Annotated in this window: 36 protein-coding genes; 24 read left to right on the top strand and 12 right to left on the bottom strand. The window is 60.9% G+C overall.

Annotation, left to right across the window (positions count from 1 at the left end; all coding sequences use genetic code 11):
- The 14 genes from VJ651_RS15570 to VJ651_RS15505 form a co-directional block, all read left to right on the top strand.
- The coding region (locus VJ651_RS15570; RefSeq protein WP_324108329.1) for an ABC transporter substrate binding protein at positions 1-417 on the top strand (417 nt) is incomplete at its 5' end.
- A 111-nt stretch (positions 418-528) separates the two neighbouring features.
- Positions 529-4,995, top strand: a complete 4,467-nt coding sequence (locus VJ651_RS15565) for an EAL domain-containing protein (protein WP_324108328.1) — start codon at positions 529-531, stop codon at positions 4,993-4,995.
- 495 nt (positions 4,996-5,490) lie between these two features.
- Positions 5,491-6,813 (top strand): extracellular solute-binding protein, encoded by a 1,323-nt coding sequence (locus VJ651_RS15560; protein WP_324108327.1) that lies wholly within the window; start codon positions 5,491-5,493, stop codon positions 6,811-6,813.
- Positions 6,814-6,940: 127 nt separating this feature from the next.
- Entirely contained in the window at positions 6,941-7,858 is a 918-nt protein-coding gene (locus tag VJ651_RS15555) for a sugar ABC transporter permease (RefSeq protein WP_324108326.1), read from the top strand.
- A gap of 2 nt (positions 7,859-7,860) precedes the next feature.
- Positions 7,861-8,769 carry a carbohydrate ABC transporter permease gene (locus VJ651_RS15550; RefSeq protein WP_324108325.1) on the top strand — a complete coding sequence of 303 codons (909 nt, stop codon included), beginning with the start codon at positions 7,861-7,863 and terminating at the stop codon, positions 8,767-8,769.
- Between the two features lie 12 nt (positions 8,770-8,781).
- Positions 8,782-9,879, top strand: coding sequence for an ABC transporter ATP-binding protein (locus VJ651_RS15545; RefSeq protein WP_324108324.1), 1,098 nt, complete (start codon positions 8,782-8,784; stop codon positions 9,877-9,879).
- Positions 9,880-9,888: 9 nt separating this feature from the next.
- Positions 9,889-10,761 carry a xanthine dehydrogenase family protein subunit M gene (locus tag VJ651_RS15540; protein ID WP_324108323.1) on the top strand — a complete coding sequence of 291 codons (873 nt, stop codon included), beginning with the start codon at positions 9,889-9,891 and terminating at the stop codon, positions 10,759-10,761.
- A complete protein-coding gene (locus VJ651_RS15535) occupies positions 10,761-11,255 on the top strand; it encodes a (2Fe-2S)-binding protein (RefSeq protein WP_324108330.1) in 495 nt (164 codons plus the stop codon). Before VJ651_RS15540 ends, VJ651_RS15535 begins: the two co-directional genes overlap by 1 nt.
- Positions 11,242-13,593, top strand: a complete 2,352-nt coding sequence (locus tag VJ651_RS15530) for a xanthine dehydrogenase family protein molybdopterin-binding subunit (protein WP_324108322.1) — start codon at positions 11,242-11,244, stop codon at positions 13,591-13,593. The genes VJ651_RS15535 and VJ651_RS15530 overlap by 14 nt, the downstream gene beginning before the upstream one ends.
- Positions 13,594-13,607: 14 nt before the next feature.
- On the top strand, positions 13,608-14,486 hold the full coding sequence (locus VJ651_RS15525) for an NAD(P)-dependent oxidoreductase (protein WP_324108321.1): 879 nt from the start codon (positions 13,608-13,610) through the stop codon (positions 14,484-14,486).
- A 2-nt stretch (positions 14,487-14,488) separates the two neighbouring features.
- Positions 14,489-15,136, top strand: a complete 648-nt coding sequence (locus VJ651_RS15520) for a carbon monoxide dehydrogenase subunit G (RefSeq protein ID WP_324108320.1) — start codon at positions 14,489-14,491, stop codon at positions 15,134-15,136.
- 100 nt (positions 15,137-15,236) lie between these two features.
- Positions 15,237-16,238, top strand: a complete 1,002-nt coding sequence (locus tag VJ651_RS15515) for a porin (protein ID WP_136413393.1) — start codon at positions 15,237-15,239, stop codon at positions 16,236-16,238.
- A 78-nt stretch (positions 16,239-16,316) separates the two neighbouring features.
- Positions 16,317-17,510: a M20 aminoacylase family protein gene (locus VJ651_RS15510; protein ID WP_324108319.1), complete on the top strand. Its 1,194-nt coding sequence runs from the start codon at positions 16,317-16,319 to the stop codon at positions 17,508-17,510.
- Between the two features lie 15 nt (positions 17,511-17,525).
- Positions 17,526-18,545 (top strand): XdhC family protein, encoded by a 1,020-nt coding sequence (locus VJ651_RS15505; RefSeq protein WP_324108318.1) that lies wholly within the window; start codon positions 17,526-17,528, stop codon positions 18,543-18,545.
- Between the two features lie 66 nt (positions 18,546-18,611).
- Here VJ651_RS15505 and VJ651_RS15500 read toward each other — a convergent pair whose 3' ends face one another.
- Positions 18,612-19,976, bottom strand: a complete 1,365-nt coding sequence (locus VJ651_RS15500) for an L-serine ammonia-lyase (protein WP_324108317.1) — start codon at positions 19,974-19,976, stop codon at positions 18,612-18,614.
- A 4-nt stretch (positions 19,977-19,980) separates the two neighbouring features.
- Positions 19,981-20,292, bottom strand: a complete 312-nt coding sequence (locus VJ651_RS15495; protein WP_324108316.1) for an NIPSNAP family protein — start codon at positions 20,290-20,292, stop codon at positions 19,981-19,983.
- A 137-nt stretch (positions 20,293-20,429) separates the two neighbouring features.
- Here VJ651_RS15495 and VJ651_RS15490 point away from each other — a divergent pair, with 137 nt between their 5' ends.
- Positions 20,430-21,116: a TetR/AcrR family transcriptional regulator gene (locus VJ651_RS15490; protein WP_324108315.1), complete on the top strand. Its 687-nt coding sequence runs from the start codon at positions 20,430-20,432 to the stop codon at positions 21,114-21,116.
- 233 nt (positions 21,117-21,349) lie between these two features.
- Here VJ651_RS15490 and VJ651_RS15485 read toward each other — a convergent pair whose 3' ends face one another.
- Positions 21,350-22,483, bottom strand: a complete 1,134-nt coding sequence (locus tag VJ651_RS15485) for an ABC transporter substrate-binding protein (RefSeq protein WP_324108314.1) — start codon at positions 22,481-22,483, stop codon at positions 21,350-21,352.
- A gap of 224 nt (positions 22,484-22,707) precedes the next feature.
- Between VJ651_RS15485 and VJ651_RS15480 the strand changes: the two genes are divergently transcribed.
- A complete protein-coding gene (locus tag VJ651_RS15480; RefSeq protein WP_324108313.1) occupies positions 22,708-23,400 on the top strand; it encodes a GNAT family N-acetyltransferase in 693 nt (230 codons plus the stop codon).
- Positions 23,401-23,533: 133 nt separating this feature from the next.
- On the opposite strand, the gene VJ651_RS15475 is transcribed toward VJ651_RS15480, so the two are convergent.
- Entirely contained in the window at positions 23,534-24,025 is a 492-nt protein-coding gene (locus VJ651_RS15475; RefSeq protein WP_324108312.1) for an Lrp/AsnC family transcriptional regulator, read from the bottom strand.
- A 138-nt stretch (positions 24,026-24,163) separates the two neighbouring features.
- On the opposite strand from VJ651_RS15475, the gene hppD reads away from it, so the two are divergent.
- Both hppD and phhA read left to right on the top strand, forming a co-directional pair.
- On the top strand, positions 24,164-25,288 hold the full coding sequence (gene hppD, locus VJ651_RS15470) for a 4-hydroxyphenylpyruvate dioxygenase (RefSeq protein WP_324108311.1): 1,125 nt from the start codon (positions 24,164-24,166) through the stop codon (positions 25,286-25,288).
- Positions 25,289-25,298: 10 nt separating this feature from the next.
- Positions 25,299-26,180 carry a phenylalanine 4-monooxygenase gene (gene phhA / locus VJ651_RS15465; RefSeq protein WP_324108310.1) on the top strand — a complete coding sequence of 294 codons (882 nt, stop codon included), beginning with the start codon at positions 25,299-25,301 and terminating at the stop codon, positions 26,178-26,180.
- Between the two features lie 12 nt (positions 26,181-26,192).
- Here phhA and VJ651_RS15460 read toward each other — a convergent pair whose 3' ends face one another.
- Positions 26,193-26,486 carry an EF-hand domain-containing protein gene (locus VJ651_RS15460; RefSeq protein ID WP_324108309.1) on the bottom strand — a complete coding sequence of 98 codons (294 nt, stop codon included), beginning with the start codon at positions 26,484-26,486 and terminating at the stop codon, positions 26,193-26,195.
- 233 nt (positions 26,487-26,719) lie between these two features.
- Here VJ651_RS15460 and VJ651_RS15455 point away from each other — a divergent pair, with 233 nt between their 5' ends.
- Together VJ651_RS15455 and VJ651_RS15450 are read left to right on the top strand one after the other, a co-directional pair.
- Complete coding sequence (locus VJ651_RS15455; RefSeq protein ID WP_324108308.1) at positions 26,720-30,334, top strand: indolepyruvate ferredoxin oxidoreductase family protein; 3,615 nt, start codon at positions 26,720-26,722, stop codon at positions 30,332-30,334.
- A gap of 76 nt (positions 30,335-30,410) precedes the next feature.
- Positions 30,411-30,956: a nucleotidyltransferase family protein gene (locus tag VJ651_RS15450; RefSeq protein WP_324108307.1), complete on the top strand. Its 546-nt coding sequence runs from the start codon at positions 30,411-30,413 to the stop codon at positions 30,954-30,956.
- A 63-nt stretch (positions 30,957-31,019) separates the two neighbouring features.
- On the opposite strand, the gene VJ651_RS15445 is transcribed toward VJ651_RS15450, so the two are convergent.
- Positions 31,020-31,355: a hypothetical protein gene (locus VJ651_RS15445; protein WP_324108306.1), complete on the bottom strand. Its 336-nt coding sequence runs from the start codon at positions 31,353-31,355 to the stop codon at positions 31,020-31,022.
- A 48-nt stretch (positions 31,356-31,403) separates the two neighbouring features.
- Here VJ651_RS15445 and VJ651_RS15440 point away from each other — a divergent pair, with 48 nt between their 5' ends.
- Both VJ651_RS15440 and VJ651_RS15435 read left to right on the top strand, forming a co-directional pair.
- Complete coding sequence (locus tag VJ651_RS15440) at positions 31,404-31,667, top strand: hypothetical protein (protein ID WP_324108305.1); 264 nt, start codon at positions 31,404-31,406, stop codon at positions 31,665-31,667.
- 66 nt (positions 31,668-31,733) lie between these two features.
- On the top strand, positions 31,734-32,603 hold the full coding sequence (locus VJ651_RS15435) for a DUF72 domain-containing protein (RefSeq protein ID WP_324108304.1): 870 nt from the start codon (positions 31,734-31,736) through the stop codon (positions 32,601-32,603).
- Here the strand turns inward: VJ651_RS15435 and VJ651_RS15430 are convergent.
- The 6 genes from VJ651_RS15430 to VJ651_RS15405 form a co-directional block, all read right to left on the bottom strand.
- Positions 32,520-33,953 carry a bifunctional serine/threonine-protein kinase/universal stress protein gene (locus tag VJ651_RS15430; RefSeq protein WP_324108303.1) on the bottom strand — a complete coding sequence of 478 codons (1,434 nt, stop codon included), beginning with the start codon at positions 33,951-33,953 and terminating at the stop codon, positions 32,520-32,522. The genes VJ651_RS15435 and VJ651_RS15430 overlap by 84 nt on opposite strands.
- 2 nt (positions 33,954-33,955) lie before the next feature.
- Positions 33,956-34,699 carry a metallophosphoesterase family protein gene (locus tag VJ651_RS15425; protein WP_324108302.1) on the bottom strand — a complete coding sequence of 248 codons (744 nt, stop codon included), beginning with the start codon at positions 34,697-34,699 and terminating at the stop codon, positions 33,956-33,958.
- 86 nt (positions 34,700-34,785) lie between these two features.
- Positions 34,786-35,232, bottom strand: coding sequence for a cyclic nucleotide-binding domain-containing protein (locus VJ651_RS15420; RefSeq protein ID WP_324108301.1), 447 nt, complete (start codon positions 35,230-35,232; stop codon positions 34,786-34,788).
- A gap of 8 nt (positions 35,233-35,240) precedes the next feature.
- Positions 35,241-35,942: a 7-cyano-7-deazaguanine synthase QueC gene (gene queC / locus VJ651_RS15415; protein WP_324108300.1), complete on the bottom strand. Its 702-nt coding sequence runs from the start codon at positions 35,940-35,942 to the stop codon at positions 35,241-35,243.
- Between the two features lie 88 nt (positions 35,943-36,030).
- On the bottom strand, positions 36,031-36,783 hold the full coding sequence (locus VJ651_RS15410) for a DUF3108 domain-containing protein (RefSeq protein ID WP_324108299.1): 753 nt from the start codon (positions 36,781-36,783) through the stop codon (positions 36,031-36,033).
- Positions 36,784-36,807: 24 nt separating this feature from the next.
- Entirely contained in the window at positions 36,808-37,923 is a 1,116-nt protein-coding gene (locus tag VJ651_RS15405) for a DUF3108 domain-containing protein (protein ID WP_324108298.1), read from the bottom strand.
- Positions 37,924-38,129: 206 nt separating this feature from the next.
- Between VJ651_RS15405 and VJ651_RS15400 the strand changes: the two genes are divergently transcribed.
- On the top strand, positions 38,130-38,804 hold the full coding sequence (locus VJ651_RS15400; protein ID WP_324108297.1) for a PhaM family polyhydroxyalkanoate granule multifunctional regulatory protein: 675 nt from the start codon (positions 38,130-38,132) through the stop codon (positions 38,802-38,804).
- A 454-nt stretch (positions 38,805-39,258) separates the two neighbouring features.
- The gene (locus VJ651_RS15395; RefSeq protein ID WP_324108296.1) at positions 39,259-42,267 is read left to right on the top strand and encodes a molybdopterin-dependent oxidoreductase; all 3,009 of its coding nucleotides are present in this window, start codon (positions 39,259-39,261) and stop codon (positions 42,265-42,267) included.
- Positions 42,268-42,434 lie beyond the last annotated feature (167 nt).

Below are 42,434 nucleotides of genomic sequence, written 5' to 3'. Positions count from 1 at the left end.
GCACACGAGGCGCGCGATCTTGCCAGTGCGGCGCGTCTGTATGAATCCGCCTTCGCTTACAGCGAAGCGCGGCGCGATGCCATCTGGTTGCCGCAGGACGCGACCACGGTCGATGAAACCATCATCCTGCCGCTCGTCCTGAAGGAATCCTGGAACCGCAACGTGCCGGTGTTTTCCAGCAGCTTCCTGCATGTGAAAAAAGGCGCGTTGTTCGCGCTCTATCCCAACAATCTGGAACTCGGCCGCACATTGGCCAGTTCCGCGCTTGCCGCCATGGCGGGCGATTCACGTCGCCGCGGCGTACAGCCCTTGCGCGAGGTGCAGACCGCGGTGAATCTGCGCACCGCCAGCCATATCGGCTTGAGCATCGGTTATCAAGAACAACGCAATTTCGATTTCATTTTCCCGGAGCCTTGATGTATAGACTCGCACAAGACTGGAACACCTGCTTTCTGGCCGATGGCTTGATGGTCCGTTCAACATGGCGACGCGCCCGCGCACGCCTTGGCCTGCAGTGAGTGTCGCCCTATGTTCCGCGACTCACTGAGCCGTACCGGCTTCCGAAGCCAGCTGACCATCACGGTCACCGCCGCCATTCTCGGACTGGCCTTGTTTTCTTCATTGATGAACTCCTGGGAGGCAGGGCGCCGGATGGAAGGCTACCTGGTCGAGCAGGGGCAGCGCATCGCCGAGAACCTGGCGCGACAGAGCATTCTTGCGCTGCTTTACCGCTCGCCCGAGAACGTGCGTGAAGGTGTCGCCACGACGCTTGCATTTCCCGATGTGCTGCAGGTGGAAATTACCGATGCGGCGCACAAGGTGCTGTTGTCGCAGGCGAAGGCCGGTGTCGACCTGCCGCCGCAAAGCCGCATTACCGGCCAGCCGGTTTCGCGCGCAACGCTGGAACAGCAAACCGACAACGAATGGTATTTCAGCGCACCCGTGTATGGTGGGCAGGCAGACCCGTCGCCGTTCGAGATGCAGGAGCGACAGCCGCAATTGCTCGGCTATGTCCATGTGACGATCGGCAAGGGAACACTGAACAAGCTGATCGCGTCACTGTTGATCGGCAATCTGGCCGTCACGCTGTCGTTCGCGGCGGTTCTGCTGGGGATCATGCGGCTGCTTGCGCGTCGCATGCTGCAACCGTTGCAGGCTTTGTCCAAGCTGATGGGGCGCGCCGAAGCGGGCGAGTCCGGCATGCGTGCCGTACCGAACGGACCGCGCGACATTGTGGAAATGGCGCATGCGTTCAACAAGATGATGGGCGTGCTGGAAGAGCGCGAAGCCGAGTTGAAGCAATCACGCGACGAGGCATTGCATACCGCCTTGATGAAGACGCAATTCGCGGCGACGGTCAGTCATGAAGTGCGCACGCCGCTCAATGGCGTGGTCGGCATGCTCGACGTGCTCAAGGAAATGCAGCTCACCAAGCGCCAGCAGGAATGCGTCGATGTGGCGTGGAATTCATCGCGCGCACTGATCGAGCTGATCAACGACATTCTCGATTTCTCCAAGATGGAGGCCGGCAAGCTGGAGCTGGACGAGATCGACTTCGATCTGCGCAAACTGGTGGAAGAAGTGATCGAGCTGCTCGCCAAGCAGGCGCAGCAAAAGGGACTGGAGATCGGCTACCTGATGGCGCCCGGCGTACCGGAGCGGGTGCGGGGAGATTCGTTGCGTCTGCGCCAGGTGCTGCTGAACCTGATCGGCAATGCGGTCAAATTCACCGAGCACGGCGAGGTCGGGGTGCGGATTTCCTGGGTCGAGGAGAACGACTTCGGGCTGCGTTTCGATGTGGTCGATACCGGCATCGGCATGAACGAGGACGCCGTCAAGCATATCTTTGACTCGTTCGCGCAGGCGGACCGTTCGACCACGCGCAAATACGGCGGCACCGGGCTTGGCCTGGCGATCTGCAAGCAGCTCGTTGCACTGATGAAGGGCGAGCTCGGCGTGAGCAGCCAAAAGGGCAGGGGCAGCACCTTCTGGTTCACCGCGAGCTGCAGGCAAAGCGATACGCAAGCGCTGTCGGCCGACGATCGCACATTGTTCGGCAAGCGCGTGCTGGCCGTCGACGAAAGTGAAATCGTGCGGGCGTTCATCGAGCAGACGCTGGCCTCCGCGGGCATGCGTTGCCATGTCGTGACCAACGGCGCCGAGGCGCTGGCCGAGCTGGTGCGAGGCGAACATGCCCGTGCCCCCTATGACCTCCTGATCATGGACGTGGACGCGATCGACGAGCGCGGCAGCGATCTGGTGCGCCGAATTCGTGTCGAAGTCCAGATGACAGTTCCGCGCATGCTGGTGCTGGATCGCTATACGTCGCCGATGGGTAGCAGTTCGCTGGGGGCCGACATGTATCTCGGCAAGCCCTTGCGCCGCGATCGCCTGATGGAGGCGGTGCGCCGCTTGCTCCCGGGCGAACAGGCGATCGGCGTGTCGCTGTTTCCGCCCTCGCAGCCGCCCGCAAGGCATCGCGTCGCCAAGGAGTTCCGGGTACTTGTCGCCGAGGACAATCGCACCAATCAGATGGTCGCTGCCGGCATGCTGACGATGAACGGCTGCGAGTGCGAGTTCGCCTCCAATGGACGCGAGGCAGTCGAGGCGGCGCGCCGAGGCCGCTTCGACCTGATCCTGATGGACTGCAGCATGCCGGAGATGGACGGCTACGAGGCGACGGCGCATATCCGCAATTTCGAGGAACCGCTCGGAAGGCGCACGCCCATTGTGGCGATGACCGCCAATACGCAGCAGGGCGATGCGGAAAAATGCCTTGCCGCCGGCATGGATGACTATCTGGCGAAACCGATCACCCTGGTCGAACTGCGCTTCAAGCTGGAACGCTGGCTGTCGCGGCACGAGCATGGCGGACGATCGGAGCTGCCGGAAGTCAGCGTCAACGATCTCGATAGCAATCCGATTGACCAGCTCGTGTTCGACAAGTTGCGCGAAATACTCGGACCGGCACTTCGGCAAACGATCACGCCCTTCCTGGAAGATACGCCCGACTACCTGACGCAACTGGAGCAGGCAGTACAGGAAGGTAATGCGGATGCAGCGCGCGCCATGGCTCACTCGGTCAAGGGCAGCAGCGGCAACCTGGGCGCGATCGTGCTGGCGCAACTGGCGAAGGAAGCGGAGGACCTGGCCATCGAACATCGGGTGGCCGATATTCGTCCGCTGCTGCCCCGCCTGCGGCAGGCGTTCGACGCCGTGGCGACGGTGCTTGGCACGGAAGCCTATGTCGAGGACCGCTTGGGCCTCCGCCGGGGCGAGGATGTGGCGCAGGTGCTGATCGTCGACGACGATCGCAGCACGCGCAGCTCCTTGCGTCACACCCTGCAACGCGATGGCTTCCAGGTCGAAGAGGCCGCCGACGGCGCGCAGGCCTTGCTGATGCTCAAGCGCCTGCAGCCGGACGTGATTCTGATGGATGCGGTGATGCCGGTGATGGACGGCTTTACCGCTTGCGCCCGCGTGCAGGAATTACCCAACGGACGGGCCATTCCGGTGCTGATGATTACCGCGCTGGAAGACAACACCTCGGTGGAGCGCGCGTTCGCCGCGGGCGCCAGCGATTACATTCCGAAACCGATTCACTTCGCCGTCTTGTCGCAGCGCGTGCGGCGCATCATCGAAGCCAATCAGGCCGAGAAACGCATTCGTCACCTGGCCTACAACGACTTGCTGACCGGTCTGCCGAACCGCGCGCTGTTCATCGACCAGCTGGGACGACGTATCGAACAGGCGCGTGTCGCGGGCGAGTCGATCGCCGTGCTGTTCCTCGACCTCGATCGCTTCAAGAACGTCAACGACACGCTCGGTCATGATATCGGCGACAAGTTGCTGGTGGCGGTGGCGCAACGCATCCGCCGCAGCGTGCGCAATGCCGATTGCGTGGCGCGCCTCGGTGGCGACGAGTTCACCGTGGTGCTGGCCGAAGTCGTCGGTCCCAACGCGGCCGTCGCCGCGGCGCAGAATATCTGCCGCTCGCTGGCGACGCCGTTCCAGATCGACGGCCACGATATCTTTGTCACCACCAGCGTCGGCATTTCGATCTACCCGCACGACGGCACCGATGTCGGCACCTTGCTCAAGCACGCCGACACCGCCATGTATCGCGCGAAGAAAACCAACAGCGGCTTCCAGTTCTTCGAGCCGTCGATGGAGCGTTCGATTTCCGAGCATGTGCGCATGGAGAACGACTTGCGCCGCGCGATCGAGCGCAACGAACTCGATGTGCACTATCAGCCGCAGGCGCGTGTCGACAGTGGCATGATCATCGGCGTGGAAGCGCTGGTGCGCTGGCATCATTCCACGCGCGGCATGGTGTCGCCGGTGGAGTTCATTCCGCTGGCCGAGGAAACCGGTCTGATCAATCCGATCGGCGAATGGGTGTTGCGGACTGCCTGTGCGCAGATGCAGCGCTGGAACCAGGCGGGGCGGACCATGCGGGTGGCGGTCAACCTGTCGGTCAAGCAGCTGCTGCAAAAGAACTTCGCGGAAATCGTGGAACGCGCGCTGGAAGATACCGGGTTGCCGCCCAATCTGCTGGAGCTGGAAATCACCGAGAGCACCTTGATGGAGCATGCGCAGGATACGCTGGAGGCATTGCATCGCTTGCGTAGCCTGGGTGTGCGGCTATCGATCGACGACTTCGGCACCGGCTATTCATCCTTGTCCTACCTGAAGCGCTTCCCGGTCGACATCATCAAGATCGACCGCTCCTTCGTGCGCGACGTGCCGGACGACCCGGATGACGCGTCGATCGTGACCGGCATCATTGCGCTGGCCCACAGCCTGCGACTTGAAGTGGTGGCCGAAGGCGTGGAGACCGAAGCGCAGTTGCGCTTCCTGCGCGAGCAGCGCTGCGATCTTCTGCAGGGCTATTACCTGAGCAAGCCAGTGCCGGCGGAGCAGTTTGCGCGCGATCTGCTGACGCGGGAACCGCCGCATTGGGAAGGACAGACGAAGACGCTGCCTGGCATCTGATACGCGTCTGCCATGCGAAATCCGGTTATGTCGTCGGCCGGATTTCGACATTCCCATCCGAGCGGCGGATTGAGGCGGCCTGCCGGATGCCCATATTCCGCCTCCGCATCATCGCCCGCTCACAGCCCGGAAAGCAACGCGGGGCACCCGTTGCGATGACCGCCGGCGTAGCGCCAGCACTTTTCTTTCTCCCCTGCGGATACACGCTGACGGCCACGTCGAGGTCGTTGGCCGCATTTCTATTTTGTCATTTTTATCGTCGTACGACGATAAAAGTTTGACCATATTGTTTGCTCTGCAGGGCCTTGTGTAGACCGATAGCAGTGAATTGCCGTAATCAGTAGGCTCAAATCGCTCCCGATAAAAATATTTATATCGTCACTTGACGATATAAATATTTCCGGCAATAATCCGCGAAATAAAAAAATAACGGTGCACAGGGTTTTATGCGGTGCTGCGGGCCCAAAAAGCGCAGCCAACAATAACGGAGGAGCAATGAGCAACAATTATTCAAGCAGGCGCGATTTCCTGAAGATGTCGGCGGCAGCCGGCCTCGCAGGAACGGGCATCTTTTCGCTGGCGGGCAACGCGCACGCTGCCGATGCGATCAACTTCTACACCTGGTCGGCGGCGGTCGATGCGGTGAAAAGCCATCTGACCGCATTCGAAGCCAAGACCGGGATCAAGAGCATCTACAACAATGCACCATGGGCGCAGTATCGCGACACCATGGTGACCAAGTTTGTCGGGAGGGCACCGCTTGACGTGCTGTGGGTTTCCGACAGCTGGCTTCCCGAGTGGGCGGACGCAGGCTGGATCGCGCCGGTGAACAACTTCCCGGAGCTGATGAAGTACAACGCCGAGACCGACGACTTCTGCACCAAGTCGATGCAATACAACGGTAAGCAGTACGGCCTCACCTACTATTCCGATTACATGGCCTTCTTCTACGACGAGGAAAAGCTGAAGAAGGCCGGCATCAAGGCGTCGCCGAGCACCTGGGAAGAGTTGGTGGCGCAGTCGCTCCAAATCAAGAAGGCCGGCATCTGCGAGTACCCGATGATGCTGTCGATGGCGCGCGAAAGCTGGCTGATCGAATTCCTTTCCGCCATGGTGTATTCGCACGGCGGACGCTTCACGGACGACAACGGCAATGCCTTGATGGATGACCCGAAGAAGGGCGCACAGCAGGCCTTGCAGTGGATTGCCGATGCCGTCAACAAGCACAAGATCATTTCCCCGGCGTGCGTGGAAACAGGCGAGCTGAACGGTTTGAAAGCCTTCGGCGCCGGCAACCATGCGTTCGCCTTGCTGAGCCGCTATCGCATCCGTACTCTCAACGATCCGAAACAGTCGCAGATCGCCGGCCGCGTCCAACAGGCCATGATGCCTGCCGGTCCGCAAGGTTCGCACGCTACGGTTGGATGGATGCGTTTCCATGGCATGACTGCGCAGGCGGCGGCCGACAAGTCCCGCGCGGCGAATGCGGCGAAGCTTATCGAATGGTTTGGCGGCAAGGCGGACGGCAAGTACCAGTTCCAGAAAATGCTCTTCACCGATGTCGGTTCCGGCTTCGGCGCGAAGGAGCTCTTCAAGGATCCCGACATCCGCGCTTCATACCAGAAGTACTCGGATATCGCGATGTACGAGAAGCAGCAGCAGCTGGTCAAGAAGAAAGACGTTGTGACCCGCTGGTTCGGCGAGTGGGACGAGGTCAACGGGATGGCATGGCAGTCGGCCGTCCTCGGCAAGACTTCAGTTGCCGACGCGCTGAAGAAGTCCGCCCAGACCTGGAACCAGCTCAAGAAGCAGAGCTAAGACGAACCCTCCCCAAGGGGTAAACACCGCAGGCAATCAGGGCGCCGCATGGGCGCCCTGATTGGCCCTGCTCATGCCGAGACGGAGCGATGCCCAGCATCGCACCACTCCTTGAAAGACCGAACCGATGAAAATTAAAAGCAGTGGGCCGCGCAGCGCCTTTCGCTATCCATCGAGCGCCTACGACCAGAAGAGCGCGATGATCTTCATCGCGCCGATGATACTTGTGCTGAGCGTCGTTGCCGTCTTCCCGATTCTTTACTCGTTCTGGATCAGCCTGTTCGACCTGAAGCTGTCGCGTCCGCACCGGGCGCCCTTCGTCTGGTTCGACAATTATGTGCACCTGTTCCAGGATCCGATGTTCTGGACCTCGGTGTGGCGCACCACCTCGTTCACCGTGGCATCGGTCGCGTGCATCATGCTCATCGCCATGCTGATGGCCATTCTGTTGAACGAAGAATTCCGCGGCCGCCGCATCTTGTCCGCCGTTCTGCTGGTCCCCTGGGCCATTCCCTATGTGGCCAACGGACTGATGTGGAAATGGATCTACGACTCCAGCTACGGCGCGCTCAATGGACTGCTGCTGCAACTCGGCTTCATCCAGAAATACATCGTGCTGCTCGGCGATGTCGACAAGACATTGCTGCTTATCACAAACGCCTTCGTGTGGAAGGAAGTGCCGCTCGCCACCATTCTCCTGCTGGTCACCTTGAAATCGGTGCGGCCGGACTTGTACAGCGCCGCCAAGGTCGACGGCGCCAACGTGTGGCAACGCTTCATTCATATCACGCTGCCTTCGCTCAAGCCCGGCTTCCTGCTGGTCATGATTTACGAAACGATGATGGCAATTCGCCACTTCGACCTGTTCTTCATCCTGACCGAAGGCGGTCCGGCCGACGCGTCGCATGTGGTCGCATGGGAAGTGTACGTGGAGACCTTCCGCAAGCTGGCATTCGGCACCGGCGCGGCGCTCGCTTACATCATGGCGATCGTCACCTTCGTGCTGGCCTTTTTCATCATCCGCAGCATGGGTAAGAAGCTCTGAACATGAATATCGCTCACCTCGGCAGGCGCACCCTGCTATTCATAGCCTCCGTGCTGTTCATCGTCTACGTGCTGGCACCGATCGGCTGGCTCGTCTCGTCCTCGTTCCAGTCCGAAGCGGAAATCACCTCCGTGCCGCCGCACTGGGTGCCGCACGCGCCGACGATGGACAACTTCAACGCCATCTTCAAGGCCAAGGAAAATGTCGTCACCTACGAGACGCGCAAGGAAGGAGATACGGCAACCGGCGGCTTCATTCCGTCCACCGCGAAGAACTTGCTCCCGTCCATGTGGAACAGCTTCATCGTGGCGATCGCCGTCGTCATTCTCAACCTGCTGGTCAGTGTGCCGGCAGCGTATGCGATGGCCAAGATCCGCTTCATCGGGCGATCGACGTCGATCTACTTCATGCTCACCACGCGCGTGATCCCGGACATCGCACTCGTCGTGCCGTTCTTCCTGTTCGTGCAAAAGCTGGGCCTGCTGGATAACCTGCTGTCGCTCATCATCACCTATCTCGCGATCACCGTTCCTTTCAGCATCTTCATCCTGCTCGGCTACTTCGAGTCGCTGCCGGATGAACTCGACAAGGCGGCGCGGGTGGACGGTTGTTCACGATTCCAGACGCTGACGCTGGTGTTCCTTCCGCTCGCGCTGCCCTCGCTGGTCGCGGTCGTGTTGTTCACCTTCCTCACGAGCTGGAACGAATTCCTGCTGGCGCTGATGTTTACGCAAACGCCGGCCTCGCAAACCATGCCGATCGTGGTCGCGTCGTTCACGTCCGACTTCACGATCAGTTTTTCATTCATCAACGCAGCGGGCGTGCTGGCGATCATTCCGCCGGTGATCATCGCCATCATGTTCGAACGCTACATCGTCTCCGGCCTGACTGCCGGCGCGGTAAAAGGCTAAGGAGAAAATCCAGTGGCACGCATTAAATTCGAAAACGTCGGGAAACGTTATCCGAACGGATACGTCGCGCTCGACAACCTGAACCTCGACATCGCAGACAAGGAGTTCCTCGTCCTGCTCGGGCCGTCTGGCTGCGGCAAATCGACCACGCTCAACATGATCGCCGGCCTGGAGGACGTCACCGAAGGCAACCTGTACTTCGACAATGAGGTGATGAATACCGTCCCGCCGCACAGGCGCGACGTGGCGATGGTGTTCCAGAGCTACGCCTTGTATCCGCACAAGACGGTGTACGAGAACATCGCTTTCGGCCTGCGCATGCGCAAGCACCCGAGCGACGAGATCGACCAGCGCGTGCGCGACGCCGCGCGCCGACTTGAAATCGAACCGCTACTGGAACGTCGCCCTGACCAGCTTTCCGGCGGTCAGCGCCAGCGCGTCGCGCTCGGCCGCGCGATGGTGCGTCAACCGCTCGCATTCCTGATGGATGAGCCGTTGTCGAACCTCGATGCCGCATTGCGCATTTCCATGCGCGCCGAGATCAAGCAATTGCACCAGGCGATGCAGACCACGTTCGTGTATGTGACGCACGACCAGGCCGAAGCATTGACGCTCGCCGATCGCATCGTCGTCATGCGCAGTGGCGTGGTACAGCAGATCGGCACGCCGGACGCCATCTACGAGCGACCGAGCAATATGTTCGTCGCATCCTTCCTCGGCAACCCACCCATCAATTTCCTCGAAGGGAATATCGTGGTGGCCGGCGACGCCGTGCTGTTCAAGCGCGGCCAGCTTGAAATCATCCTGCCGCCGCACATTGCGCAAAAGGTAGCGGGCGACTCCGGTCGCGCCGTCGTGCTGGGGATTCGCGCCGAGGATGTCGATGCCCACGCCGAGCAGCGCGCGCGCGAGTGCGTGCAGGGCAAGATCATTTCCGTCTTGCCGGTCGGCTCCGACCAGTTCCTGGAGCTTGAAGCCGAAGGCGTGAAGCTGTTCTTCCGGGTCGGAAAGGAAGTCCAGCACAAGGACGGCGAGAACCTTAGTCTCGCACTGAACCTGAATCGCCTGCATCTGTTCGACAAGCAGAGCGGTCATACCCTGGTCTGGTAAAGGCAAGCCATGAAGCCGGCAGCCTTTTCCTATCACCGTCCGAGTTCGCTCGAAGAGGCGCTCGAACAGCTCGCGCATGGCGGCGAAAATGCCAAGGTGATCGCGGGCGGGCAGAGTCTCGGCCCGATGATGAACATGCGTCTTGCGACGCCGTCCGATCTGGTCGACTTGAACGATCTCACCGAGCTGGCTTACATCCGCGACGCCGGCGATGCACTCGAAATCGGTGCGCTCACCCGTCATCATCAGATTGAAGATTCGGCAGTGGTGAAGCACCGTTGTCCTTTGCTGGCGCAGGCTGCGCAAACCATCGGACACTACGCGATCCGCCAGCGCGGCACGCTGGGCGGCAGCCTTGCCCATGCCGATCCGGCAGCGCAACTCGCACTGGTCGCCGTGACCCTCGGTGCGCAGATCAAGGTGGTCAGCATTCGTGGACAGCGCACGATACCCGCATCCGAATTCTTTTTGTCGGTCATGGCAACCGCGCTGGAGCCGGATGAAATCATTCTCTCGGTGCGCTTCCCTGCGGCGACGTCGGTTGAAGGCGCATCGTTTCAATTGTTCAACCGGCGACACGGCGACTTCGCCATTGTCGCTGTCGCCATCACCGTTGCCTTGCAGGCAGGTCGCGCGGCGCGGCTGCGGATTGGCATCGCCGGGGCCGGGCCTGTCCCGGTCGCGTACGAGGCGGTCGCGCGCCAATTTTCGGGCCGTGTCGCCGATGCCGGGTGGATCGACGAGCTTGCCCAGGCCGTGCGTGGCGCCATCGCGCCGGAAGACGATGCGCGCATTCCTGCCGAATTTCGCAGGGAGATCACGGCGACCCTGGTCAAACGCGCCATCGAGAGCGCCATTGGACGCGCAGAAGGACAAGCATGATGGACAAACTCCCCGTCACACTGACAGTCAACGGCATCAACCACGACATTCGGGTCGAGGCGCGCAAGCTGCTATCGGATGCGCTGCGTGAGGACTGCCATCTCACCGGCACGCATGTCGGCTGCGAGCATGGCGTGTGCGGCGCCTGTACGGTGCTGGTCGATGGCAAGGCAACGCGTTCCTGCCTTAGTTTCGCGGTGCAGATGGAAGGACATGAGATTTCAACCATCGAGTCGGTGGCGCACGATGACAAGCTGTCGCCGCTGCAGCAGGCAATGCACGAAGAGCACGGTTTGCAATGCGGCTTCTGCACGCCGGGCATTGTGATGACCTTCGAGGCATTCCTCAAGAATAATCCCGACCCGAGCGAAGAAGAAATTCGCGAGGCGCTCTCCGGCAACCTCTGCCGCTGCACCGGCTATCACAACATCGTCAAGGCGATCAGGAAGGCAGCGGAGCAAATCAAGAATGGCGGCGGGCATGACAAGCGCTGATTTTCAGTCCATCGGCAAGCATGTGCCGCGCCGCGAAGACCGGCGGCTGCTAACCGGCCATGGCCGCTACATCGACGACATCGATGTGCCGGGCGCGCTGCACGCGTGCTTTGTACGCTCTCCGCACGCGCACGCACGGATTCTCTCGGTCAACGTCGAGGCCGCACTGCAGATGCCCGGCATCCTTGCGGTTTTCACCGGTCATGACCTTGCACAGTGGACAACGAAGTTGCGCATGGCGCCACCGATAGATGGCCTCCAGCCGGTGGAAATGGATACGCTGCCCGTCGCCAAGGTGTGCTTCCAGGGCGATCCTGTGGCCTGCATCATCGCGACCGATCGCTATCTCGCGGAGGACGCGATCGAAAAAGTGGTCGTCGAATACGAGGTGCTCGAAGCAGTCGCCACCATGTGGCGCGCGCTCGACGCCGGTTCGCCGAAAGTCGATGAGAGCCTGCCGTCAAACCTGCTGTCACACCAGCGTTCGGAACATGGCGATGTCGAGTTCCGCAAGCGCGAAGCCTTTCGCGTAATCGAAAGCACCTTCTCGCAACATCGACAGACGCATCTGCCGATCGAGACACGCGGCTGCATCGCCGTGTGGGATGAGGGACGTCAGCATCTCACGTTTCATGTCGGCACGCAGGTACCGCATCCTTACCGCACCACGCTGGCAGCACGCATGCGGCTGACCGAATCGCAGGTCACCGTGATTTCGCCGGATGTGGGCGGCGGCTTCGGCCAGAAAATCGCGTTGTATCGCGAAGAACTGAGCGTTGCCGCCATTGCGCGCCATATGAAGCGGCCGGTGCGCTGGCGCGAGGACCGGATGGAAAACCTGCTGGCATCCTCGCAATCGCGGGAAGATTTTTGCCGTACGCGGGCGGCCGTCGACGCCAACGGCCGCTTGCTCGGCCTCGAGCTGGAAATCATTGAGGACTTCGGTGCCTACAGCTTCTATCCCGGCAACTATCTGGCGCGTGTGGTCGCCATGATTCTGACCGGGCCATACAAGGTGCAGGACTACTCGTTCGACGTGAAGGTGGTGTTGACCAACAAGGTTGGCAACGGCCCCATGCGCGCGCCCATGGCGATTACCAGCTGGGTAATGGATGGCACGATGGATGCGATCGCGCGCGAACTCGGGCTCGACCCGGCGGAAGTGCGCCGGATCAACATGCTCCATCCGGAAGACCTGCCATACACGATGGCGACGGGCGAGGTGCTCGCAGACATCACGCCGCACGAAACCTTTGAAGCGGCACTGGCAAAGATCGGCTACCAGGAATTTCGCGACCGGCAGCAGCGCGCGCGGGCAGAGGGGCGTTACCTCGGCCTCGGCATGTGCACGGTGGTCGAATCCACCACCTACGGTTCGCGTTTCTACAAGTCGGCCGGCATCGCCGGTTCCGGCCACGAGGCCGCATGGTTGCGCATCGAACCGTCGGGGGCTGTGAATGTGTCCGTCGGGCTTGGCGCAACCGGGCAGGGCTACGAGACTTCATTGACACAGGCCGCCGCCGAAGGCCTGGGCGTTCCGCCGCAGCAGGTACATCTGCATCTTGGCCATACCGATGTGGCTCCTTACGGCATGGGCAGCCGCGGCGCGCGCGGCGGCACCGCAGGCGGCGGTACGCTGTACCTCTGCGCGCAAGAGGCGTGCGCCAAGGTGCTTGCCATCGCCGCAATGCTCCTCGAACTCCCGGATAGCGCTTCGCTGCGGATGGTGGGTGGCCGTGTTCAGCGTGCCGAGGGCGGCGAATGGAGCGATACCCGACTGACGCTTGCCGACATTGCGCGTACAGCCTATCTCGACCCCCTGGCACTGCCTGAGGGAATGAGTCCGGGCCTTGAGTTCCACAAGACCTACGATCCGCCGCCGATGACATATTCCAACTCGACACATATGTGCGAAGTGGAGGTGGATGTCGCAACAGGTGCGATCCGCTTTATGCGCTACCTGGTTGCGGAAGACTGCGGCACCGTGCTGAGTCCCGTCGTCGTCGAGGGGCAACAGCATGGCGCAATCGCCATGGGCTTGTCCGGCGCGCTCTACGAGCATGTGCATTACGACGAAGGCGGGCAGAACCTGTCCGGCACGCTGGCCGATTATCTGGTCGCCACGGCGCACGAGCTTCCCCATTTCGACATCCTGCCGATGCACACGCCGAGCCGCGCCACGCCCGCCGGCATCAAAGGAATGGCCGAGGGTGGCGTGATGGGCGCGATCGGTGCGCTGGCCAATGCCGTCAATGATGCGCTTGCACCGTTTGGCGTCGTCGTCGACAGGCAGCCACTTACCCCGATGTATCTGCGTGAACTGCTGCGCGACAAATAGGAGAGGAATCACAAATGAGTGCAAACACGAGCACCCGCATCGGCTTCATCGGCCTTGGCATCATGGGCCGCAGCATGGCGGGGCATATCTTGACCGCGGGCTACCGGCTCAACGTCTACAACCGCTCCCGCGACAAGGCGGATGAGCTGGTCGCCAGGGGCGCCACCTGGTGCGATACGCCCGGCGACGTCGCTGCGGCATCGGACATCGTGATCACGATGGTGGGATTTCCGCATGACGTCGAACAGATCTACCTGGGCGAAAACGGTATCGTGGCACGCGCCAACCGGGGTGCGGTCCTGATCGACATGACGACTTCCAGTCCGGCATTGGCCGAGCGCATCGCAGCCGAAGCGGACAAGAAGAAGTGCTATGCCATCGATGCGCCCGTATCCGGCGGAGACGTCGGCGCGCGCGACGCTAAGCTTGCCATCATGGTAGGCGGCGACCCTGCGGCCTTTGAAAAGGCTTTGCCGGTGCTGCAGCGCATGGGCACGAGCATCGTCCTGCAGGGTGGTGCCGGCGCCGGCCAGCACACCAAGATGTGCAATCAGATCGTGATTGCCTCGACCATCATGGGCGTATGCGAAGGGCTGGCCTACGGCAAGCGCGCCGGCCTCGATCTCGACACCGTGCTCAAGTCCATCGGCGGCGGCGCGGCTTCTGGCTTCCAGCTGAACGTGCTTGGCACTCGCATCATCAAGGGCGACTTCGCGCCGGGTTTCTTCATCGAGCACTTCATCAAGGATCTGGGCATCGCCCTGGCCGAGGCGCATTGCATGCAGCTCGATCTGCCGGGCGTCTCGCTGGCCCGCAAACTCTACGAACAACTCGCAGCGCAAGGTTACGGCCGCAACGGCACGCAGGCGCTCTTCAAACACTACGAGAAATAAGCATGGCGATGGATTTTTCAGGTGAATACAGCATTCCGGCCAGGCAGCAGCAGGTATGGGATGCGTTGAACGATCCGGCCGTGCTGCAGACGTGCATTGCCGGCTGCAAGCAGCTCGACAAGGTTTCTGACACGGAGTTTGCCGCCATCGTGGGTACGAGGGTCGGGCCGATCTCCGCAACCTTCCGGGGCAGCGTGCTGTTGTCCGAGCTTGACGCGCCGAATGGCTACACATTGACCGGTCAAGGGCAGGGCGGCGCGGCCGGCTTCGCGAAGATGACTGCGCGCGTTTCGCTCGCCGGCAATGGCGACGCCACGACGCTGAAATACGTGGCGGAGGCGGACATCGGCGGCAAGCTGGCAAGCGTCGGCAGCCGTCTCGTGCAAACCGTTGCAAAGAAGAACGCGGACGACTTCTTCACGGCATTCGCCCGTCACTTCGACGGCGCGGGCATGCCGGCGGAAGCCGTGTCGGCTCCACTTGCGCCGGCAGCGGCGCCGAGGGCGAGCGCAGCCGCCGCAACCACGGCCATGGCACCGGTTCCTTCATCCGCGCTGTCTTCGATATACAGCGCTGTCCCCGCATGGATGGCCGTCTTTACCTGCGCCATCGGCTTCGGTTTTGGCTACTTCGTGGCACTGGCGCGATAAGAGATTTGCAGCAAATGCCGACCTGACGGTTCGGCAGGCAACACGACGTCACCGTCAAACAAATCGATACTCAAAAATACTGCTTCCTCAGGAGAGACTAATGAAAAAATCGCTACTTGCGCTTGCTGTGCTGGGTGCATTCGCTGGAGCCGCTTCGGCGCAGACCAATGTTGCTGTCTACGGCATCATGGATCTCGCACTGGACTTCCAGGGCGGCGGCGCGGCCGGCTCAGCCACCAAGCTGTCCAATCCGTTTGGTTCGCGCATCGGCTTTCGCGGTACCGAAGATCTCGGCGGCGGCATGTCGGCAAACTTCGTGCTGGAGTCCGGCTTCACCGCCGACACTGGTGCGTTGAGCCAGGGCGGGCTCATGTACGGGCGCCAGGCATTCGTTGGCCTGAAGGGCAATTCGGGCGCACTGACGCTGGGGCGCCAGTACAGCCCGCGCTTCCTTGCGATCGCGCAAGTGGCCGATCCGTTCAATGTCGGTTTTTCCGGTCAGGCGCATAACCTCATCGATCCGGATGGCGTGCGCGTCAATAATGCCATCAAATACACCACGCCGACCTTCAACGGCTTTACCGCCGACGTCCTGTATGGCCTTGGCGAAGTCGCAGGCGACAACTCTGCCGGCCGCCAGCTGGGGAGTTCCATCGGCTATGTGGCTGGTCCGGTGAATGTACGTCTTGCCTACCACAATCGCAACGGCAATCCGTCGACCATCGCCAGCACAAGGAACACCATGCTCGCGGGCACATATGACTTCGGCGTCGCAAAGTTGCACCTTGCCTACAGCGACAACGACGGCCCGGCCGCCAAGGGTTCCACAGACAATCGCGACTACCTGATCGGCGCAACGGTGCCGTTCGGCGCCAGCACGGTGCGCGCATCCTATATCCGCAAGGATGACCGGACCGCCGCCAACCATGATGCCAACCAGTTCGCGCTCGGCTACTTCTATGCCTTGTCCAAGCGCACCGATGTCTACACGGTTTATTCGCGCATCAGCAACAAGAATGGCGCGACATTCACCGTCAACAATGGCTCCGATACCGGCATCGGCGATCGTGGCGTCAACGTCGGCCTGCGTCATTTCTTCTGACCTGCGCTCGACGTCATCACCTGAGAAAAGGCGCCTCGTGCGCCTTTTTCGCCAACTACCCACTCTCCGGAGAAACGCGTGAACCTGATTGATCCGATCATCCAGTTCCATCCCGAATTGCAACAGATCCGGCGCGACATTCATGCGCATCCCGAACTTTGCTACGAAGAGCAGCGAACCGCCGATCTGGTTGCCGGAAAACTGACCGAGTGGAACATCCCCATTGTGCGCGGCATGGGCAAGACCGGCGTGGTTGGCATCATCAGGAACGGCAACAGCCAGCGCGCGATCGGCTTGCGCGCCGATATGGATGCGCTGCCGATGCGGGAAGCGAATACCTTCGCTCATACTTCCAGGCACGACGGAAGGATGCACGCCTGCGGTCACGATGGCCATACGGCGATGTTGCTGGGCGCAGCGCAGTATCTGTCGCGCTACCGGCATTTCGACGGCACCGTCTACCTGATCTTTCAACCGGCCGAGGAAGTCGGCGCCGGCGCCAGACGGATGATGGATGACGGACTGTTTGCGCAATGCCCGATGGACGCGGTGTTCGGCATGCATAACTGGCCGGGGCAGGCGGTCGGCGCCTTCGGCGTCACGCCGGGGCCGATGATGGCCTCATCGAACGAGTTCGAAGTAATCGTGAAGGGGAAGGGCGCGCACGCCGCGCAGCCGCACAAGGGCATAGACCCGATCATGGTTGCCTTGCAGCTCGCGCAGGGCTGGCAGACCATCATCAGCCGTAACAAGAGCCCGCTCGACGCCGGCGTGTTGTCGGTGACGCAAATCCATTCCGGCAGCGCGACCAATGTGATTCCCGACACAGCACGCCTGATCGGGACCGTGCGCACCTTCCGGCCGGAGGTGCTGGACCTGATTGAAACCCGCATGCGGATCATGGCGGAACATACGGCCGCCGCCTTTGAGGCGGAGATCGAATTCAAGTTCGAGCGCCTTTATCCGGCCCTCATCAATCATGCGAAGGAAACCGCCATCGCGGTCGACGTCATGAAGTCGATCGTCGGCGAAGCGAATGTCAACCCAGCGGTTGAGCCGACAATGGGGGCGGAAGACTTTGCTTTCATGCTGCAGGAAAAGCCGGGCTGCTATGTGTTCATCGGCAACGGCGAAGGCGACCATCGCTCGGTGGGGCACGGGCTGGGTCCGTGCAACCTGCACAACCCGAGTTATGATTTCAACGACGCCTTGCTGCCGATAGGTGCGACCTACTGGGTGCGCCTGGTGGAGCAATATCTGTCACGCGCATAGAGCGAAGGGGCATCCGTGGACAGTATCGATCTCGAAGTATTGAAAGCCTGCGATGATTGGATCAACGCAGGCCGCAAATGTGAACTCGTGACCGTCATCAAGAGCTGGGGCTCGAGTCCGCGGCCGGAAGGCGCGATGCTCGCGATATGCGAGGATGGCCGCGTGGTCGGATCGGTGTCGGGCGGATGCATCGAGGACGATCTGATCGAGCGCGTGCGCAAAGAGGGGATCACCCGAGCGCGTCCGGAGTTGATCACCTACGGAATCACGGCGGACGAGGCACATCGCTTCGGTCTGCCGTGCGGCGGCACGATACAACTGGCGATTGAACCCTTGTGCGGAGACAGCCGCATTGATGAATTGCTGCAGCGGCTTTCCCGCCGCGAATTGGTAGCACGCCGCCTCGATCTCGCAACAGGGCGGGTCGTGTTGGGACCGGCGGGTGCCGGCATGAGCATGCACGCATCGGAGCATGTCTTGACGACGATTCATGGGCCGCGCTGGCGCCTGGTGCTCATTGGAGCAGGGCAGTTATCGCGCTTTGTCGCGCAGATTGCCGCTGGCATGGATTACGCCGTGACGGTGTGCGATCCGCGCGAAGAATATCGCGATGGCTGGCAGGTGCCGGGAGTCGAATTGCGGCATGCCATGCCGGATGATGTTGTGATCGAAATGAAGCTGGATCGCCGCAGCGCCGTGGTGGCGTTGACGCATGATCCGAAGCTTGATGACCTGGCGCTCATGGAGGCCTTGAAGTCCGATGCCTTTTATGTCGGCGCGATTGGGTCGCGCGCCAACAACGCCAAACGGCGCGAGCGGCTTAAGCTGTTTGATCTGAATGATGAGCAGATTGCGCGCTTGCGAGGGCCGGTTGGACTTTACATTGGCAGCAAGACGCCTGCGGAGATTGCGATCTCGATTCTTGCGGAGATGACGGCGGCGAAAAACGGGATTGTGCTGTCGGAGGATTTGCGGGTCGCGCACGCGAAAGGGCCAGCGGCGATCGGGGAGTCGGGCTGTGTCTCTCCTCGGTGATTCAATTCCGTAGCCCCTGGGTGGGGTACGGAATCGCCGAAGAGTCGAGTGCTTCACCGTCATCCGTCAACAAGCCACGACACTCACTGCCAGCCCCCCCAGCGAAGTCTCCTTGTACTTGCTATGCATATCCGCCCCGGTCTGCCGCATCGTCTCGATCACCTTGTCCAGCGATACATGGTGCGTTCCGTCGCCGCAGAGGGCCAGGCGCGCTGCATTGATCGCCTTGGTCGCCCCCATCGCGTTGCGCTCGATGCAGGGAATCTGCACCAGGCCCCCGATCGGGTCGCAGGTGAGCCCGAGATTGTGTTCCATGCCGATCTCGGCGGCGTTCTCGATCTGTTCGTTGGTGCCGCCGAGGGCGGCGGCCAGACCTGCCGCGGCCATGGAGGCCGCGACGCCGACCTCGCCCTGACATCCGACTTCAGCACCCGAGATCGAGGCGTTTTCCTTGTATAGCGAGCCGATCGCCGCGGCGGTCAGGAGGAAGTCTCGCATGCCCTGTGTCGACGCGTTGTCGCAGAACTGTTCATAGAAGCGCAGGACTGCGGGAATGATGCCGGCTGCGCCATTGGTCGGTGCGGTGACGACCCGGCCGCCTGCGGCGTTCTCTTCATTGACCGCGACGGCGAAGGCATTTACCCAATCCAGCTCTTGCAAGGGTTGCCCATTCTTTTTTTCGAGCAGGCGTTCATGCAGGTGGCGTGCGCGGCGGCGAACATTGAGCCCGCCGGGCAGGGTGCCTTCCTGTTGCAGGCCGCGTTCGATGCATGCGCGCATTGTGGCCCGGATGCGGTCGATTTCCACGATGATGTCACGCTCGCTGCGCAGTGCCTGTTCGTTTTCGAAAGCGAGTGCTGCGATCGACATGTTCCGTTCGCGCCCGATCCGCAGCATGTCCTGCGCTGAACGATAGGGGTGCGGCCAGGCGACCGATGACTGTACGGGCTTGCCGATCTCGTCGGCACTCACGACAAAGCCGCCGCCGATGGAAAACAGGAGTTGCTGCAGCAGCAGCCGGCCATGCGTATCGCTTGCGGTAAAGCGCATTCCGTTGGGATGCTGCGGCAGCGTGCGCCCCATGTGGAACAAGAGATGCGACGTTTCCGAGAAGGGAATCAGGTGCTTGCCGAGGAGCGAGATTGTCCCCGATCGACGGATCGCGGCCAGCGTCGGGCCGATGCTGTCGACATCCACGGTCTCCGGCGCTTTGCCGGCGAGGCCGAGCAGGATCGCGCGGTCGGTCCCATGTCCGGTGCCGGTCAACGCAAGGGAGCCATAAAGGTCGACAGTCACGCTGCCGACCTGGCCGAGAAGGCCGCCGGCTTCCAGATCCTGCGCGAATTGACGGGCCGCGCACATCGGGCCCACGGTATGCGAGCTCGACGGCCCGATGCCGATTTTGAAGATTTCAAAGACGCTGACTGGCATGGGATTACTTGATCGGCGAGAAACTGACCGGATTCAGGAAAACGCTTTCCTGATGGACCAGGTACGGGAGAATCGAAGGCACGAACGCTTGCCATTCCTTATCGGCCGCCAACAGCGAGCGTTGGGTGCTGCGATGGCCGAAATCGTCATAACCCCATAGAAAGACAATCGAGTTCAGCGTGCCGGATTCCTTGGTCCAGCAGCCGACCAGATTGGCGTAACGCGTGATGATGTGGAGACCGTTTTCCTGATAGATTTTCAGGAACTCCGGCGCCTTGCCTGCCTGCACCTGATAGGTGCGCATTTCGAGAATCACTTTTTTCTCCCCTTGAATGAATACCCGACCAAAGAAGTTGGGTAAAATACTTCCTCGATCCATTTCTTATATCGTCAACTGACGATATATTTTGCCACAAACATGGGCGGGCCTGTGCGCCAAGCCAAAAAACAACGATGAAAGCAAAGTCCGACCTGCTAGCCGAAAGCCGGCACAAAAAATCCGCGGCCCCGAAAGGCAAGGGCCGACGCCCGACTGCACGCATGCCGCAGGCAGAACGCCGTGCACAAATCCTGACCAAGGCCTACGAATTTTTTTCCGAGTACGGACTCACGGCGCAAACGCGCGCCCTGGCTGACGCGTGCGGCGTGTCGCAGCGGCTGCTATACAGCTTGTTTCCCAACAAGGCGGCCTTGCTGAATGCAGTTTACGAGACGGAGATCGCGGGACCGATCAAGGCAATCTGGTTCGTCCAGCTCAGGGACCGCAGCAAGCCGATCGAGGAACGCCTGATGGCGTTTTACAAGGAATATTACGACTGCATCCTGACGCGACGCTGGCTGCGCCTTTTCCTGTATGCATCGCTGTCCGAAGAGGGAATGGCGCCGACTTACATCGCGGGAATCGTCACGCACCTATTGGAGATGATTGTCGAAGAAGCCGCGCGCGAGGCGAAGCTGCGCCCGCCGGAAGATCCGGCATACATGCAGGAAATCGGCTGGATCCTGCACGGCGCGGTGTCGCACCTGGCCATCCGCCGCCATATCTATCGCGATGCCAATCCGCTCGATGCCGAGACGGTGGTCGGCATGCACGTGCGCTCATTTCTGGGTGGTCTGAAGGCAGTCCTGCCGCCCGCATGAAGCGCGCGGAAGCCTTCCGATCATCAATTTATATCGTCAGATGATGATATAACAGGCTGTTGAAACACGTAGCGCGCGGGCCGAGACTTGGGGCGAGGAGCGCAAGCGTACAAGCGGTACGCAGAGCACCGCAGACCCAAAAATCGGTCCGCGCAGTAGTTTTTCAACAGCCTGATAAATCCATTCCCATAACCTGCGCATGCGCGACGGTATTGCGCACGCGCCCGGCTGCCTCAGCGCACGAAGCGGCCGTCCTTGCCGATCATCGTCAGCTCGACGAACTCACTGCCGGTGTGGTCACGCGGGCCGTAGGTCACCATCAGACCGCCGAAGTCGACGCGCTGCATCGATTCCATCGCATGAATGAAACCTTCGCGTGTCAGATTGCGTCCGGCGCGGCGCAGTCCCTCGACAAAAACCTTCGCGTTGACGAAGCCTTCCATCGCTGCATAGGACATCGTTACCTTGGTGTTCTTGGTGGCGGAGTGGAATTCCTGTCCGAGCGGCGTCGTCAGCAGATGCGGGGCGGGAGTGATCTGCGAGACGATCACGCCATAGCCGGCCGGCCCGAGGTCCTTGACGAAGGCGTCCGAGGAATTGTTCGACATCGTCATGATCAGCATATGGCCGCCTTGCGCGCGGATGGCCTTGATGACTTCCACCGTGTTCTTGGCGGAGCTGACGATGATCAGCGCGCCCGGATTGGGCTTGATGACTTCCGTTGCCGTGGCCTTGTAGTCCGGATTGACGCGCGCGAACTTGGTGATGGCGACCGGCGTCAGCTTGCGTGCTTCCATGGCCTTCTTGAAGCCGGCCAGACCGTCCTGGCCGAAGGCGTCGTCCACATGCAGGATGCTGATCGACTTCACGCCGATGGTGTCGAAATGTTCGACCGCGCGGATGACTTCATCCTGGTACTTGGCACGGATGTTGAACAGCAGGCGCTGCACCGGCTCATGAAAAACGGCGGCGCCGGTGCTGGGCGCGACCAGCGGCACATTGTTTGCCTCAAGTAGCGGCAGGATGCCCTGGGTGTGCGGCGTTCCGCGCCCGCCGAACAGCGCGAAGACCTGATCCTTCTTGATCAGGGTGTCCGCATTGGCGAGTGTCAGCGCAGGATCAAACTTGTCGTCCAGCATGCGCATCTCGATTTTCCGTCCATGCACGCCGCCTTGCCTGTTGATGAGGTTGAAGTAGGCATTGGCGCCTTCATTCAGCTCCTTGACAGGGGCGGCCACGGTGCCGGTCAGGCCAACCGTCTGGCCGATGAGAATGGTGGAGTCGGTAACACCGGTCTCGGCCGATGCCGTGATCGCAGTGCCGATAAACAACATGGATGCGATCAATTTACGCAAAGCAGCAGCCATCGTGAGATCCTTTTTCAGAGAAGGCGGGAGGTCATTGTTGAATCTTGCCAACAGCGCCGCAATTGTGGGTTTTACGTAACGGGCAAGATCACTTACACGACATCTTACGTTGAGTTGCATCAAGCAAATCGCATTAATGAAGGCGCTTATCCCATCATTTTTCCGTTTCGCTTAGAATGGCATTGTGCGCTGCACAAATTGTTTACAGTTATCAGGATTGCACTATGAAAACGACCGATTTGGCTGGCCTGAGCGCCCCTCCGCCGAACAGTGATGATCAGTCCGGTTCGGACAAGCCGACGATACGCGTCAAGGAGCTATCCGAGCGCGATCGGCGCCGCCTGTTGATGCACTTTCTCGCGCTGGACGAGAGCGATCGCTTGTTGCGTTTCGGCACGGTGCTGCCGGATGAATTGATCACGCGCTATGTACAAATGCTCGACTTCTCGCGCGATACGGTGTTTGGCGTGTACGACGACAATCTTCGGCTGGTGGGCGTAGGACATCTGGCTTTTGCGCCGCGCGAGGCGCTGCCGCCACTGAGCGAAGCGACCTTGAAAGCGCGCATCGCGGAATTCGGCGTGTCCGTTTCGGCCACGGCGCGCGGCATGGGGATCGGCTCCAAGCTGTTCGAGCGCGGCGCCATCCACTGCCGCAACGAGGATGTGGACACGCTCTACATGCACTGCCTGTCGTCGAACCAGACCATGATCCACATCGCGGCCAAGGCGGGCATGGAAATTCATCGCGACTACGGCGAAGCGGATGCCTATCTGAAGCTCACGCCGGCCAATCCCGGCAGCATGCTGGCCGAGGCGGTGGAAGAGCAGTTCGCCTCCTTCGACTACACCATGAAAGCGAACGCCAAGGCTGCCGCGAAATTATTGCGGAAATTGCCGGGGATGAAGAAGGGCTGATTGATTGGTCCACGGAAAACACGGAATACACGAAAACAAGAACATCCGTGCAAGACTGTCCGCTGGTGTTGATATGCAATGCATGCGGGGTATCACGAAACTGTTTCCGCGCTTTCCGTGGACTAAACCAGTATCAAACCAGCGGCAGCGCCGTCGTGTCCTTGATCTTTTGCAACGCAAAGCTCGACTTCACATCCAGCACGGCAGGATGCTTGAGCAGGGTTTCCATCATGAAGCGCGAGAAGTGTTCCATGTCTTCCACATGCACGCGCAGTAAATAATCCATCTCGCCGGTCATCGCGTAGCAGGCGACGACCTCCGGCCAGTTGTCTACCGAGGCAGCAAAGTCGGCGCGCGGGGAGCGCACACTCCCGGTCGGCGTATCGCTGTGTTTTTCCAGGCGCACGTTGACATAGGCCAGCAGCCCGAGGCCGATCTTGTCCGGATCGAGCAGGGCGACATACTGCCGAATGACGCCCGATTCCTCCAGATTCTTGATGCGTCGCAGGCAAGGCGAAGGCGAAAGGCTGACCCGGTCCGCCACTTCCTGGTTGGTCAGCCGGCCGTCGGACTGCAGAATCGACAGGATCTTCAGGTCCGTCTTGTCCAGGTTTATTTTTGACATGGATCACCAATTTCAAAAAAATATTGGCAATATTATTGCCAATATTTTGAATGTGTGCCCACATTTTAAAATTTTATGCCGCATGTCCTTGCCTATACTTGAAGCAGATATTTGCCAAAATCACACAAGGAGACAGGCATGGAATTCCAACCCTGGGACAACCCCATGGGCACGGACGGCTTCGAATTCATCGAATATGCCGCCCCTGATCCCAAAGCGCTCGGTGCGCTGTTCGAGCAGATGGGATTTGTCGCCATCGCCCGCCATCGCCACAAGGATGTGACGCTGTACCGCCAGGGCGACATCAACTTCATCATCAATGCCGAAAAGGATTCGTTCGCGCAACGCTTCGCCCGCCAGCACGGGCCGTCAATCTGCGCGATCGCGTTTCGCGTGAAGGATGCCGCGTATGCCTATCGGCGCGCGCTGGAGCTCGGCGCCTGGGGCTTCGACAACAAGACCGGGCCGATGGAACTGAACATTCCCGCGATCAAGGGCATCGGGGATTCGCTGATCTATTTCGTCGACCGCTGGCGCGGCAAGGAAGGCGAGAACGGTGTGGCTGCGGGCGCCATCGGCGATATCAGCATCTATGACGTCGACTTCGTTGCCATTCCCGGCGCCGCTGCCAATCCGGTCGGCCACGGCCTGACCTATATCGATCATCTCACGCACAACGTGCATCGTGGCCGCATGAAGGAATGGGCCGAATTCTACGAGCGCCTGTTCAACTTCCGCGAGATCCGCTATTTCGATATCGAGGGCAAGCTGACCGGCCTGAAGTCGAAAGCCATGACTTCACCCTGCGGCAAGATCCGCATCCCGATCAATGAGTCGTCCGACGACAAATCGCAGATCGCCGAGTATCTTGATCTCTACCACGGCGAGGGCATCCAGCACATCGCGCTCGGTACCAACGATATCTACGCGACGGTGGAATCGATGAAGACCAGGCAGGTGGCGTTCCAGGACACCATCGAGACCTATTACGACCTGGTCGACAAGCGCCTGCCGCAGCACGGCGAACGTGTCGCCGACTTGCGCCGCCTGCGCATCCTGATCGATGGCAACAGCAATGCGACAAGGCGTGAGCTGCTGCTGCAGATCTTCACGCAAACCGTCATTGGACCGATCTTTTTCGAAATCATCCAGCGCAAGGGCGACCAGGGCTTCGGCGAAGGCAATTTCCGCGCATTGTTCGAGTCGATCGAGCTCGATCAGATTCGTCGCGGCGTGCTGAAGAGCGACAGCGTTTCCGCCTAAGGAGCAGAGCATGAACACCACGGTCGACCAGGCTGATTTCTTCAAGACCCTGGAAGAGAAGTCGGATGGCGCCAGCCTGCGTGGCGACTACAGCCGGTGCGACGCGCAGTACGTGGTCAGGCAGGATAGCAGCGGCTACACGGCGGAGCAGCAGGCGCTGTGGCGCAAGCTGTATCAGCGCCAGGCGAAGCTGCTGCCCGGGCGCGCCTGCGAGCTGTTCATCGACAGCCTCGGCAAGCTCGACGCATCGGCGGAAATCCCGTGCCTGGAGCGCACCAGCGAAGCGCTGCACAAGGCGACCGGCTGGCAGCTCGTCGCGGTGCCGGGCCTGATTCCCGATCTGACTTTCTTCGAGCATCTCGCCGAGCGCCGCTTTCCGGTGACGGTGTGGCTGCGCGAACCGCATGAATTCGACTACATCGTCGAGCCGGACATCTTCCACGACTTCTTCGGGCATGTGCCGCTCCTGTTCAATCCGATTTTTGCGGATCATCTGCAGCAGTTCGGCAAGGGCGGTTTGAAGGCATTGCGGCTTGACGCCTTGAAGTATCTGGCGCGCCTGTACTGGTACACGGTGGAGTTCGGACTGATTGAAAGTCCGCAGGGCTTGCGTGCGTATGGCGCCGGCATCCTGTCATCCGGCGGCGAGATCGAATATTGCCTGACCAGTCCGAAGCCGCGCCGCATTGCGCTGGAGGCGGAGCGCACGATGCGCACGCTGTACAAGATCGATTCGTACCAGGAAACTTATTTCGTGATCCGCGATTACCAGCATCTGTTCGACGTGACCGCGCCGGACTTCGCGCCGATTTATGAAAGGATCAGGATGGAGGAGGCTTTGCCGGCGAACAGTCTGTTGCCGGGCGAGATCAATATTGCACCGAACCGCTGATACGCAGGCGTCTCAGCTCGACACCCGCTGGCGCATCAGCGCCCGGATTTCGTCGCGCGTCACCTTGCCATCCTTGTTGGTATCGAGGCGATCGAAATTGTCGGTGAGGCGGCCCCAGTGTGCGGCTTCCGCCTCTGTCCTGGAGAGCGCGCCGTCGCCGTCCTTGTCCGCGGCCTTGAACTGTTCATCGAACCTGGCGAGAAAGTGCGGCTTGCTTGGAGCGGCCGGCTCGCTCGCCGACTGCGCGACTGCCATGCTGGCGCCGAATACCGCTGCCCCGACCATCAGCAGAAAAGTGGATTGCATGTTACCCTCTGAAGCGCTTTTTCCGACTGATTAACTGTAAGTACGCCGCTGCAATTTCACCAAGGCATTTACGCCTTGTTACACCTCCCCGCTGTTGCAGTGTGCATTGAGTGACATGCGCTGCTGTGCTAATGTGCACGTGTCAAAACGATAAAACGGCAAGCCCACAAGGCGGGTCAGTTTGACAGCGAAACCATCGCACCCAAGAACACAATTTTTGGCCTGGAGACCGAATGAATGCACCCCTGAATTCCGGGCAGCGTCAGCTGCTGGAAAACATTTCCCTCGACGACAAGTTCACGCTGGAGCGCGGCCGCGCTTTCATGACCGGCACGCAAGCCCTGATCCGCTTGCCAATGCTGCAACGCCAGCGCGACGTTCTGGCGGGATTGAATACCGCCGGCTACATCACCGGCTATCGCGGATCTCCGCTCGGCAATGTCGACATGACCGCGATGAAGGCGAAGAAATATCTCGAAGCTCATCACGTCAAGTTCCATCCCGGCATGAACGAAGACCTGGCCGCGACCGCCGTATGGGGGACGCAGCAGGTCAACCTGTTTCCGGGAGCGAAGTACGACGGCGTGTTTTCGATGTGGTACGGCAAGGGGCCGGGCGTGGACCGCTGCGGCGACGTGTTCAAGCACGCCAACATGGCCGGCACCGACAAGAACGGCGGCGTGCTGGTGCTGGCCGGCGACGACCATGCGGCGAAATCTTCCACCGCAGCGCATCAGAGCGAGCACATCCTGAAAGCCTGCGGGATTCCGGTGCTGTATCCGTCCACGGTGCAGGAATATCTCGACTACGGCCTGCATGGCTGGGCCATCAGTCGTTACACGGGTTTATGGGTGGCGATGAAATGCGTCACCGACCTCGTCGAGTCCGGTGCTTCGGTCGAACTCGATCCGGATCGCGTGCAGATCGCATCGCCCACCGATTTCGAATTGCCGCCCGGCGGCCTCAACATCCGCTACCCGGATGCGGTGCTGGAGCAGGAAGCGCGCATGAACCACTACAAGTGGTATGCCGCGCTGGCCTATGTCCGCGCCAACAAGCTCAACCGGATCATCTGGGACAGCCCGCGTGCGCGCATCGGCATCATCACCGCCGGCAAGTCCTATCTCGACACGCGTCAGGCCCTGTATGACCTCGGCATCGACGAAGCGGCCGCGCGGGACATCGGCATCCGCCTGTACAAGGTCGGCATGACCTGGCCGCTGGAGGCCGAGGGCGTGCGCGCCTTCGCGCAGGGCCTGGAAGAAATCATCGTGGTGGAAGAGAAGCGCCAGATCCTCGAATACCAACTGAAGGAAGAACTCTACAACTGGCGCGACGACGTGCGTCCGCGCGTGGTCGGCAAGTTCGACGATACCGGCGAGTGGAGCGGCAACCACCGCGAGGGCCACGGCAACTGGCTGCTGCCGGCGACCTATGAACTGAACCCGGCACAGATCGCACGCGCCATCGCCACCCGCATCTCGAAATACTTCGCCGGCCAGCCGATCGAGCAGCGCGTCAAGGAACGCATCGCCTATCTGGAAGCAAAGGAAGCGGTGCTCAAGGTCGGCAGCGCCAAGCCCGATCCCAACAAGGACCGCATTCCGCATTTCTGCTCGGGATGCCCGCACAACACCTCCACCAATGTGCCCGAAGGCAGCCGCGCGCTGGCCGGCATCGGTTGCCATTACATGGTGCTGTGGATGGACCGCCGCACGGCGACCTTCACGCACATGGGGGCGGAGGGCGTGACCTGGGTCGGCCACGCGCCGTTCACCAACGAGCAGCATGTGTTCGCCAACCTGGGCGACGGCACTTACTTCCATTCCGGCTTGCTGGCAATCCGCGCCGCCGTTGCGGGCAAGGTCAACATGACCTACAAGATCCTGTACAACGATGCGGTGGCGATGACCGGCGGCCAGCAGTTTGACGGCCCGCTCGACCCGGCGATGATCTCACGCCAGATCGCCGCCGAGGGCGTGAACCCGATCGTGGTGGTGACCGACGAGCCGGGCAAATATCCGGCCGGCGTGAACTGGGCGCCGGGCGTGACGATCCGCCATCGGGATGAGCTCGACACGGTGCAGAGGGAATTGCGCGAGGTGAAGGGCGTGTCGGCGATCATTTACGACCAGACCTGCGCTTCCGAAAAGAGGCGCCGCCGCAAGCGCAACGAGTATCCGGACCCGGCCAAGCGCACCGTGATCAACGAAGCCGTTTGCGAGGGCTGCGGCGATTGCAGCGTGCAATCGAACTGCCTGTCGGTCGAGCCGCTGGAAACCGAGTTCGGGCGCAAGCGCCAGATCAATCAATCCTCGTGCAACAAGGACTTCTCTTGCGTCAAGGGCTTCTGCCCGAGCTTCGTCACGGTCGAAGGCGGCCAGTTGAAGAAGCCGAAGAAAGCCGTCGTCAGCGATGACGCGGGCGCGAAGAAGCTGCCGATTCTGCAAGGCAGCAACCTGCCTTATCCCGCGCTGCCGACCACGGAAAAACCCTTCGGCATCCTGGTGACGGGCGTTGGCGGCACGGGCGTGATCACCATCGGCCAGATCCTGGCAATGGCAGCGCACGCCGAAGGCAAGGGTTGCTCCGTGCTGGATATGAGCGGCCTCGCGCAAAAGGGCGGGCCGGTGATGTCACACGTGCGCTTGTCCGATCATCCGGATGAGATCCATTCGACCCGCGTCGGCACCGGTGCAGCCGATCTGGTGATCGGCTGCGACCTGATCGTCACCGCCAGTCGTGATGCCGTGTCGCGCATGGGCGAGGGGCGTACCTACGCGGCCGTCAATTCGACCGGTACGCCGACGGCTGCCTTCGTGAAGAATCCGGACTGGAAACATCCCGGTGCAGCGGCCGAGAACGACATCCGCACGGCTTGCGGCGACGGACGTGCGGACTTCATCGACGCGGGCAAGATTGCCACCGCGCTGATGGGCGACAACATTGCAACCAACATGTTCATGCTCGGCTATGTCTGGCAGAAAGGCTGGGTGCCGCTGTCGGAAGCTGCGGTGATGAAGGCGATCGAACTGAACGGCGTCTCGGTAGAATTCAACAAGCAGGCCTTCGTGTGGGGCCGCAATGCCGCGCACGACTGGGCTGCGGTCGAACGCCTGGCGAAGATGAACGATACTGCCGCGCAAGTGATCGAATTCAAGCGCGCACCGTCGCTCGATGCGATGATCGACTTGCGCGTCGATTATCTGGCGAAGTATCAGAATGCTGCTTACGCACGGCAGTACCGCGACTTCGTCGAGAAGGTGCGCAGCGCGGAACGCGACGTGGTCGATCAGAAACCCTTGCGTCTGACCGAAGCCGTCGCTCGCTACCTGTTCAAGCTGATGGCCTACAAGGACGAGTATGAGGTCGCGCGCCTGCATGCCGACATGGCGTTCAAGGCCAAGATCGAGGGCATGTTCGAAGGTGACTACAAGCTCAAGTTCCATCTCGCGCCGCCTTTGTTTGCGAAACGCGATGCGAACGGGCACCTGATCAAGCAGGAGTTCGGTCCCTGGATGATGAAAGCCTTTGGCGTGCTTGCGAAATTCAAGTTCCTGCGTGGCGGTCCATTCGATATTTTCGGCCATACCGCGGAGCGCAAGACGGAGCGCGCGCTGATCGGGCAGTACCGGCAAACAATGGAAGCGCTGTTGCCGAAACTGACGGAAGGAAATCTCACAAAGGCAGTCGCGATCGCCAGCATTCCGGAAGACATTCGCGGCTTCGGTCACGTGAAGGAAAAGAACCTGAAGGCAGCCAGGGAGAAGGAATCGGCATTGCTGACTGCATTTGATGCGCCAAATGCACCGAATGCAACGGCGAAGACTTCACAGCAGGTTGCCTGAACCGGTTTAACTAGGCACTACCGCCATCCCGAACCCAAGCGGGATGGCGTTTTTTTTTATTACTTCGGACGAGCCAATGCAGCAGCAAATACTTCGCGAATGGATCGCCTCCGACCCGCTGCGCATGCGTGCGTTGCGCATCGCGCGCGATCTCGCCTTGCCCGACTGGTGCATCGCGGCCGGCTTCGTGCGCAATCTTGCCTGGGACAAGCTGCACCGCTTCGAAATTCCAACGCCGCTGACCGATATCGACCTGATCTACTTCGACCCCGAACGCGCGAGCAAGGAACACGAGCGCGAGATCGAGGCGCGCCTTGCGGCAATCGACACGGAGCTGCCATGGTCGGTGCGCAATCAGGCACGCATGCATACACGTAACGGCGACCAGCCTTACAAGTCCACCATGGACGCCATGAGGTATTGGGTCGAGCTGGAAACAGCCATCGGCGCGAGGCTCGATGCGGATGGGCGGATCGAGATCATCAGCCCGTTCGGCCTCGACAGCCTGTTCGCGAAAAAGATCACCCCCAACCAGAAGCACTACAAGCCGGCGGAGTTCTCAAGAAGGCTGTCGAAGAAGAACTGGCTCTGGATCTGGCCGGAGCTGAAAGTCGATGTGTGAGCGTGTGCGCACCGTGCCCAAGCATGCGGCGCGCAGAGTCATTGCAGGGCGTCAAGGCCGGCATCAGGCATCCAGCAGCTGATAGCGCAGCGCCGAGAGTTCGATATGCGTGAGGATGACCGCGCTCTTCAACTCGTAATTCATGCCGTCCGCGGGATGGATCTTGTTCTGCGCCTGGTCGCTGATGCGCGCCAGATCGTCGACGCTTTGCCGTACACCGCGTGCGTCCCGCGATTTCAGCGCGCGTTGTGCCTGGCTGGAACGCTGGCCGAGCTGATGCACATAATCTTTCAATTCTTCCGGCACGCTGCTATCGGAGTGGCAGGCGCGCATGGCGTGATAAATGGTGCGGTCGATGAAACCGAGCCGCTGTTGAATGTCTTCACTTTGCACGTTCATTCAAGACTCCTGTTCGAACCTTGGTCAAGGATCAATCGCTAAGCTCTGATGAAGTCTGAAATCGATTCGGTCAAGGTCCGAGGAATCAGAGAAACAGTGAAGGCTTCGTCAGAGCGCTGGTTTGATGATTTGTTAACAGCGAAGTTCCTGATGAAAAAATGTTCATTGTGGTGGACGTTCTTGGTCAATGCGCTCCCGGAATACAGTGATTCGGTCAGCCGCGTCGTCGTGCTGAAAGACGCGGAAAGCCTATTCTGCACCTCGCTTCGTCCGGGATCAATTCGCACTGCACAATGTCTAACAGCCAATTGAACCGAGGGAAATTGATGCGCTGCGCAATGCGTCCGCCTTGCCATACCGCGCGATGGGAGCAGGTGCATGGATGGAGATGTTGTGCCGGGAGTCGGCGCGTCACCCTGGCCCGGTGAAGTTTCCGGCGGCCTGCATATCGGCTGCGCAGGATGGAACTTGTCGAGCGCGATGCAGGAATATTTTCCGGAAGAGGGCAGCCATCTGGAGCGCTATGCAAGCGTCTTTCCTGCAGTCGAGATCAACACTTCATTCTACCGCCCGCATCGCCCGGTGACGTATGCGCGCTGGCACGACAGCGTGCCGGATGCATTTCGCTTTTCAGCAAAGATTCCGAAGGAAATCACGCATGCACTGCGCTTGCGAAACGTCGAGCAGGCGTTGAGGAAGTTCATCGGTGAAGTGAGTCACCTGGGCGAAAAGCTGGACTGCCTGCTGGTCCAGCTCCCGCCCCGATTGCAATACGAAGCGTCGACGGCCGAGCGCTTCTTCCGTGCCTTGCGCGAGCTGACCCCGGTGTCGATCGTGTGCGAACCGCGTCATGCGACCTGGTTTTCCGATGCGGCCGCCGCGACCCTGGCCGCGCATGATATTGCCTATGTGACTGCCGATCCGCCGGTCGCTCCGCTGCCGGAACGCGCGCATGCCGCACGCACGATCTACCTTCGGCTGCATGGTTCACCGCATGTCTATCATTCGGCCTATTCCGAGGAAGAACTGGATCGGATTGCGGATGGCATCGAGCACGATACGCTGGCCGGCAAATCCGTGTGGTGCGTCTTCGACAATACCGCCAGCGGAGCGGCTGTGCCAAATGCATTGGCCTTGCTCGGTCGCGTGCGTCGGGCTCCGGCCTCAGGCGCCGGGCGCGTTGGCGCTGCTGCCGGCGCTCTTGACCACGGTCACCGTGCAATCCGCCTGCGCAACGACTTGCGATGACACGCTGCCGAGGTAGCGGCGCAACGCCGAGCTGCCGCGTGAACCGATCACGATGTGATCGACGTCATTGATCTTGGCGTAATCGACGAGCGCGGCTGCAGGATCGGGCGCTTCGAGCACATGGAAGGTAATCTTGTCGTGCGGGATGGCAAGCGGACGTGCCCAGTGTTTCAGGCCCACCAGATGCTTCACATGGAGATTGCGCCCTTGCTTGTCGACGAATTCGTCCATGCCGATGCGATTGGTTTTCTGCACCGTCACGCACGCGAGTCGCGCGCCCGGTTCGGTCTGCAATACGCGGCGTGCTGCGAGGCGCAGCGCATCGGCCAGCGCTTCCGAATTGTAGTTGAGGTCGATCGCCACCATGATGATCGGCGCGCGCATGAGTTGCTGCGAGGCGGATTGTTGCGGCATCGGCTCCATGCCGATGGCATGGAGCCAGCGGCGCGTTACCGTCAGGAAGCCATCGCGCGCCTGCTTGTAGGCACGCTCGGTGAGTTGCACCTGATCGGGGTTCTGCAGGTCAAAGGCAAGTTGCGCGGCAGTGTCATGACGCGCGGCCGGATCGACTTCCAGGCAGCGCAAAATGATTTCCTGCAACCATAGCGGAATCTTGTCGTTGAACGCGCGCGGCGGCGTCGCGTCGCGATACAAGCGGCGGCGCAAGCCGGACACCGAGGTCGGATTGCCGTGCGGCCGCTCGCCGGTCGCAAGGTGATACATCAGCACACCGAGCGCGAACAAATCGCTGCGCGGGTCGTTGCGGATGTGCAGCACTTGTTCGGGCGAAATGTAGGGACCGGTCCCCATCGGCAGGCGGAATTCCTCGGCCAGCAAATCGGGCAGCTTGTCGTGGCGCGACAGGCCGTAATCGATGAGAATCGCTTCCCCGGTCTCGCGGAACATGATGTTGCTCGGCTTGATGTCGAGATGGATCACGTTTTGCCGATGCAGATCGTGCAGGGCGGAGGCCACCTTGATGCCGATGTCCACCACCTCCTCGATCGGCAAGGGCGCCTCGTCGAAGCGCGAGCGCAGCGATTTGCCGGAGATCAGTTCCATCACGATGTAGGGCTGACCGGTGAAGTCGCCGGCGGACACATAGTGCGGTACGTGAATGCCCTTGAGCTTGGGCATGATCATCTGCTCGACCTCGAAACCGACGATCGCAGCCGGATCGTTGTGGTCGCCGAGGATGGGAATCTTCATCAGCAGCGGTTCGGACGGCGCGTCCTGGTCGGCATCGACGCGCACCACGCGCCAGAGCGTGGCCATGCCGCCCTTGTGCAGCCTTTCTTCCAGACGGAAATCGTCAATCACCATCCCCGCTTCCAGACGGTTATGACTCATGGCTAACGTCCGTGCTCAAGCCGGTTGCCGATGCTTTGCGGCAGACCCGCCTCGCGAATCTTGGCGGCCGTGGTTTCGTAATCGTAGGGAACGCGGAAGTAGATCAGTTCATGCGTGACGTCGTCGAACAAGGCGTAGCATGCGGCCGGATTGCCATCGCGCGGCTGCCCGACCGAACCGGGGATGACCAGCCAGCGGCGCTGCGTCCCGAGCGGAATGCTGCTGTCGCCAGTCGGGACGAAGGAGGAGACCTTGCCGGTCGGCGACAGGTTGTACAGGGCGGGTTCGTGCACGTGGCCGCAAAAGGTGATGCGGCAGCGCGTCGCGTACATGCTCTTGATCGCTTCCAGCGTGCCGGCCACGTATTCCCAGCTGCGCGGTTCGGCCGCGGTCGCATGCACGAACAGGCAGTTGTTCCATTCATGCGTCAGGGGCAGCCATTCGAGAAACTTCAATTGCTTCTCGTTGAGTTGCGCACGGGTCCATTCGACTACCTCGCGCGCCTGTGGATTCATGTGCTTGCCGGGCGCCGCCGTAACCGCGGCATCATGGTTGCCGAGCACCGCGAAGGCGCCGCGCTCGACATAGTCCATCACGGTGTCGACCACCCAGCCCGGATCGGCACCATAGCCGACCAGGTCGCCGAGGAAAGCGTAGCGTTGCGCCTTGCGTTCCTCCGCATGAGCAAGGCAGGCGGCCAGCGCTTCGCGATTGGCGTGGATGTCGGTGAGTACGGCGATCAGCATGGAATTCTTCAGAAAGAGATATCTATTTTGCAAGCAGGCTTGCCAATACTGACATCGTACTCCTCGATTCTTTGAGTTTGCTTACACTAGCCCAGCGTCATGATCTCGTTGGCATGGCGCAGCCGCTGCGACAGCAGCACCGCGATATTGCGGAACAGCTTGGACGAAATGTCGGGCAGCGCAGCGATGTCGTCGCCGTCCAGCCGCAGCACGCGGCAATGATTGATCGCCTTGACAGAGGCGGAACGGCTGCGGCACTCGATCAGGGACATTTCGCCGAAACACTCGCCCGGGCCGAGCTCCTGCAACAGTTTCTGCACGCCGAACGAGCGCTTGTAGATGCCGGCCTTGCCCGACAGCAGAACAAACAGGTGGCGATCCTGTTCGCCTTCGCGGATCGGATACTCGCCCGCGCGGCATTCGACCAGCTCGGCCTGCTCCAGCAAGCGCGCGAGTTCCGCTTGCTCCAGGCCGCGAAACAGATCGAGCTTGAGCAAGAGCTGGTAAGTCTCGGGTGCGCAATGGACGGACATGGTTTCCTCTAGTTCCCGACGAATTGACGATAACCGCGTGCGCGCAACTCGCACGCCGGGCAGCTGCCGCAGCCATAGCCCCAGTCGTGCAGCGCGCCGCGCTCGCCAAGGTAGCAGGTATGCGTGTCGCTGCGGATCAGGTCGACCAGCGCCTGTCCGCCCAGATCCTGCGCGAGCCGCCAGGTGGACGCCTTGTCGATCCACATCAGCGGGGTCTCGACCTTGAGGCGGGTCGCCATGCCGAGATTGAGCGCAACCTGCAGGGCTTTCATCGTATCGTCGCGGCAATCCGGATAGCCGGAGAAATCGGTTTCGCACATGCCGCCGACCAGCACATCCAGGCCGCGCCGGTAGGCCACGGTGGCCGCGACCGTCATGAACAGCAGGTTACGTCCTGGCACGAAGGTGTTCGGCAATCCGTTGTCCTGCATCGCAATTTCCACATCGCGCGTGAGTGCCGTGTCGGAAATGGTCGACAGCAGGGACAGGTCGATCATGTGGTCGTCGCCCAGCCTGGCATTCCAGTCGGGCGAGAGGGCGCGCATCTTTTGCAGTAGGGTGGGGCGCACGGTCAGCTCGATCGCGTGCCGCTGGCCGTAGTCGAAGCCGATGGTTTCCACGCGCGGATAGCGGGCTAGCGCCCATGCCAGGCAGGTGGTGGAGTCCTGGCCGCCGCTGAACAGCACCAGTGCGCCGTTGGAAGAAGTCATGTGAATACCGGATATCAAGATTGCGGCACATCCATGCCGGGAGACAAAGGATTGTAGCCTGTGCGCGCGAGGGTGGGAATCCGCCGTATCAGGACGACTTCTTGCTGATGCTTTCCAGCGTCTGTTCGATATAGTCGCCGTCGCTTTCTGAATAGCGTATGCGCGCCGGATACCATTCCTGCTGCGGCGCCAGCCAGATGTCGATCTGCTGGTCGCCGGAATCAGGCTCATGCACTCGCGTCACATGCAGCGTGTTGAGCGTGCCGAGCGCGGTCGCGATCTTTTCCTGCTTCAAGACCTTGAAGGTCCATGCATGCGCATCGTTCCTTCCGGCTACCGAAAAGGTCCACTCCGATCCTGGCTTGAATTTTCCATGCGCGGCGCGCGCGATGGCGATCAGTTGCCAGACCGCGCTGCTGCGGTCCTGCTCGCCGCCGCTGAGCGGGTAAGTGTCCTCGGAGCCTGAAAAGCGGATCACGCCGGCGCTGCGGTCGAACGAGGTGGTGGTCGCGCCCTTGCGAAAGCGTTTCTCTGTAAAGCTGGTCGGCGCCAGGCCGTAGTCGTCGATGACGCCTTCGCTGCGCGCATCGAGAATTTTCCCGACCAGCATGGCGCGCGCCTCATTCGCGACGGAAAACTTCTTGTCCGCCGTCTCCCATTTGACGACCGCTTCACCTTCGACCGGAAAGCCTTTTTGCCGCGACATGATCTTGTAGCTCAGGTCCACCGAGGGCGGGATGTTGACGTGGTATTTGACAGCGGTTCCGGCTGCCAGCAGCGGAACGGAAATGCCGAGAGCGAGAATCGTGGCCAAGGTTTTGTGCAAGAGAGGAAGCTTCATGAATCTTTCAGGTAAAAAGCAGTTTCAGTGCGCCAGCGGTGTGAGGGACGACAGGGCCATGTCGAGGAAGTCGCCGCTGGCATAGGTGTAGCGTACCTTGACGGGATACCATTCCCGTTGCGACGCCAGCCAGATATCGATTTTCTGGTCGTGCGATTCCGGACGCGGCGTGCGTACCACGTGCCAGGCGGCGAGTTTGCCGTAAGGCGTCTCGATTTCCTCTTCGCCGATCACCTGGATGCGCCAGGTATCTGCGTCGCGCGGTCCGGCGACCACCACGTCCATCTCCGCGCCGGGCTGGAACTGGCCGGGATCGCCGCGTCCGATGCTGGCCAGTTGCCAGATGACGCTGGCACGGTCCTGTTCGCCGCCCTTGTACGGGTAGACGGCCTCGGATGCGGAAAAACTGATCTTGCGCTGCTCATGCTGGAAATGCGTGTTGGTCAAGGACTTGCGCCACGGCTTCTCGCTGTACAACACCGGCGCGATGCCGGTATCGTTGATCATGCCTTCGCTGCTGAAGTTCAGCACCGTGATCTTGAAAAAGAGCGAGATGCTGGCTTCGCCCGTCACGCGATAGTTTCCGCCTGCCGACTCCCAGCGGAATGCGCCGCTACCGTACCACTTCTGCTCGTCCCGCAGCGCGAACACGTCGTAGGTCAGTTCGGCAGAAGGCGGCGGGTCGATCTTGTAGGGCGCGGCTGCCTGCGTTTCATTGGCGGGCGGAGCCGGTTCGATACTCGCCTCGGGAGGCGGCGTCTGCGGCGTGTCGGCCGCCACGGCGTCGCCGGCCGCCTCCGGCAGGATGTCCGTCGGCTCGACTACGACCGGCGCCGGCACGGACTGCGCTTCCTGGACTGGTGGCGGCGCTGCGCGGTGACGGCGCTTCGGCTTCGGTTTCAGTTTCGGTTTTGCGATCCCCGCTGACGGCGGGGCAATGATCTTCTTCGGCTCGGTCAGCAGCGCGGTCGTGATGACGGTCTGAGTCTCGTCGCGCCAGGACGGCATGCCGATGTGGCCATTGGCCCAATTGAACGCCAGCAGATGCAGCAGCAGCGAAGCGAGCAGGATGACAACCCAGCGCCTGGATCGGGCGTCGGCGGATTGCGGTTCTGCCATGGGGGAACGAATGAAAGCCATTCTGCTAGTGTAACAACCTCTGGCGGCCGATTGCAGAGGGATGAAATAGTTGTTTCAGGGCAATGCATCGGCCTTGCGCGGCAGCTTCAACAATACAGTCTCGTGCGCTCGCATTTTTGTGGGAGCGCAAGGCGGAACCTATATCATTTTGACCACTCCACCTAATCTGCTACTCTCAGCGATATTTCGAGACTTGGAGAGAAATCATGGTGAAGCCGACAATGCCCAACATCCCGGGAATGGGAGCGATGACGGACACGCTTGATTTCGTCAAGAACCTGTGGGGCAGCATGGGCGTCCCGGGCATGAACATGGCCAACATGAATATTCCGGGCATGGTCATGCCAAGCCTGTCCGTCGAAGAAATCCAGAAGAAGATCACCGACCTGAAGGCGGTGGAAACCTGGCTGAATCTCAACACGAGCATGCTGCGCAACACGATACAGGCGCTGGAAGTGCAGGCCGCCACCCTGTCGACGCTGCAGACGATGGGCGAGAGCTTCACGGCCAGGATGACCTCGGGCGCGCATGCGCACAACGCCCCCGCTGCGCCGGCGGCCCAGGTCCATAACGGGCACGGCGATGGCACAGGCACCGCTGCCCATGAGCACGAAAAACTGCACGGCGCTCCGGAACCGACCAGCAAGGATCAAACGGATGCCGCGGCGCTGACCGCGCCGCTGGTCAATGCCGCGGCATGGTGGAACATGCTGCAGGAACAATTCACGCAGGCCGTCGGCAACGCGATGACGGCGGAAGCGCCGCATGCGAGCTCTCCCGCGGAGAAGCCAAAAGCAAAGCCGAAGGCCAAATCATCCTCGGCGGCCGCCAGCACCGCCGCCACCAGTGGCACTGCCCGCAAGCGCAAAACCTCAAAGTAGTCATGGTGATGTGACCGATAGTGCCGCCGGTCGATCGGCGGCTGGCGCCTGTCGGCCGTCGATTCCGATGAGTCGATTTGGGCAAGATCGAATCACCGGCGTTCGGCGCATTTCATCTGTGATGTTGCAAAGACTCCAAGGAGTTCCCGCGCTCTCTTTCCCGATTCTTGATATGCATCAAGAAAACGCGCGCGCACGAAAAATTGCTTCGCGAATTGCTGTGCACGCGCTGAGCCATACAGTACTGTATTGACTTAGGTCAAGTTTCAGCCGGCTCAGGCCGGCGCAGCGCTACAGGTTCATGGTGGTAATCGAAAATCGCGTGATGGGAAAAAGTGATCAATGTGCACTTAGTTTGAATCACTTGGCGATTGCTGGTCTGGCTAGACTCTCCTCTGCAAATAAAACGACTGTCCGTTGGCGTGACGCTGCGGATTTTTACGAGGGGAGTTACATGGCCTTAGCTGAGGTTAAATTCTCGGCGCTGCTCTTTGGGCTGAAGCACGTGTTGCGGTTGATGGCTGGCCGGCACAAGCATTTCAAGCAGCGTCTTGCCGAAAAGAACATCACCGTCCAGATGTGTACCGCCGACAAGGCCGTTGCGCGTCATTTCACATTCCGTAATGGCAACGTGAGTTCATCGCGGGGATGGCACGACTCTCCCGATATCACGATCACGGTCGCCAACGCGGCGCTCGGCATGAAGCTGTTCGCGCTGCATGTCGATCAGGTCGAGCGCGTCGAAGCGATCAAGAATTTCCAGCTCAAGGCGGAAGGTCCGGATGATCTGGTGGTCTGGTTCACCCAGACCATGAACATGATCCCGACCCTGCACTGGGAGCATGGCACCGACATCGGCAATGGCGTCAAGCGCTACGTGACCAATACCAACGGCGGACCGCTGTTCGTGTATGTCAAGGATGGCAAGATTCTGCGCATGACGCCGCTCGAGTTCGGCGACGACGATGCGGCGACCTGGTCGATCGAAGCGCGCGGCAAGCGGTTCACACCGCCGCGCCAGACCACTGTCGCACCTCACACCATGTGCTCGAAGTCGACCATCTATTCCAAGTCGCGCCTGTTGTACCCGATGAAGCGTGTCGACTTCGACCCGAACGGCGAGCGCAACTGCGAGAACCGCGGCATTTCCGGCTATGTGCGCATCAGTTGGGAAGAGGCGCTGGACATCGTGGCCAACGAGATCAAGCGCGTCAAGCGCGACTATGGTCCCGGCGCGATCATGGGCAACCACGGCTCGCATCATACCTGGGGCAACATCGGTTACTACATCAGTGCCGCCTACAAGTTCTTCAACGCCATCGGCACCACCAAGGTCGTGCACAACCCGGACAGCTGGGAAGGCTGGTACTGGGGCGCGATGCACCACTTCGGCTACAGCATGCGCGTTGGCCAGACCGAGACTTACGGCCTGGTCGAAGACCTGATGAAGGAAGCGGAGATGGTGGTGTTCTGGTCGGCCGACCCGGAAGCGACCAGCGGCTCCTATTCCGCCTTCGAAGGCACCTCGCGCCGCCAGTGGCTGCATGAACTCGGCATCGAGCTGGTGCACATCGATCCCTACTACAACCACACCGCTGCGCTGCTCGGCGGGAAATGGATTGCTCCCAAGCCAGGCACCGACGCCGCGATGGCGATGGCGATCGCTTACGTGTGGATCACCGAAGGCACCTACGACAAGAAATTCGTGGCCGACCGCAGCATCGGTTTCGAGAAGTGGCGCGACTACCTGCTCGGCAAGGAAGACGGCATACCGAAGACGCCGGAATGGCAGGAGCCGGAATCCGGCGTGCCGGCGCGCGATGTGCGCGCGCTGGCCCGCCAGTGGGCGCGCAAGAAAACCTACCTCGGCGCAGGCGGCTGGGGCAACGGCCACGGCGGCGCGTGCCGTTCCGCGACCGGCATCCAGTGGGCGCGCACGCTCGCCTGCCTGATGGCGATGCAGGGCATGGGTCGTCCGGGCGTCAACTACGGCTTGCTGCAGTGGGGCACGCCGGTCGATCTCTCGTTCTCCTTCCCGGGCTATTCCGACGGCGGCATGTCGGGCGACCTGGAAGGCACCGCGCTCGGCGTCAGCCTCTACCTGCGCATGCCGCAGCTGCCCTCGGTGAATACGCCGAGCCAGAAGGTGCCGCGCCTGCAGATTCCGGAAGCCATCCTCGAAGGCAAGGCGGAAGGCTATCCATGGGACGGCAAGACCATTGAAGGCCAGTTCCAGAAGTTCAGCTATCCGAAGGCAGGCCATGCGCCGGTCAAGATGCTGTACAAGTACGGCGGCGCGTCGATCGGGACGATGAACGACTCCAACCGCTACGTCAAAGCCTACCGCACCGACAAGCTGGAATTTGTCGTCAACCAGTCGATCTGGCTGGAAGGCGAGGCGAAGTTCGCCGACATCCTGCTGCCGGCCTGCACCTCCTTCGAGCGCTGCGACATCAGCGAATTTGGCGGCACCGGCGGCTACGCCTTGCACGGCCAGACGCAGATGAACCACCGCGTGATCCTGATGCAGCACAAGTGCATCGAGCCGCTCGGCGAATCGAAGTCGGACTTCCAGATCTTCACCGAACTGGCATCGCGCCTCGGCCTGGGCACCTACTTCTGCGAGGGCATGAACGAGATCGACTGGGTCAAGCGCATGTTCGACGCATCCGATCTGCCGAAGCACATCTCGTGGAAGGAATTCCTCAAGAAGGGTTACTACGTCGTTCCGCCGTCACCCGAAGACCGGCGCGATCCGCCCTCGCTGCGCTGGTTCTACGAAGGACGCAAGAAGGATGTGCCGGAGCCGCATCCGCTGCCGGGCGACTATACCGAGGAGTTCGGCGAAGGCTTGCAGACGCAGTCGGGCAAGTTCGAATTCGAATGCTCCAGCCTGAAGCGCTTTGATGCAGATGACCCGGAACGTCCGCCCATCGTGAAATACCTGCCGTCCTGGGAAGGCCCGCGCTCGGAGATCTACAAGCGCTACCCGTTGCAGATGCTGTCGCCGCACTCGCGCTTCAGCTATCACACCATGAGCGACGGCAAGGAAAGCGCGATCAATGACATCGAAGAGCATCGCGTGAAGGTCGACGGTTACTACTACTGGGTGATGCGCATCAATGCGGAAGATGCGGCCCAGCGCGGCATCAGGATGCACGACCTGATGCGTGTCTACAACGATCGCGGCGCGGTGATTTGCGCGGCGCACGTGACCGAGCGCCTGCCGCGCGGCGTGGTGCATGCGTATGAGTCGTCGGCGGTCTACGACCCGGTCGGCGAACCCGGCTACTCGGTCGATCGCGGCGGCTGCGTCAACCAGCTGACGCCGAAGCGTTCCATCGCCAAGAAAGTGACCGGCACCGCAGCCAATTCCTGCCTGGTCGAGATCGAGAAGTGGGACGGCAGCGGCGAACTGAGGCCGAAGCCCGTGCCTGCTGCGGAAAAGGAGGCGGCACTGTGAAGAAATGGAATCTGGTAATCGACATTGCGAAGTGCTTCAACTGCAACTGTTGCGCGCTGGCCTGCCATGACGAATACCACGGCAACGAATTTCCGGGCTACGCGGCGGAGATGCCCAGGCTGGGACACCGCTGGATCGACATCAAGCAGCGCGAGACCGGCAAGCAG

The organism is Noviherbaspirillum sp., assembly GCF_035254865.1.
Classification (GTDB): Bacteria; Pseudomonadota; Gammaproteobacteria; order Burkholderiales; family Burkholderiaceae_D; genus Noviherbaspirillum.
The sequence above is the reverse complement of the archived record's forward strand: the minus strand, read 5'-3'. Positions and strand labels throughout refer to the sequence as shown.

Bases quoted from the DNA above. Each gene is read 5' to 3' on its own strand.
- VJ651_RS15565 (WP_324108328.1), top strand. From the start codon at position 529: ATGTTCCGCGACTCACTGAGCCGTACCGGCTTCCGAAGCCAGCTGACC.
- VJ651_RS15560 (WP_324108327.1), top strand. From the start codon at position 5,491: ATGAGCAACAATTATTCAAGCAGGCGCGATTTCCTGAAGATGTCGGCG.
- VJ651_RS15555 (WP_324108326.1), top strand. From the start codon at position 6,941: ATGAAAATTAAAAGCAGTGGGCCGCGCAGCGCCTTTCGCTATCCATCG.
- VJ651_RS15550 (WP_324108325.1), top strand. From the start codon at position 7,861: ATGAATATCGCTCACCTCGGCAGGCGCACCCTGCTATTCATAGCCTCC.
- VJ651_RS15540 (WP_324108323.1), top strand. From the start codon at position 9,889: ATGAAGCCGGCAGCCTTTTCCTATCACCGTCCGAGTTCGCTCGAAGAG.
- VJ651_RS15535 (WP_324108330.1), top strand. From the start codon at position 10,761: ATGGACAAACTCCCCGTCACACTGACAGTCAACGGCATCAACCACGAC.
- VJ651_RS15530 (WP_324108322.1), top strand. From the start codon at position 11,242: ATGACAAGCGCTGATTTTCAGTCCATCGGCAAGCATGTGCCGCGCCGC.
- VJ651_RS15525 (WP_324108321.1), top strand. From the start codon at position 13,608: ATGAGTGCAAACACGAGCACCCGCATCGGCTTCATCGGCCTTGGCATC.
- VJ651_RS15520 (WP_324108320.1), top strand. From the start codon at position 14,489: ATGGCGATGGATTTTTCAGGTGAATACAGCATTCCGGCCAGGCAGCAG.
- VJ651_RS15515 (WP_136413393.1), top strand. From the start codon at position 15,237: ATGAAAAAATCGCTACTTGCGCTTGCTGTGCTGGGTGCATTCGCTGGA.
- VJ651_RS15500 (WP_324108317.1), bottom strand. From the start codon at position 19,976: ATGCCAGTCAGCGTCTTTGAAATCTTCAAAATCGGCATCGGGCCGTCG.
- VJ651_RS15490 (WP_324108315.1), top strand. From the start codon at position 20,430: ATGAAAGCAAAGTCCGACCTGCTAGCCGAAAGCCGGCACAAAAAATCC.
- VJ651_RS15485 (WP_324108314.1), bottom strand. From the start codon at position 22,483: ATGGCTGCTGCTTTGCGTAAATTGATCGCATCCATGTTGTTTATCGGC.
- VJ651_RS15480 (WP_324108313.1), top strand. From the start codon at position 22,708: ATGAAAACGACCGATTTGGCTGGCCTGAGCGCCCCTCCGCCGAACAGT.
- VJ651_RS15475 (WP_324108312.1), bottom strand. From the start codon at position 24,025: ATGTCAAAAATAAACCTGGACAAGACGGACCTGAAGATCCTGTCGATT.
- hppD (WP_324108311.1), top strand. From the start codon at position 24,164: ATGGAATTCCAACCCTGGGACAACCCCATGGGCACGGACGGCTTCGAA.
- phhA (WP_324108310.1), top strand. From the start codon at position 25,299: ATGAACACCACGGTCGACCAGGCTGATTTCTTCAAGACCCTGGAAGAG.
- VJ651_RS15460 (WP_324108309.1), bottom strand. From the start codon at position 26,486: ATGCAATCCACTTTTCTGCTGATGGTCGGGGCAGCGGTATTCGGCGCC.
- VJ651_RS15455 (WP_324108308.1), top strand. From the start codon at position 26,720: ATGAATGCACCCCTGAATTCCGGGCAGCGTCAGCTGCTGGAAAACATT.
- VJ651_RS15450 (WP_324108307.1), top strand. From the start codon at position 30,411: ATGCAGCAGCAAATACTTCGCGAATGGATCGCCTCCGACCCGCTGCGC.
- VJ651_RS15445 (WP_324108306.1), bottom strand. From the start codon at position 31,355: ATGAACGTGCAAAGTGAAGACATTCAACAGCGGCTCGGTTTCATCGAC.
- VJ651_RS15440 (WP_324108305.1), top strand. From the start codon at position 31,404: ATGAAGTCTGAAATCGATTCGGTCAAGGTCCGAGGAATCAGAGAAACA.
- VJ651_RS15435 (WP_324108304.1), top strand. From the start codon at position 31,734: ATGGATGGAGATGTTGTGCCGGGAGTCGGCGCGTCACCCTGGCCCGGT.
- VJ651_RS15430 (WP_324108303.1), bottom strand. From the start codon at position 33,953: ATGAGTCATAACCGTCTGGAAGCGGGGATGGTGATTGACGATTTCCGT.
- VJ651_RS15425 (WP_324108302.1), bottom strand. From the start codon at position 34,699: ATGCTGATCGCCGTACTCACCGACATCCACGCCAATCGCGAAGCGCTG.
- VJ651_RS15420 (WP_324108301.1), bottom strand. From the start codon at position 35,232: ATGTCCGTCCATTGCGCACCCGAGACTTACCAGCTCTTGCTCAAGCTC.
- queC (WP_324108300.1), bottom strand. From the start codon at position 35,942: ATGACTTCTTCCAACGGCGCACTGGTGCTGTTCAGCGGCGGCCAGGAC.
- VJ651_RS15410 (WP_324108299.1), bottom strand. From the start codon at position 36,783: ATGAAGCTTCCTCTCTTGCACAAAACCTTGGCCACGATTCTCGCTCTC.
- VJ651_RS15405 (WP_324108298.1), bottom strand. From the start codon at position 37,923: ATGGCTTTCATTCGTTCCCCCATGGCAGAACCGCAATCCGCCGACGCC.
- VJ651_RS15400 (WP_324108297.1), top strand. From the start codon at position 38,130: ATGGTGAAGCCGACAATGCCCAACATCCCGGGAATGGGAGCGATGACG.
- VJ651_RS15395 (WP_324108296.1), top strand. From the start codon at position 39,259: ATGGCCTTAGCTGAGGTTAAATTCTCGGCGCTGCTCTTTGGGCTGAAG.